Below are 56,295 nucleotides of genomic sequence, written 5' to 3'. Positions count from 1 at the left end.
GCACCGCCTGCAGGTGACTGTCGCAGGCGGTGGCGGCGATGCGATAATACTCCTCGGCGGCGAAACGCAGCTGGCGACGCCCGGCAATGGCCTGCGCCTCGCCCAGCAGCTCATCCAGCAGCGCCGTCAGCGGCGCATCCTGCGGGCCGCGAATATCCAGCGTCAACTGCACCTCGCCCGGTATCACGTTCACCGCGCCCGGCGCACAGCGCAGGGTGCCGACCGTCGCCACCAGGTTACCGCCGCGCTGCCGGGTCAGGTTTTCCACCTGCACCATCCATTCCGCCGCCGCGGCGAGGGCGTCCTTGCGGTGGAGCATCGGCACCGTGCCGGCATGGCCAGCTTCGCCGGTAAAGCGGCAGTTCAGCCGTCTGGCGCCGTTAATCGCCTCCACCACGCCGAGCGCCAGCCCCGCCTGCTCCAGGCACGGCCCCTGCTCGATATGCAGTTCCAGATAGGCGGCGATATCCCGCGGATGACGGGCCGCGTGGCCGATCCGCGCCGGATCGAGTCCGGCATTCACCAGCGCCTGGGCGACGCTCACGCCGTCGGTATCGCACTGTGACAGCCAGCTTTCAGGCCAGGTGCCGGTGACGCCGCGGCTGCCGAGCAGGGTAATACCAAAGCGGGTGCCCTCTTCATCGCCAAAGCCGACGATCTCGATTGCCTTTGCCAGCCGTCGCCCCTGCTGGTGCAGACGCTGGACCACCTCAATCGCCGCCAGCACGCCGAGCATGCCGTCGTAGCGCCCGGCGTTGCGCACGGTGTCAAGATGAGAGCCCAGCAGCACCGCCGGCACCCCCTCCTGTTGTCCTTCATAGCGTCCGCAGATGTTGCCGACGCTGTCCTGCCACACCATCATGCCGGCAGCCTGCATCCACTGGCCCACCAGCTGGTTGGCCTGCAGATGCTCGGGCGACAGATAGACCCGGGTCAGGGCATCGGCGGTTTCGCTAAGGGTGGCCAGCCGATCGGCACGCGCCATCACCCGGCTGGCAGCCGCTTCTCTCTCCGCCTGCTGGCGGGCGGTATCACTCATAGGGTGGCCTCGGTGCGGTAGTGATCCCAGGCCGCCTGCATCGCCGCGCCCTGAGTGGTGGTGAACTTGAGGTAGTTCAGGACCGCTTCCAGCGCGCTGAGCGTCTGCATCACGCAGTCTTTACGCGCGTTATAGCCCATGGTGCCAATGCGCCAGACTTTACCGTGCAGCGGACCAAACGAGGTGCCAATTTCAATGCCGAAATCTTCCAGCATCAGTTTGCGTACCTGATCGCCGTTGACCCCGTTGGGGATCACCACCCCTAGCACGTTATTCATTTTGTGCCGCAGGTCGCCAAAGGTCTCGAGCCCCATCGCCTGGATGCCCTTCAGCAGCGCATCGCCGTGCAGTTTGTGGCGGGCGATGCCGTTGTCGAGTCCCTCCTGGAGGATCAGGCGCGCGCACTCCCGGGCGGCGAACAGCGCCGAGGTCGCTTCGGTATGGTGGTTAAGGCGCTCCGGCCCCCAGTAATCCATTACCATGCCGAGATCGAAATAGTTGGAGTAGATCATCTCGTCGACGCCATCGTGGTGGGCGTCGGTGCGGATCCCCTGCTCAATGCAACGACGGCGGCGGATGACCTCTTCCATCCGCGGGCTGAGGGTGATGGGCGAGGTGCCGGAAGGACCGCCCAGGCACTTCTGCATCCCGGCGGACACGGCGTCAAGCTGCCAGGCGTCGGTTTCCAGCGGGTTACCGCCGAGCGACGCGGTGGCATCGGTATAGAACAGCACATCGTGACGACGGCAAATCTCCCCCAGCTCCGCCAGCGGCTGCAGCATGGTGGTGGATGTATCGCCCTGCACGGTGAGCAGCAGGCGCGGGCGCACGCGCTTGATCGCGTCCTCAACCTGATCCGGCGTAAAGACCTCGCCCCACGGCACCTCGATGGTGTGCACCTCTGCCCGGCAACGACGCGCGATCTCGCACAGCAGATGTCCAAACCGGCCGAACACCGGCACCAACACTTTGTCACCCGGACGGATCGCCGACACCAGAATCGCTTCGATCCCGGCGCGCGAGGTGCCGTCGACCAGCATCGTCCAGCGATTTTCGGTGCGAAACACACCGCGGTAGAGCGCCATGACTTCATTCATGTAGTGGGTCATCGCCGGATCGTACTGGCCAACCAGCTGGCTCGACATGGCGCGCAGCACGCGCGGGTCGGCATTGATCGGCCCCGGCCCCATCAGCAGGCGCTGCGGCGGGTTAATTTGCGAAAACTGAGTGATATCCATCTGCCATTCCTTACGTTAGTTAAGACCGCGCACCGAGGAGATAAACTGTTTCAGTTCGCTGGTCTGCGGGCTGGCGAACAGCGTTTTGCTGTCGCCCTGCTCCCAGACGCGTCCCTGATGCATAAACACCACGCGGTCGCCCACTTCGCGGGCAAAATTCATTTCATGGGTGACGAGGATCAGCGTCATACCTTCCGCCGCCAGTTGCTCCAGCACCTTCAGCACTTCACCCACCAGTTCCGGGTCGAGTGCCGAGGTGATTTCGTCACAGAGTAAAACTTTCGGCGACATGGCCAGCGCCCGGGCAATGGCCACGCGCTGCTGTTGGCCGCCGGAGAGATTGGCCGGATAGTAATCCAGACGGTCGCCAAGACCGACCTTCTCCAGCATCCGCTGCGCCAGCTCCCGGCATTCGGCCTGGGACTTCTTCAGCACCCGCCGCGGGGCCAGCATGACGTTCTCCAGCGCCGTCATGTGCGGGAACAGGTTAAAATTCTGGAACACCATGCCGATAGAGCGGCTGATCTCCCGGGCCTGTGAATCGCGGTCGGTGATGGTCATGCCCCCGAGCTTGATACTGCCCTCCTGGTAGCCCTCCAGACCATTGATACAGCGCAGCAGGGTGCTTTTACCCGAGCCACTGCGGCCGATGATCGAGATCACTTCCCCCATGTCGATATCCAGATCGACGCCCTTCAACACATGGTTGTCGCCGTAGTACTTCTGCATCTGATTAATGGTGATGAGAGGCATTGAATTTGTTCTCCAGATAGCGGCTGTAGCGGGACAGCGGATAGCACAGAATGAAATAGCCCAGCGCCACCAGGGCAAACACTTTAAACGGCTGATAAGTGACGTTGGTCAGCATCGTCCCGGCCTTGGTCAGCTCCACAAAGCCGATAATCGATGCCAGCGCCGTGCCTTTGATCACCTGTACGGCAAAGCCCACCGTCGGCGCGATGGCAATGCGCAGTGCCTGCGGCGCCACCACGCGGTACAAGGTCTGGCCGAAGCTCAGCCCGAGACACCGCGAGGCCTCCCACTGGCCTTTGGGCAGCGCGCGAATGCTGCCGAACCAGATATCCAGCAAAAAGGCGCTGGTGTAGAGCGTCAGAGCGACCGAGGCGGCGGTCCACGCCGAGACGTCGATGCCGAACAGCGCCACGCCAAAGAATGCCAGAAACAGCTGCATCAGCAGCGGCGTGCCCTGAAACAGCTCGATGTAGCCGCGGATCAACCGTTTCACCTGGCGTCCGCCGGTGAGGCGCAGCAGCAGTAACGGTAAGGTGACCAGCGCCCCGCCGGTGAACGCGACCAGCGACAGCAGCACCGTCCAGCGGCCGGCCAGCAGCAGGTTGCGGATAATGTCCCAGTCAGTAAAAGTGGTCATCAGGCCTGTACCCCCAGCCATTTACGCCCCGCCGCCATCAGCAGCTGGCGCATCGCTATCGATAACGCTAAGTAGATCCCGGTGGTCACCAGATAGACCTCAAAGCTCAAAAATGTCCGCGACTGGATCAGGTTGGCGGCGAAGGTCAGCTCCTCATAGGAGACCTGCGACACCACTGACGAGCCGAGCATCACGATGATGCACTGGCTGACCAGCGCCGGGTAAATCCGCTGCAGCGCCGGGGGCAATACGACGCGAACGAAGGTTTGCGTCCGGCTAAGCCCGAGCACGCGACCGGCTTCCCACTGGCCCTTCGGCGTCACCTGAATACCGGCGCGGACGATCTCGGTGCTATAGGCGCCGAGGTTAACCACCATCGCCAGCAGCGCCGCTTCACCGGCGGTCATCTTCAGTCCAAGGTTCGGTAAACCAAAGACGATAAAAAAGAGTTGCACCACAAACGGCGTGTTGCGGATGATTTCCACATATCCGCCCCATACCCGGCTGAGCATTCCCGGGCGCCCGCTGCGGATCGCCGCCCCGAGGATGCCGATCGCCAGTCCGCCGATCGTCGCCAGCACCGTCAACTGCACCGTCACCCACAGGCCGGCCAGCAGCTCCGGCCAGTGCGGCCAGAGCTCAGAGAAATGAAGTTGCTCCGTCATCCCCAGACCTTACGCGCCGAGGCTGGCAGGCAGTGGCGCTTTCAGCCACTTCTCAGACAGACCGTTGAGGGTGCCGTCCTTAATGCCCTGCTCGATGAGGGTATCCACTTTCGCCTTCAGCGCCGGTTCGTTCTTTTTCAGACCGATAAAGCACGGCGAGTCCTTCAGCATAAAGCTCGGCACCGGCGCTTTGTCGGCGTTCTGCCGGGAGATGGCCGCCACCACCAGATTGCCGGTCGCGACATACTGCACCTGACCGGACAGGTAAGCCGACAGCGTAGTGTTATTATCCTCGTAGCGCTTAATCTGCGCTGCCTGCGGCGCCACGCTGGTCAGTACCATATCTTCCACTGCCCCGCGGGTCACACCGATGCTTTTGCCGCTCAGCGCGGCCGCGTCCTTCAGTTCCGCCCCTTTCGGGCCAAACACGCCGAGGAAGAACGGCGCGTAGGCGCGGCTGAAGTCGATCACCTTCTCGCGCTCGGCGTTCTTGCCGAGGCTGGAGATCACCAGGTCCACCTTATCGGTCTGCAGATACGGCACGCGGTTGGCGCTGGTCACCGGGACCAGCTGCAGCTTGAGCTTCATCGATTTCGCCAGATAGCGCGCCATATCGATGTCATACCCCTGCGGCTGCAGGTCGGTGCCCACCGAGCCGAACGGCGGAAAATCCTGAGGCACGGCAATACGAATGACGCCGCGTTTTTCAATATCCTGGAGCTGGTCAGCCTGCGCGGCAGAAACAGACGAAAGGAGACAAGCGGCCCCGGCCAGTGCGATCAACAGTTTCTTCATGATGTTTACCCGTTACGTTAGCATGAAACAAAAGATTCTTTGAATCTGTTTTTGCAACTAATGTGCCAGATACAGACGAGGCGAGTGTTGGCGAGGAATTAAAACAAAAAGTGAGAAAGGACAAGCGTTAACGGGAAAGTGTTCAGCGAGCGGCGGCGCCATCACGTGGTTTTTCTTGCACCATAATAATGCACAGCACCACGCTGGCGCCCCATTAGCGTTGTTCCAGCTCGTCCAGTTGCTGATAAAGCGTGGCGATATCGTGGATGCGCGGACGACCGCTGTCGAGCGTTTCATGGAGAAAGGCATTGGCCAGCAGATTAATCAGGCTGTTGACCGAGGCATAGCTGTCGTAGGCGGAGACGCTGTCCAGCGGCGCGCAGAGCTGCCAGCGGGAGAGCGGAAACAGGCTGTGGGCCTGCGGCTCGCACATTAACAGGACCGGCACCCCGTCGCGCTGCAGCTGCTGCAACAGCGGGCGTACTATTCGCGGCCGGCGGCGAAACGCCATCATTACCACCAGATCATCGGCGGTCAGATCGACCAGCTCTTCGCTAAGGCTCTGGCCCGGCTGGGGCAGCACCAGCACCTGGCCGCGGGCCTGCAGCAGCTGCTGGCGCAAGTGCAGCGCCGCCGGATAGGCGTTACGCATCCCCACCACCACAATGCGGCGCGCGGCCACCATCGCCGTCAGCGCCTCGGCGAACTGGCGGGCGTCGAGGGCGTTGACCCACTGGGTGAGATTCGCCATCTCCTGCTTATAATGGCGCGCCAGCAGCGTGTTACCCTGCACCGCGTCGCGCTGGTCGGTGAGCGGCATCCCGCTCTGGCGCAGAGTGCGCAGTTCATCGCGCATATCCTTATATTTGTCGTAACCGAGGCGCTTGAACAGCCGGCTGACGGTGGCTTTCGACACGCCGCTCAGCTGCGCCAGCTCGGCGCTGTTGTAGCTTATCAGGTCATCAAAGTGGTCAAAGATGAAATCCGCCACCCGCTGCTCCTGCGGCGACAGCGAGGCGTATTGCCCTTTCAGTCGTTCATCGAGTTGTTGCATAGCGCCCCTGTAACTTTCGTTTCATCATCCATCCCTCATCATACTGTATCTGCTATGCCTTACACATAGCGTGCCAGTGGGAAAATTCTGGTCATTGTTTTTATCAATGAAACGAAACGTTCAGAGATGGAACAGCTTTTGCAGTGTTCTGCGGGTGATTCGTTCAGAAAGGATAATTTATGCACAGTAGCAACGTTTCGACCCACGGCATGGCGGTGGCCCCCCATCACCTCGCCAGTCAGAGCGCGCTGGCGATCCTGCGCGAGGGCGGCAGCGCCATTGAAGCGATGGTGGCTGCCGCGGCGGCCATCGCCGTCGTCTATCCCCATATGAATGGCCTCGGCGGTGATGGCTTCTGGCTGATCGTACCGCCTGAGGGAGACCCCATCGCCATTGACGCCAGCGGGGCGGCCGGATCGCTGGCGACCCTCGAGGCCTACGCCGGACAGCAGCATATTCCCCACCGGGGACCGCAGGCCGCGCTGACCGTCGCCGGCACCGTCAGCGGCTGGGACGAGGCGCTGCGTATTTCACGGGACTTAACCGGCCGCGCGCTGCCGGTGGCCCGCCTGCTGGCCGATGCGATCGGCTATGCCGAAGACGGTATTCCGGTCACCGCCTCGCAAGCCCACGCCACCGCCAGCAAACTGGAAGAGTTGCGCCATCAGCCGGGCTTCAGCGAAACCTGGCTGGTATCAGGCGAGGCCCCGCGGCCCGGCAGCCGCTTTCGCCAGCCCGCCCTCGCCGGTACCCTGCGCATGCTGGCCAGCGACGGTCTCGACAGTTTCTATCGCGGGCCGCTGGCCGAGCGTCTCGCGCAGGGTATGGCCGCGCTGGGGATGCCGATCACCCTCGGCGACCTGCAGGCCCACCGCGCCCGGCGTCCGGCGCCGCTGACGCTCCAGCACCAGCAGGGCACGCTGTGGAATCTTGCGCCGCCGACGCAGGGACTGGTGTCGCTGGCGATCCTTGGCATCACCGACCGCCTGAACATGGCCGATGCCGACGACGCGCAAACAGTGCACCGTATTGTCGAAGCCACCAAGCGGGCATTTGCCCTGCGCGATGCGCATATCACCGATCCACGCCATCTGGATGTGGATGTACAGCAGTTGCTCACCCCGGAAGCCCTGCAGCCGCTGGCCGACAGCATCGACGACGCCAGCGCTTCCCCCTGGGGCCGCGGCAAAGGCCCGGGCGATACCGTCTGGATGGGCGTCGTGGATAACAGCGGACTGGCAGTGTCATTTATTCAGAGTATCTATCACGAGTTCGGCAGCGGCGTGGTGCTCCCGGACACCGGGATCGTCTGGCAAAACCGCGGGGCGGCCTTCAGCCTCGATCCGCAGCATCTCCTGGCGCTGGCCCCTGGCAAACAGCCATTCCATACCCTCAACCCTGCCGCCGCCCGCCTGAACGATGGCCGGGTGATGGTCTATGGCTCGATGGGCGGCGACGGTCAGCCGCAAACTCAGGCGGCGCTGTTTACTCGCTATATCCTGCAGGGGGTGCCGTTGCAGGAGAGCATCTCCCGTCCGCGCTGGCTGCTGGGCCGCACCTGGGGCCAGTCCTCCGATTCACTGAAACTGGAGGGACGCTTTGCCCCCGCCTGTATCGCGCGCCTGCGCGAGCTGGGGCACGAAGTGGAAGTGCTGGCTGATTTCAGCGAAGCGATGGGCCACGCCGGCGCCATTGTCCGCCATCCCAACGGCCTGCTTGAAGGGGCGACCGATCCACGCAGCAACGGCGCCGCCGCCGGATACTAAGGAGCAGACTATGACCACACAGCCTAACTGGAGCGAGTATCTGACGCAGATGACTCACCTGTTGGATATGGAGCTGGATGCGCCGCGTCGTGAAGAGCTGGAGCGCCAGTTTGCCCGCATCGCCGCCATGGCGCAGCCGCTGATGGACTATCCCCTCGGGTCGCGCGAGGAGATTGCGGGGGTGTATAAAGCATGACTCTTCATCCCTTCACCATTGCCGAGCTCCAGCGTGCGCTGCACGAGGGAGAACTCAGCGCCCGGGAGATCGCCCGCCAGACGCTGGACGACATCGCCCGCGCGAATCCGCAGATCAACGCCTGGACCGAGGTCACCGCCCAGCGCATGCTGGCGGAGGCCGACAGCATCGACGCCCTGCGCCGGGAAAAGCGCCCCCTGCCGCCGCTGGCAGGGATTCCTTACGCAGTGAAAAATCTGTTTGATGTCGCCGGGCATACCACCCTCGCCGGGGCGGAACTGCTGAGCGACCGGCCGCCGGCGACCAGCGACAGCTGGGCGGTGCGCCAGCTGCACAGCGCCGGCGCCCTGCTCAGCGGGATGCTCAATATGGACGCCTACGCCTACGGCTTTACCACTGAAAACAGCCACTATGGCGCGACGCGCAATCCGCACGATCTGTCGCGGATCGCCGGCGGATCGTCCGGCGGTTCGGCCGCGGCGGTGGCGGCCGGGCTGGTCCATTTCAGCCTCGGCAGCGACACCAACGGCTCGATCCGCGTCCCCGCGTCGCTGTGCGGGATCTTTGGCCTGAAACCCACTTTCGGTCGCCTTTCGCGCTCTGGCAGCCATCCGTTTGTCGCCAGTCTGGATCATATTGGTCCTTTTGCCCGCCGGGTGGCCGACCTCGCCGCGGTGTATGACGCCCTGCAGGGGCGCGACCCGGCCGATGACTTTCAGGCTGATAAAGCCAGCGAGCGCACCGGTAATCTGCTGGAGCGCGGACTGGAGGGGCTGCGCTGCGCGCGGCTGGGCGGCTATTTCACCACCTGGTGCGATGACGACGCCCGGGCGGCCGTGGATCGGGTCGCCCACGCGCTGGGCGCCGACAGCGAGCTGCAGTTCGCGGATGCCGCGCTGGCCCGCTCGGCGGCCTTTATCATCAGCGCCAGCGAAGGCGGCAATCAGTACCTGACGGATCTTCGCCACTCGCCAGAGCGTTTTGAACCTCACTCCCGCGAGCGGCTGCTTGCCGGAGCGATGATCCCCTCCGCATGGTATCTGCAGGCTCAGCGTTTTCGCCGTCATGCTCGCCAGGCAATGAAATCCCTGTTCAGCCAGGCCGACGTGCTGATCGCCCCCGCCACCCCATGCAGCGCCACGCCGATAGGCGCGGAGGAGATGGTAATTAACGGCCAGCCGCTGCCGGTGCGCGCCAGCATGGGAATGCTGACGCAGCCGATCTCCTTCCTCGGTCTGCCGGTGGTGACCGTGCCCCTGCGTACCGCCAGCGGTAAGCCGATTGGCCTGCAGCTGATTGCCGCGCCGTTTAACGAACAAGCCTGTCTTCGCGCCGCGCGGGCGCTGGAAGCGATGGGCATTACCGATGCCCGAGTGGCGGAGAGTGCAGCATGATCAATCTGGACAATGTAGACCGCCCGGCGATCCTCGCCGAGGTGACGGCGGCGTTTTATCAGTATGAAGAGGCGCTGGTCAGCAATAACATCGAGGCGCTGGATGCGCTGTTCTGGCACGACCCGCGCACCGTACGGCTGGGAGCCGGCGAAAATCTGTATGGCATCGAGGCGATCCGCGCCTTTCGCGCCGCCCGCCCCGCCGCCGGTCTGGCCCGCGATCTGCGCCATACCACCATTACTACCTTTGGCGCGGATATGGCGGTGTGCAGCACCGAGTTCACCCGCGAAGGCAGCGCCCGCCTGGGCCGCCAGCAGCAGACCTGGGTACGCTTCCCCTACGGCTGGCGCATTGTCGCCGCCCAGGTCAGTCTGATGGACTGAGTGGCGTATACGGGAGCGGACCGGAGAATAAGGTATCCACCGGCCCGCTTCCGGTCCGGTAACACGCTATTTGGAGTCGAAGACCATGGTGTTCATCAGAGCGGCTGAATCAAAAGATATCCCCTCGCTGAAAACGCTATTTCTGCAACTGGGCTATCAGACGGAGACGGCGACCTTAGAGCAACGCATCACTGCCCCGCAGAGTATGATGAGTGCGCTGGTGGCGGAAACAGAAAACGCCGTGTGTGGCGTAATCGTTATCAATTTTATTTTACCGGTACATGAGAACCGTTTATGGGCATTAATTTCCGCGCTGGTCATCGAGGAATCGTCACGTGGATCAGGGATAGGCCAGCAACTTCTCCATGCCGCAGAGCGCCTCGCCCGCGATAAACAATGCGCTCAGATCGAACTTTCAAGCAGTGAAAAAAGAATCAGAGCGCATCAATTTTATGAAAATAACGGCTACAAGGAGGTCCGCAAACGCTTCGTTAAACATTTGTCTTAACCGCCTGCGCGCGAGGGCTTTCCCCGGATGACCGTAACTATATTTTGCCCAGCAGGATATTTAACATGCGGCGCAGGGGTTCCGCCGCACCCCACAGTAGCTGATCGCCAACCGTTAACACCGAGTAGACGGGTTCATTATTTAACGACATTTTCTTGTAGCGGCCAATTCCTACCTGCAGCGAACCACTAATAGCAGCCGGGGTCAATTTACTGACACTCTCTTGCTTATTATTGGGGATATAGTTTACCCATGGATGGGAATGGGTGACTAACTCAGCGAATTCCGCTTCGCTGACCTCACGTTTAAGTTTAAGGGTAATGGCAGCGCTGTGGCAGCGGATCACGCCGACCCGAATGCATAAGCCATTGACCGGAATGGTGCCGGGCGCAAGGCCAAGAATTTTATTGGTTTCCGCCTCGCCCTTCCATTCTTCACGGCTGTTTCCATCGCCTAAATCGCTGTCGATCCAGGGAATGATGCTTCCCATCAGAGGAACGCCAAAATTCTCCACCGGCATACCCGCGCTGTTAATCAGCTCACTCACTTTATTTACCAATGGCAGTACTGAACCTGATGCCGTCAGTTCATCCGCAGATAAATGCTGACTGATATAAGCGCTTTGCGCGATTAATTCCCGCACCTGTTTGGCGCCCGCTCCGGAGGCAGACTGATAGGTCATCACGCTCATCCATTCGATCAGGTCAGCCTTGATCAGCCCGGCCAGCCCTATCAGGCTCAGCGTAATGGAGCAGTTGCCACCAACAAACAGTTTCACTCCCGCTTTCACGGCACGATCGATATTATCGCGGTTTACCGGGTCGAGAATAATGCAGGCTTTTTCATCCATCCGCAGCGCCGAAGCGGCGTCAATCCAGTAACCTTGCCAGCCATGGTTAATTAACGCTGGATAGATGGCTTTGGTATAATCCCCGCCCTGACAGGTGATGATGATATCCATTTCGGCGAGGGCGCTAAGGGAATTCGCATCTTTCAGGATGTCGCTTTTACCATTAATAACCGGGCCCACACCGCCCGCACTTGAGGTACTAAAAAAATGCGCTGAAATATCGTCGAAATCATTTTCTTCGATCATTCTTTGCAGTAATACAGAGCCTACCATTCCCCGCCAGCCAACAATACCCACCTGCTTCATTTATTTAACCTTTATAAGTTATGAGAATGTTAATTTGCATTTCACCATACTTTATATCGCATCCCCCAATAAAGGTCATTACCCACCATATCGATTTCTATCATTATTAAAATGTTTCATCCGCCATCAGCGATTTTTATCTCTTATTACGATAAAGCAGGAATAAGGTGGCGGCGGAGACTGTCCCTCTTTTCGGCATTCAAAGGAAGAAACCGCGTAGCGAAACGAGTGCGGCTTCTTCTCTGGGTACCATGAAGAGTAACTTGCATTTTGATAGTGACTATGTCAATTTGCTGGCAAAAGCCACCTGGTTACTGGACAGCCCATGAAAAATGAACCGCTTTGCCACGCTCCCTGCCCCATCGCCCGCAGCCTTGGCCGCATCGGCGACAGCTGGAGCATCATGATCCTGCGTGACGCCTTCGCGGGCTTTACCCGCTTTGACGAGTTCCAGAAAAGCAGCAACGTCGCGCCCAATATTCTGTCGCGCCGCCTGAAGGCGCTGGTCGACGACGGGCTGCTGGAGAAGGTGTGCTACAGCAGCACCCCGCCGCGCTACGAATACCACCTTACGCAACGCGGCCGCGATTTTCGCATGGTGCTGCTGGCGCTGGCGGAATGGGGTAACCGCCACTTCGCCCCCGAAGGCCGTCAGATGCAGCTGGTGGAAACCGCCACCCAGCGACGGGTGGAGCCAGTCATGGTGGATAAAGCGACCAGGGAAGAGATTATTCCGGGTAAATACGCCATGGTGCCGGGCCCCGCCGCCTCGCCGCTGATGAAATATCGTCATGAATATCTGCTGCGCAAACGCGAAGGCGATAGCGGGCAAAAATTCCAGCCTGAACCTTACAGAGATGCCAGCAATGAATCCGACCAGTAAGAAAAATATTCTTGTCCTGGCGGCCCTGGGCGCTGCCGCCCTGGCGGCAGCGAGCTACGGCGCTTACTGGTGGCATACCGGGCGCTTTATGCAGACCACCGATGATGCCTATGTCGGCGGCGACATTAGCGCCATCTCCAGCAAAGTCTCCGGCTATATCCAGCAGCTGGCGGTGCAGGACAATATGGCGGTGAAAAAAGGTGACCTGTTGATCCGCATTGACGACCGCGATTATCGCGCCGCCCTCGCGAAAGCCGCCGGAGAAGTGGCGGCGCAGCAGGCCGCGCTGGCCGATATTCAGGCTACCCGCCAGCTTCAGCAGGCGACCATTGCCGGCTCTGCAGCCTCGTTACTGGCCGCCACGGCGGCAACCGAAAAACTGGCTAACGACAACCGACGCTATAACGCCCTGGCCGCGTCGAGCGCGATTTCCGCACAGATCCGCGATAACGCCTCCGCCGATTATCGCCGGGCGCACGCCGAGCAGGAGAAGGCCAAAGCGGATAAAACCGTGGCCGAACGTCAGCTGGCGGTGCTGGATGCTCGCCAGCAGCAAATCCTGGCTGCCCTGGCGCAGGCCCAGGCTAACCTCGAGATGGCCAGGCTGAACCTCAGCTATACCGACATTCGCGCACCGTTCGATGGGGTGATTGGCAACCGCCGCGCGTGGTCCGGCTCCTTCGTCAGCAGCGGTACGCAGCTGCTCTCCCTGGTGCCCGCGCACGGCCTGTGGATTGACGCCAACTTCAAGGAAAACCAGCTGGCGCATATGCGTGCCGGCCAGCCGGTGACCATCGTCGCCGATGTGCTGCCGAACCATACCTTTAAGGGGCATGTCGCCAGCCTGGCGCCGGCGACCGGCTCACGCTTCAGCATCCTGCCGGCGGAGAACGCGACCGGGAATTTCACTAAAATCGTGCAGCGGGTGCCGGTCCGCATTGCGCTGGAAGGTGACGGGGCAAAGCTTGACGTCCTGCGCCCGGGACTGTCGGTGATCGTCACCGTGAACGAAAAGAGCCCTCGATGAGCACCGTTCAGGCGCTGTCCGCCCCGCAGGGTCTGTCGATGCCGACGGCGAAGAAGATCTTCGCCTTCGCCAGCATGTGCGTGGGGATGTTTATTGCCCTTATCGACATCCAGATCGTCTCAGCCTCGCTGCGGGATATTGGCGGCGGCCTGTCGGCGGGCGACGATGAAACCGTCTGGGTACAAACCAGCTACCTGATCGCCGAGATCATTATTATCCCGCTTTCCGGCTGGCTGGCCCGGGTCATGTCGACCCGCTGGCTGTTTGCCGCTTCCGCGGCGGGCTTCACGCTGATGAGCCTGCTGTGCGGCTGGGCGTGGAACATCCAGAGTATGATCGCCTTCCGCGCCCTGCAGGGACTGGCGGGCGGGTCGATGATCCCCCTGGTGTTCACCACCGCTTTCGCCTTTTTCCAGGGCAAACAGCGGGTTATTGCCGCGGCGACGATCGGCGGCCTGGCCTCCCTCGCCCCTACGCTGGGTCCAACGGTGGGCGGCTGGATCACCGAAAACTACAACTGGCACTGGCTGTTCTTTATCAACGTGGTTCCGGGGATTTACATCGCGGTGGCAGTGCCGCTGCTGGTAAAAGTAGACAGCGCCGACCCCACTCTGCTGCGCGGCGCCGACTATCTCAGTATTCTGCTGCTGGCCTTGTCCCTCGGCTGCCTGGAATATACCCTCGAAGAAGGTCCGCGCTGGGGCTGGTTTGATGACGCGACCCTGACGACCACCGCCTGGGTCGCCCTGCTCTGCGGCGTGGCCTTTGTTATCCGCACCCTGCGCCATCCGCAGCCGGTGATGGATCTCCGCGCCCTGCAGGATCGAACCTTCAGCCTCGGCTGCTATTTCTCGTTTATGGCCGGCGTCGGCATCTTCGCCACCATCTATTTAACCCCGCTGTATCTGGGGAGCGTGCGCGGTTTCAGTGCGCTGGAGATCGGTCTGGCGGTATTTTCCACCGGCCTGTTCCAGGTCATGTCTATTCCGTTTTATTCGTGGCTCGCCAACCGCGTCGATCTGCGCTGGCTACTGATGGCCGGGCTGATCGGCTTTGCGGTGTCGATGTACAGCTTTGTTCCGATCACCCACGACTGGGGGGCGGACCAGCTGCTGCTCCCGCAGGCCTTTCGTGGACTGGCGCAGCAGTTTGCCGTCGCGCCAACGGTGACCCTGACGCTGGGCAGCCTGCCGCCCGCGCGCCTGAAGCTGGCCTCCGGGCTGTTTAATCTGATGCGCAACCTCGGGGGCGCCATCGGCATCGCCCTGTGCGGCACGGTGCTTAACGACAGAACCAATCTGCACTACAGCCGCCTGGCAGACCATCTGAATAACGCCAACCTGGCAATGAGCGATTTTGTTCAGCGCAGCGCGGCAAACTTCACCGTCCAGGGGATCTCGCCGGATGCCGCGCAGACGGCGGCGCTGAAAAATCTTTCCGCGCTGGCGCTACGGGAGGCGCGAACCCAGGCATTTTCCGATGCTTTCTACCTCATCATGATGGGTTTTTTGCTTGCCGCGCTGCTGGTTCCCTTGATGAAAAAGCCGCCGGCACACTGATACTACAGGAGAGTTAATTATGGGCGTTTCCGTTAAACGCATTGTCGTCACCGGGATGGGGATTGTCAGCCCGCTGGGCTGCGGTGTACAGCACGTCTGGCAGTCGCTGCTGGCAGGAAAGTCAGGGATCACCCGACTCAGCGAGCAGCTGGTCGCGGATATTCCCTGCAAAGTGGCCGGACAGGTGCCGTCCATTGACAGCGATCCGCTGCACGGCTTCGACCCGCTGGCGACCATCCCGGCGAAAGAGCGCAAAAAGATGGATCGCTTTATTGAGTTTGCGCTGGTCGCCGCCCGCGAAGCGCTGGCCCAGGCCGGTTGGTCGCCAGCATCCGAGGCCGAACAGGAACGCACCGCCACGGTGATCGCCACCGGGATCGGCGGGTTCAGCGAGATCGCCAATGCGGTACATACCACCGATGAACGCGGGCCGCGTCGCCTCTCGCCGTTCACCATCCCCTCTTTTCTGGCCAACCTGGCCGCCGGGCATGTGTCTATCGCCCACGGTTTCCGGGGGCCCATCGGCGCGCCGGTCACCGCCTGTGCGGCTGGCGCCCAGGCCATTGGCGATGCGGCGCGGATGATCCGCAGCGGCGAGGCGGATATCGCCCTCTGCGGCGGCGCGGAAGCGGCGATTCATCGCGTTAGCCTGGCCGGGTTTGCCGCGGCAAGGGCGCTGTCCAGCGCCTCCAGCGACCAGCCGGAAGCCGCTTCCCGCCCCTTTGACCGTGACCGCGATGGTTTTGTGATGGGAGAAGGCGCGGGGCTTATCGTGATCGAATCTCTGGAGCACGCGCTGGCGCGCGGCGCCACGCCGCTGGCCGAGCTGGTCGGCTACGGCACCAGCGCAGATGCTTATCACCTGACCGCGGGCCCGGAAGATGGTAACGGCGCGCGTCGGGCCATGGAGACCGCTATTCGCCAGGCCGGGGTGACCGTCGACGAGATTGACCATATCAACGCCCACGCCACCTCAACGCAGGTCGGTGACAAGGGTGAGCTGGCGGCGATTAAAACGCTGTTTGGCGCCCATCCGGTCGCCATTACCTCGACGAAATCCGCCACCGGCCATCTGTTAGGCGCGGCCGGCGGGATCGAGGCCATCTTCACCATTCAGGCCCTGCGCGATCAGGTGGTGCCGCCGACGCTGAACCTGCATCACCCCGATGAAGAGGCGGCAGGTCTCAATCTGGTGGCGCTGCAGGCCCGCCCGCAGAAGATGCGTTACGCGCTGTCGAACGGTTTTGGCTTTGGCGGCGTTAACGCCAGCCTGCTGCTGAAACGCTGGGAATAATCGTCAACTCCCCCCGCCGGCACTGGCCGGCGGGGGATTTCCACCCGGACACCCTACTCAGTCACTGATCTCCCTCTTCTGGCACAGCAGACGACGAAGCGCCGCCACGGCGTGGCAGTGACCTTTATCAAGATCTTCGCTATCGGTCATCTTTGCCAGAAAGGTCAGCAACATCATGATGAATTCTTCACGCAATTATGAGGTGGCGCTCATTTTATGCGCATGGCGAGTCATATCCTGAAATTCAGTCTCAGGAGGTAAAACCATGAAGAAGCTTCTGATATGTTGTTTGTTTGGCAACACTGCCAATTCTCTCGCCAAAAAGATACAGTTACTGGCGGAAAAAAAGGGCCATCCTCTCATTGTCAGCGCAGTGGGCCTGGAAAATTTTGCCAGCGTGGCGCCCGCTTTCGACGGATTTCTCATTGCGCCGCATATTCAGTATAAGGTCGCGGAGATAAGAGGGATTGTTGGCGACGCTCGTTCTATTGCGGTGATTGAAAGTCTGCCCTATGCCTCACTCGACGCGGAAAAAGTTTTCGCGTTTGTGATGGCGCAGATGCCTGAACTGGCAATCTGACACCAAAGGCCGCCTCTCTTGTGCGGCCTTCTCTACGCATGTCGCCTTCTACCTGCCCTGTTGAGACGCTTCAGCCCGTAATGCCGCCTGTACAGCAGGACGGGCATTTATTATTTCCATGTACGACGATAGCGCTGGCCAGCGATCCAGTGGGATAGCGAAGAATTTGCACCATCCCAGCACCGTGAAGAGGTAGGCATCCGCCACGCTAAAGGATGACCCCGTCAGATAGGTTTTTTCGCTGAGCGTCGTCTGCAGAAAATCGAAGCGTCGGAATAGCTTGTCCCGGAACATCGTTCTGACGTCTTCCGGCAGCGCGGAGTTAAACAGCGGCGCCGAACCCGCGTGTATTTCACTGGTGATAAAGTTAAGCCATTCCTGCAGGCGCACCCTTTCCCAACTGCCCGCGCGTGGCGCCAGGCCGTATTCGGGTTTACGATCGGCGAGGTACTGCATCATCGCTGGCCCCTCTGTGAGGATCTGCCCATCATCCAGCTCAAGCGCAGCAACATACCCTTTAGGGTTAATGGTGAGGAAGTCGCGACCATCAGCGGTGATCTTGCTTCTGTTGTTGACTCTCACCAGTTCAAATTCAAGGTTCAGCTCGCGCAGCACGATGTGCGGTGATAATGAACAGGTATCTGGCGCGTAATAAAGTTTCATCTCGTCTCCGTTAATGTGTAAAGCCGTCGGACAACGTCCTGCACGATCCTTAGCACACTGTATTTAACGCCGATCGCACTGTAAAATTAATGATATAGAAAAGAACTATTAGCTGAGCTACTGATAATCATGATGAATCTTTTACACTGGCGCCTGCTGGTAGCCGTAGCGGATGCTGGCAATATCTCACGCGCTGCCGAGGAAATAGGCATGACCCAGTCCGGCGCCAGCCAGGCCATTGCCCAGCTGGAGGCTTCTCTGGGCTTTCCGGTATTTACCCGTGAGCGACGATACATCGGGATTACCGCCCTGGGTGAGCAGGTGGTTGAACATGCCAGAAACATGCTTTCGCAGCTGAACGCCATCCGCGAACTGGCTGATCGGGGCCGGAACGTCACCCGCGGGCGCATTCGGCTGGCCAGTTTTCCCTCCGTGACGTCTACCTTGTTACCCGGCCTGCTGCGCGACGTTAAGCGCCTGCATCCGGGTATTGACGTTGTTGTGCTGGAAGGCTCTGACGAAGAAGTCGAAGCGTGGCTTGCCGCAGACACCGTTGAACTTGGTGTGGTCATGAATCCCGTTCCCGGACGTGCAGAGGTGGTGCTAGGACAGGATGCATGGGTCGCGGTCCTGCCCGCCAGCCATCGGTTGGCACAGCATGCGAAAGCTGATGGCATAACGCTAAAGGCGCTGGCGGACCAGCCCTTTGTTCTGGCGACGGGCGGCTGTGTCGTGAATGGCAAAAGCCTGATGGAAAAGGCCGGGTTGCAACTCTCTGATATCCGCGTGACGGTTCGCGACTGGATAAGCGCCTGTAAACTGGTCGGCGAAGAGATGGGCGTCGCGCTGGTACCGGAATCCGCCCTGCCGGAGACCTTACGCAACCTGTGCGTGGTGCCAGTGACGCCTGCTATTCATCGTGAGTTTGGACTGGTTTGTTCGCCATCCGGAACGTCTTCTGATGCCACACAGGCGCTGCTTAATGCGCTACGTAAACGAAGATGAGCGCTCAAGCGTGAATCATCTTATCGCCATGTTAAACGGCTATTTCTGACAAAGCGTGGCCCCTTCTGAAGGGTCATGAGGTCCGTTTTGAGCGAGGAGCAGACATGCCTCCCTTGCGGTGTAAAAAACTTTCTGGTAGCAAGGTGGTATTGATGTATCAATGACCGGTAAACTTAGGCGCAGCCCCTGCGCGGTATCATTTTGAATAATAAAGGATGACACTTTGAGACTTTATGATGTAATTACTGACTGCATCCAGCTTAAATTAAGTGGAGCTGCAACAGATAATGTTATTCAATGCTTCGGTGGCAATATACTGACAAAAGAAAAGCCAGTTTTGGCAATCGAAGTTTCGAGCAAAGAAATATTGCTCTGGATGATGCAAGGAGCAACGAATGTACATGTTTATATCAGCGCAGGTACTTTTCATGTAAATGCAATGTATGCACCAACTGTCCGCTTTCCAGCAGCCAGAATTTATTTTATGAAATCAAAAGACCTTTTCTGGTTTGGCCATATTGGTGTTTATCTCGAACAACACGGAATCAAACTTACTCCAGTAGATGATGCCAGCTTCTCAAAGCTCATTGATGATACGGGGTATGTACAACGTTATAAGCCGTGGTGCGAAAAAAGGAAAGCTGACTCGAGATTATTCGATGGTCTACTAGGAGGGCGGTTTAAGAATACTGCTGTAGATCAAGCTATATGGCTATCCTCCGATGGAAAGTGCTTGGTTTGCGGTGAAAAAGCCGATCGCATGGCGACCAGTACTGTTTGGGGAAAGTCAGGGATGATGATTGGTATGCAGCTGTGTTTGACACATGAAGAGGAATCTCAGAAGCAATCAATTCTTCTCAACTATCTCTCGAATCATTTGGGTGGAATAGTTATGTTCTCAAATATGCGTCCACTGACTACTGAAGAAATGCTTGAGCAGACCTGCGAAATACTTAAAGTAAATTTCAAATGCACTATCATGAAAGTTGTAGGGGAAACTGTAACCGCCCGAAGACAGTCAGGGATCACCGTAGTAATCAGACACCAATCTCCGTCGAATTATGCCTATATAATAATGAGCCCTGAAGGAAAACAATTGTCTAGGGTCGATTCAGCCGATCATCACAAAATACCTTACGGCCCTGATCATGTACATTCTGATCTGCGTAAATCTACAAAAAATGTCGTCGAGACAAGCTTTACATACGGACATATTGGTCTAGATATGAAACTACTTTTAAAGCTGATCCAAGAGGCTGAAGATAAATTATAAGATGATCTAATGATGCTAGTAATGGCGGCTCCAGGCCCGCAGTCGATGGGCTGCTATAATATTATCTTCATCATCGTGCTCTATTGTGATAGGCATCCCTGATGATATTAAAACTGAATTAATTATTTCTTTAGGTGACACACTAACCTTGAGCGCGCCATCTATATCTCTTGCGTATATTTATCAGCAACATCTCTATTCCTTCTATTTATTGCCTTTTTTAATCTAATGACAGGAAGCTTGCTTTGTCTTGACCCCTTGACTTTCCAATGAGAAGTGTTTGAGTATCTTACGCTGTTTTGAAGATATTCTAAAATAGAAGCAAACTCCGAGTTCGACATATCAATAAACGATGTGTAAACCAAGTCTTCCCATGTGCAGATATCAATACGATATTATTATAATCTCTTAGGTTTTTTAGTATGTGATATATTAGTAATGACTTGACAGTGTAAGCAGACCCGTTTTAGTTCCACGCACTTTTTGAGAGTTCAGGCTTTTCGGCCATCAGCCGGTACTCTTCCGGTGTCAGGTTATTCAGGGATTCATGGGGCCGTTCGCTGTTATATTCAGCCAGCCAGCGCTCCGTAATTTCCCGTGCTTCATTCAGGGTCCTGAACAGATAAAAATCCAGTATTTCTGTCCGGTACGTCCGGTTAAAACGTTCAATAAAGGCATTCTGCGTTGGTTTCCCTGGTTTGATAAATTCCAGTATCACACCATGCTCTTCAGCCCACTGCGCCAGCGTCAGCGAGACCAGTTCAGGCCCGTTATCCATCCGCAATTTCAGCGGATAACCCCGGTTTGCCACGCTCCTGTCCAGCACCCTGATCACCCGCTGAGCCGGGATATTCAGGTCAATTTCGATCGCCAGTGCTTCGCGGTTAAAATCATCTACCACGTCGAAAGTCCGGAAGCGTCTGCCGCACACCAACGCATCGTGCATAAAATCGATGGACCAGCTCTGGTTCATCGCCTCTGGCGTCGCCAGCGGAGCCGGATTACTTACCGGCAGGCGCTGTTTTCCCTTACGACGAAAATTCAGTTTCAGCAGGCAGTAAATACGGTGAACTCTTTTATGGTTCCTGCTATTGCCCTGCCTGCGCAGCACCTGAAAAAGCTTTTTAAATCCGTATCGCGGATAGCGCTCAGCCGCCACGGTCAGTGCCATAATCACCGGCTCATCACGTCGTGTATCCGGCTGATAACGAAATACCGTCCTGCTCAGCGACAATGTCCTGCAGGCCTGACGTAAGCTCATGGCAAACTGCGCGGTCAGATAGCTGACCAGCTCACGCTTTATCGCTGGTTTTAAAGCTTTTTTTCAATAATGTCTTTCAGTGCACGGCACTCGAGACTCAGGTCCGCAAACATCTGTTTCAGCCGGCGGTTTTCATCCTCAAGGTCTTTCATCTTTTTGATATCAGAGGCTTCCATACCGCCAAACTTCGCTTTCCAGTTGTTGTACGAGGCCTCAGAGATCCCGGCCTCGCGGCAGACATCCTTGACAATAGGCATACCTCCCCGTGAATTAGGGCTTTCCTGCAGGAGTTGGGGTTAAGTAACACTGGTTTGATTCAAGTGTTTTCGGATGCTGTTGTTTTTGCCAACATTGAAGCTATATTAGTTCGCATTTTTATCTCTACTTTTTCCGCCATCTCTTCTATCAATTCTGGTAATTCTGCATGGTTATTTCTTGCGTTGTAAGGTATTACGATTAATTTTCTTAATCTCCTATGTATCTCTCTTATGTTTTGAGGTATGTTATTGCTGGTAATAATATAATGTGGCCGTGATCTAGGATAGCGATAAGCGTATAATTCCATTAATGAGGTGATTGCAGGATCATCCATTGAAAAACCTACAAAAAGGAATGTGTAGTTTAGTAATAATGAATCAAGGAATAGTGAGTAATTCTCGTTACCAAAAGCAAGCCTAATGTATTGTGAACGAGAGAATACAATATTGCTTACATCATCTATTGAACCGTGTATTTTTATTATATAAGAAGTATCATGCTCTTTTAAAACTTTAAAAATATCATTATCTACTTTAGAAATAACCTTAAAATGGCGATCGCCATCTGCTAATGAAGAAGTCCATGCACTTTCTATTAGCTTATCAAAGTTAGTGGTAAGTATTATTCTTTGGCCTAGTGATATCAAGGCCCTATGAAGACTTGAGGGTTGAGCTGCGCGACCATACTCTTCTGTAATTTTACGTTCCCACGACTCTCCATAATCTGCTTGTAATAATTCACATGCAAGAAGATAATCTTTGGAGGACAGTAATTTTTTGATTTGTTTCTTTAAAGATGGCTCTCTATCGTTAGATGCATCTTCTAAAAATGTTGGCCAACCTTTAAATCTATTATCGGCATCAAGGTTAACGCTTGAAGACACCCCTGCTCCTAAAAATAAAACTACTTTTTGCTGTGCAAGATCGTTTATTAAATCCTCATTATATATAGCCATAAACTATTTCTCGCCATTAGCAGTCTGAATGTTCTCTAAGTATCTTCTTGCAATATCTCGATAAAGTTCACGCGCGCTTTTTCTAAGTCTGGTGTAATTTCCTGTACCAGACACTGATATCATCGGAACGTGTTGTGATTGTGATTTCGGAGCTAAACTACCTAAATGACGTATATCTCCAAGGTGTGGGTTCATATCTTTTGATGCATAAAGTTTAGAAAGATGCTCAGTAATTTTAGAAGGAAACACCTCTCCAATGTCTTCATACGCCTTTACCCGACGTTTCGATTTTATTTCTTCCTCAGTATTCTCAAGCTGAATTGTATCGTATCCAGAGCGTTCTTTATGTTGTTGGGTGACGTAACCGAGAAACTTTAGTTTTCCTTGAGGTGATAATTGTGATAATTCGCTAGGTTCCTCTGAGAGCCGAATCCCTGTGTCTAATTCTTTTTTCCATATTGAAACCGTGGAGCCAATATTTTTAATAGCCCATAGTGAAAATACATCGATTGACATTGGGACGACAAAGAATTCCATTGCCAGTAATACTGCCCTGTTGATTGCGCCTAATGATGGTCCCATGTCAAAGAAAACAAAATCATAATTTAGCTCACGAGCTTTCTTAATTAACTCTGCAAATACAAAAGTTGTCCTAATTCCTCGCATCCCACCGCCTTTGGCATCTCGCCAGTCTCCAGCTAAAAGGTCTTCCTGTAAAGCAAGTCTAGGGTCACCGACAATTATGTCAAAACCGAAATTCTCTACATGCCTTATAGGGAGGTCACTTTCATATCCTTTACCAAAGGATAGTGGTCTTATTACTGTATAAATACTATCTGGATTTTCTTGCCCATATAAGTCCTGAGTTTCTTCATCACTTAATACATACTGCGTGAGATTACATTGAGGGTCGGCATCCACAATAAGAACTTTTGCACTAAAGTTTATTGATAGCTCTGCTCCTAAATTTGCTACTAATGTAGTCTTCCCAACCCCTCCTTTATTATTAAAAAAGCAAGTGGTTTGTGTTTTAAGCTTTTTTATTTGACTTATTAATAAATGGTCATGTTCAGTTAGTTCTATATTTGTATTTTTACTTCTACTTTTCCTAACCATAGCTTAGCTCCAGACATTAAATGAATTCACATTCAAAATAGCAATTTTTGCATAACTGTCATGAGGTTACAATCAAAAACATGCGCGAGTACCAAAAATCAGTTCAGAGTTCAGGAGCCCCGCAATTAATCCAGTCTTGGTAAAGCCGGAGGGCTTTCTTCGCTTTGATAGCGCTGCCAATAGGTAGCTTTGACTTTCCTCACATAGCGAGCATGGTCTTCCGCTTCTGGCACAGAGCAGACAGCTAACTGAGCCAAAGATCAGCCATGGCGAGGTGCGGGAATTTGAGTGTTGACCGCCCCGGACATCTGAACTTAGCTTTGGCATTACAGTGTAACATCTGAACTGGCTGGGCTTATGTGTTAGCGTTTTCCTGCTGCCTGGGGATTTTCGCCGTTGCGGCTTTTGACCTGCTGCTGGAGTAAATGAAGAACAGCGCGATACCCAGGCAGACAATGGCGCCGAGACGGCTCATCGAGAATGGAATCGACGCATTGCCCAGCCAGCCGAAGTTATCGATCAGCATGCTCATGGTTAACTGGCCAAAAATGACAGCGACCGTAGCAACTGCCGCGCCAATACGCTGGACGGCCAGTACCATAATGACGATATACGGTACGCCAAACATTGCGCCCAGCAGTTGCCATTTAGGTACCTCCATCAACGTCAGGGTGTGTTTGGGTTCGAAGAAAAAGATCAGCAGCCCCGTCACCAGTGCGCCAACAGAAAATGTCAGGAACGCGCTTTTGAATACGCCGACCTTGCTGCCCAGCTGGCCATTGATAGCCGCCTGGATACTCAGCATGGCGCCACCAGCGACGGCAAGAAGAATCATGATAATAGTCATAAAGTTAATTTACCCCTGTGCAACCATAACCAGCGCTGCAATGATGAAAATCAGCGCAATAATACGTTTACTGTCAATTTTCCTGTGCGACGTACCGAGCAGGCCGAAGTGATCAATAATCAGGCTCTTGAACACCTGGCCTGCCAGGATGCCGATCATAGTCATGGCGATGCCGATTGCCGGCGTTACCACGGTCAGGATGATGACGTAAATCGGCCCAAGCACGCCGCCAAGTAGCTGCCACGCTGGTTGCGCAAAGAATGACGGGCTGTTACGCGGGCTGAAAAAAAGCATCAGCAGGAAGGTCAGCGCCGCGCCCACGCCAAATATGCTGAAGGTCGCCCAGAGGTCACCGACCTCCTCACCCAGTGGCCCGAGCAATCCTGCCTCTATGGACAGTCCCATGCCTCCGGCAATGACGATAAAAATCAATATTAGTTGCATAGCAATCAATCTCCCGTAGTTCAGGCGGAGAAGATTACGACTTAACATGGATGTGAAAAATGCCATAATGAGATAAACACCTGTGCAGGATATGCATTAATGAATGAGCTTGGGAACATCAGTATTCGCGCCCTGCTGATTTTTATAGACGTTTATGAAACGCAGAATTTCTCGGTGGTGGCACGGCGGGAAGGGATATCTGCCTCTCAGGTTTCGCGCGTCATCCATCAGATGGAGGATGTGCTCGGGCAGCAGCTTTTTTACCGCAATACCCGGGCGATAATCCCTACGGAAAGCGGCCATCTTTTTATCCGCTATGCGCGAGCGATGACGGGCAGCATGGAAGAGGCGCGGCGGGAACTCAATGAGAGAACGCTTGAGCCTTCCGGAATGGTCCGCATAAACGCACCGGTGTTCTTTGGACAGCGCCATGTCGCACCCGCGTTACCCGGCCTGACGGAGCGATATCCGAAGCTTAGTATTGAGCTTACGCTGACTGATGATTACATCGATCCGCACCGGGAGCCGGCTGACGTGATTTTCCGGATTGGCGTGCTGACGGATTCCGCCTTTCATGCGCGCGTGTTTGGCCAGCAGTTCTATCATCTTGCCGCGTCACCGGATTACATCCGCCGGCACGGCATGCTGGGATCACCCGAAGAGCTCGCGCGACATCAATGCCTGGTCTATCGCGGTTCGTCAGGACCAAACCAATGGCTGCTGCGCAGGCACGGAGAGGAATGGGTGCACTATCCCGTCTCGCCCCTGATGTCATCGAATAATGCGGAAACCCTGCTGATTGCCGCACTCGGGGGGATGGGGATTGTGCTGTTTCCTGACTGGCTGATTGGAGACCGGCTGAAGAGCGGCGAGCTGGTCGGACTGCTGCCGGAACTGGATACATCCATAAAAACAGAGCCACAGCACATCGCGGCAATCTATCCGAATGCCCGCCACCCTCCGCTGAACGTGCGGGCGATTATCGATTACTACCTGGACGCGTTCGGTTCACCGCTTTACTGGCAGTCTGAATAAGACAGGCGACTTTATGGCTCGTCTCGAAGTTAACTTACGTTTCTGGCACAGAGCAAACGCGTTAAATGCGCTTAAGGTCTGTTTTGAGCGAAGAACGGACCACACTATCTAAAGAAAGATAACGCTGATAATGTTGGGACCGCTCATGTTAAAAAAGGTATGCCATTTCTTTTCATTGACGATAACGAAGGGATTTTCATGGTTGAGGTTGAGGAAATAAAAAAGAAGTATCCCGGCGCAGACGCCTGGCAAATGGGTGACAGTCCGGAGCTGGCTAACGAGCTTGCGGAACTGATCAAAAAAGGGATCAAAACGGCCTCTTGCGGATCTTTTGCCTCTTACCAGCATGAAAAATCTGCTCCGAGGATAGGGAGTTATCACATTATTCTTGATGGCCAGAATGTTCCAGTTTGCGTGATCAGACTGATTTCGATGCAGCTGGTTCGTTTTTGTGATGTGACTGAAGCGTTCGCCCGCAAAGAAGGTGAAGGCGATTTAAGCCTTGAATACTGGAAGAAAGAGCATCAGAGATTTTTCAGCTCTGAAGGTCATTTTTCTGAGGATATGGAGTTGATCGCAGAAGAATTTGAAGTGGTTGAGGTGCTGTAAGGCAAGGGCAACGGGTTGACGTTTTATCACTGGCCACTGATAACACTGTTCGCTTCTGGCGCGGAGCGGACAAGCTGTCGAGCTAAAGGTCCGCATTGAGCAAGGAGCGGACGTGCCAGCTATAATTGGTAATAAAATGAGAGTAGAACTATTCTGATTTGTTTAAAAAAACATTTTTATATCCAAGGGCAAAATATTTTTATGCTATCTTACATGCTATCTCAATATGCCAGGCTACCTGTGCCTGAAGTTACTCTACGTTCATGGTTAAAACAATGGTTGTCAGAGCAGGAATCGAGGTGTACGGACAGAAGTTTCTCGGCGCGATTTCCCTGGAGAGAAACTGGATTATGTCAGGAATATTTTTTACAACGAAAACTCAAAATTGATGGAAAGCAATTTCTTACTGGCCCCCGTTATCAGGGCGGAAATATTAACAAACCTTTTATTGATATTGTAGGTATGGATTCTGACCTAAATCATACTGCATTAGAACTCATTAGTAAGGAATGGTCACAACTCAGAGCTCAGTATGTCCGCATTCTTGTGCCAGGCCAGTCCTTCCCGCAGGGTATTCCCGACCAGTATATATATGCCACGTCTTTTTCTGAACCCCCTGAATTCAATGATAAATCTCTTACTTTGCAAGTGGCGACATACGAAGATTTTGACTGGTGTTGTCAGGCTCTGGGCGATGCCTATAAGCATACATGGCAGACAGTTCGTGAACTGTCTGCAAGTAATTTGGTAGCAGTTGATGACGAAGAGTTGTGTGACCATATTTCTGAGAGAGAAGTATATATTATCTATGAAAACGATGTTCGCGCCGGGTTGCTAATATGCCAGAAAGGAAACCTCGCTTTTCTGAGAGGATATCGTATTACTGACAAAGTAATACTTCCTGCTTTTCGTGGTCGATCATTGTCGGCCCGAGCGCAACGCCTGCTGTACCGATTATTAACTCATTCCGATTCGGAACTATCTTTGTATATGGGCACAATTATTCCGGAGAATATACCCTCGATGAAAACTGCAGAAAGAGCGGGACGAACTTGCATCCTAAGTTATCAATTTCTACCCATCTGCAGAACCCACGATTAACATCAACGCTAATTTATCTTCAGCCTACTTCCGCTTTTGGCACACAGGGGATGTCCAGGGCCCGGGAGTACTCACCTGGACGCATTAATGGGCAGGATGTGATTGTTGCGCAGGCTATCATATGGCCTGAGGTACAGCAGAATCAGGCTTCGTAGCAATGAGTCGGCTCACAGCGTCCGGAATCCACCCGGTGCCGTAAATCACCGTAAGGTCTGTCATAAGGTAATTTCATCACGTATCGCGACACCTTTTTTCTTCACGCAGGCCTTCTCTTTCACGGTTTGTCAGAACTGTGGACCGCAGTAATCTCCACTTCGTGCTTTAATCAATGAGAGTGTATCGGGTGCAAATTAAACTACCTTTCTCAACAGCAAAGGCGGGATACCCCTACCCTCGCAGGGTTTCTGCGTCTGGTAATATGCCCATGACAGTCTCAAAGACCGCTTTGAGGGTTTCCCGGTTTAAGGCACAAAATCGCGTGGCGTTGACCCCAGAATGCAGCGAAAAGCAGCGGTAAAGGCCGCCGGGCATGAGAAACCAAGCTGGTAAGCGACCTGTTTGATTGGAACGCCGTTCGCGAGAAGATCCAACGAAGCGCAAATTCTGGCTCTCTGCTTCCATGTTCTAAAACTAAAGCCTGTATCCTTCATAAACAATCGGGAAAAGGTCCGTTCCGACATGGCCGACATAAAAGCCAGCTCGCTCAGCGATGCTTCCCAGCGCTGATTGACCAGGAGCGATCTGGCCGCGCTGAATAATCGCTCATCATTCGGCATGGGAAGCGCCATCGTTAAAGGTGGAGCCTCGCTGAGAATTTCCAGAAGCAACAAAGCTATCTTCCGTTGACTCGGTCTGGCGTAGTCCTCACTGAACAGCCCAGCGATAAGTTCTTTGACTAACGGCGTAGCCGTGATCACATGTACCTGCTGACTCTTCGTAAAGCTCGTACATTCTGCAATAAGGCTACTGCTGAAATAGATCGCCCTGAGATCGGTTTGTGAAAGCAGATGGTAACTATGGATATGCAAAGGCGGTAGCCATAATGCCCGCTGAGGAGGGATCACCCAACGGTCACTCTCTGTTTGCACCAACATAACCCCTCTGGTGGCGAAGAGTAGCTGCCCCTCAACATGATGATGGGGAGGATCTACCTCGCCGCGTTGATAGCTTATCGCAGTACTGGACCAGCCTGTGGCTTCATCATGTCTTGGCGCTTTATCTATACTACCTGGCATTTCAGATTTAGCCCCTGCCATTATCATATCGAAACTGGAACCACCCGGAGTAGAGCCTTAGGCAATGGGTGCGTGACTTATCATTCTGATCATCAAAGATATTACAGGAGCTTAACCTCATGCGTGTACACTTTATCGTACATGAAAGTTTTGAAGCCCCGGGCGCATATGAAACCTGGGCAATAAACCAGGGTCATGATATAACTTACTCACGCGTCTATGCAGGCGATCGGCTACCTGCTGACGCCGAAGGCATCGATTTTCTTATCGTTATGGGCGGTCCGCAAGATCCGAACACCACGCTTGAAGCATGCCCGCACTTTAATGCTAAAGCGGAACAGACGCTGATTGCTTCCGCGGTTAAAACCGGTAAGGCGGTGATCGGTATCTGCCTGGGTTCACAGCTAATCGGTGAAGCGCTGGGCGCGCCCTTCTCTCATAGCCCGGAAAAAGAGATTGGTAAATTCCCGATCACATTGACCGAAGACGGCAGGAAGGATGAGATGTTCTCTCACTTTGGGAAAACACTGGCAGTGGGTCACTGGCATAACGACATGCCAGGTTTGACGCCAGAGGCCAAAATTATTGCTTACAGCGAAGGCTGTCCGCGGCAGATCGTTGCCTATTCAGACCGCGTCTTTGGTTTCCAGTGCCACATGGAGCTCACATTGGACGTTGTAGAACGGTTGATCGCTCATTCTGAGAAAGACCTGAGCCGTGCAGCAGAATATCGTTTCGTTGACACGCCTGAAGCGCTCCGGGCGCACGATTACAGTGAAATGAATCAAGTACTTTTTGGCTTTTTGGATAAGCTGGAAGTACGTTACAAAGCAGCGCAAGCATAATGTCATGCTCGGTGAGCTTGCCATCGGTTTTGATTTTAATGTCCGCTCCTGGCACAGAGCGGACAAACTAACTGATTTGAAGGTCCGCTATGAGCGAACAGCGGACATCGTGACTCGAACAGGATTCATGCTAAGATGAAAAGGCATTTAATTGCCAGAAGTTGGCGAAGCCAATGAAAGGGATACGTAATGTTTACCCCAGAGTTTATAAATGAAGAACGCGGCGAATTTCTCCTTGTGGCCAACCACGCTCTGGCATCACCGGAATCGATAAAACTCAGTATTGCATACAATATTGCCAGAATAAGCTGGGGGCTATCGCAGCTTCCACCGCACATTCAAACTTGCCGGGTCGTCTATGACATCAGAGGGCAATCCATCCCAGATCAGGTTCAGGCCCAGATCAGGTTCAGGCCCAGATCAGGCAAGCACTTGAGCAGATAGCCATGGTGGAGTTTAAGAGCTGATGGGACTTCAGTTAATTATCAAAGCAGAACGTAACAAGATAGAAAAAGCATTGGGATCGCTGACACCAGAATGTGAAATATTCCCGGTCGCTGAAGGCCTTTTCGGTATTTCCATTTCGGAGCGAAGTCTCTCATCCGCGGGTGAATCTGCAGTTCTAAAAAAACTTGAACCACTCACACGTTTTGACCTGTGGCAGGGAGCCTGGCAAGAACCCAGGCGACGTTGGTTTTGGTGAGTTTCAGCGCTGAGTGAGATGGGGAAGTCGCATTGCGTGCTGGACGCAGATCGCCTGTCTTCATTAGCAAAGCGGCTTAAGGCTCTCAGTACTCAGATATGAATGTCCGCTCCTGGCACAGAGCGGACATTCCCCTTTGCCGACGTGAAAACCGCTATTGTCTGACCTCATTCTGGTCAGCCAGATGTTCTGTACCGTCGCCCTGCCGGCGGCCTCTATCTCAGTAAAACCTGAATCAACTGCACGACGATATACACTCCCGCTACCACCTGTATGATCCGAAACCCCCATCTCAGATAGCGCCATTGATGGCGTTCGCTGGCATCAGCGGCTTCAATGGCGGGATCATAACGTTTTCTTTTCCTGGTTCTGAATGTATCGAATCCCCACAGGATGAGAAGAAAGATGATGATGATTTTTTCAACGATAAGATGGTTCACAAAGAGAGACTCCGGTCTTCTCACGGTTACAGGCAGAATAGATAAACCGCCTGGATGTAGCCACCACTAAATGTAGGGGTACCTGAAGACGCAAGCCAGGCATTCCCGGATTGTCTGTCTTATGACTACGTTAGCGCATAGCAACGCCATAAAAGCGACATTCATTTCCGACACATGCTGCCGGAGTCCCCTTCCCCGACGCATCAGGCTGGGTGATAAAACGATGGCGGCTGCCCGGTCACGCGGCGGAACATGGTGGCGAAAGAGGACGCATTATCGTATCCAAGAGATAATGCCACTTCGTTCACCGGTTTCCCTGCTATCAACCATGCCAGGGCGCTCACCACGCAGGCTCGCTGACGCCAGGCGGAAAATGACAGGCCCAACTGCTTCAGGAAATGCCGGCGAAAGGTGCTCTGGCTCATAAACAGCGCCCTGGCCCAGCGTGCCGCAGGATCATGGATAGAGGGGTTAAGCAAAAAAGCCTGACAAAGCGCCAGCAGCGCCGGATGCTGCGGCAACGGAATGTCAAATTCGCGGACCGGCATGGCGGCCAGTTCCAGCAACATCAACTGTATCAGCGTGCGATCGCGTGGGCTGTCGTACAACGGTGGTAAATCCACAGCCTCAAGCAGTAGCTGGCGCAACAGCGGCGAGACGCTGATCACTTCACAACGACGGTGTTTAATGAAAGCGGCCACATAATCTGGCTCAATATATAAGCTACGCGTGGTCACCCCCACAAATCTGACGGCGTGCACGGTTTCAGGAGGGATCCAGACAGCATGTTGCGGAGGAACCACCCATTCTCCGTCCTGAGTGGTGACATACATCAGTCCGGTCGCGCCATACAGCAGCTGTGCGCGACGATGCTGGTGCGGTGGCAGTATATACCCTTGCGCATAGTCATTGCCTAACGCCACCACTTCGCGATCGAGCCGATCGACCTCGTCAATTTTTACGTTGCGCACACCTGCCCCCCTCTGACCGATTTACAAAGGTAATTGAGCGCTACGCAAATGGGAAGCCGTACGCGACCGGTATAAGCTGCTCGCTCATTTTCAGGGCGGGGATATTCTCTTGAATGATATCGTTATTATTGCGCTGGCAGGCTTTACGACCGGCATTACCACCGTGCTGTTCGGCTTCGGAGGGGGCTTTGTGGTGGTGCCCTTTGTCTATCAACTGATCCTTCGGCAGCCGGAACTCGCGGGAAACGCCATGCATGTCGCGGTGGCTACCTCAACGGCGGTGATGATATTTAACGCCGGCTGGGTCAGCTATCGAAACTGGCGGGCGGGTAAGCTTGCCGCGCAGACGCTGTTTCCGTTGTTATGGTTTATTGCCATGGGGGCGGTGGTCGGCTCCTGTCTGGCGGGGATATTGAGCGAGAAGATCGTTCGCGCGCTGTTTATTCTCTATATGCTGGCAACCATCAGCGATTGTTTGTTGCGCAAAGGTTTCTTCAGGGGCAGCGCTCGGCGTCGGCTGTCCCTGCCAGTGGTCACTGGCGGCGGTATGGTTATCGGTATGATTGCCGCATTGCTGGGCGTGGGCGGCAGCGTCATGACGGTGCCCCTGCTACGGCGACACGGGTATGAGATGCAGGAGTGCGTTAGCGCATCCAACCCGCTTTCTTTGCCCGTGGCGCTATGCGGGGCTGTGACCTATGCCGTCATTGGCTGGCACAGCATTCCGCTGAGCGGATTTCTGGGGTTTATCAGTCTGAAAATTTTAGGCCTGCTCGTCCTGACCGGCTGGGCCGGGATAGTGTTTAGCCGCCGGGCAATCCCTGCGGTACCTGATGTATGGTATGCACGCATCTATGTGCTGCTGCTGTACCTGGTACTCCTCGCCATGCTCATTCAATAATCAAAATACATCCTGGTGAACCGGTTCAACAGACGCGACCGGGCGATACCCTCTCCCCAGGGAGAGGGCCAGATGAGTGGCAGCAAGCTACCCGCGATACGGATGGGTTTCGCGCCAGTGGTCGGCGATCTGCTGCCGGGTGCAGACCCACACCTTGTCGTGCTGCTGGATATAGTCAAGGAAACGCTGCAGCGCACGGAAACGGCCCGGACGCCCAAGCAGTCGGCAGTGCATCCCCACGGACATCATCTTCGGCGCGGTTTCACCCTCGGCGTACAGCACGTCAAAGCTGTCTTTCAGATAGGTATAAAACTGCTCCGCGGTGTTGAACCCCTGGGCGGTGGCGAAGCGCATGTCGTTGGCGTCGAGGGTATAAGGCACGATCAGGTGCGGCCGCTGGCTGCCGTCGCTGCAGGCCACTTCGCTCCAGAAAGGTAAATCATCGCCGTAATAATCGCTGTCGTAGTCAAAGCCGCCGTGCTCCACCACCAGCTGGCGGGTGTTGGGGCTGTCGCGGCCGGTATACCAGCCGGTGGGCGGTTTGCCGAACAGGTCGGTCAGTACCTGCACCGCTTTTTGCAGATGCGCGCGCTCCTCGGCAATATCCATGTGCTGATAGTGGATCCAGCGCCAGCCGTGGCTGACCACATCGTAATCCGCAGCCTTGATCGCCGCCACAATCTCCGGGTGCCGCGCCAGCGCCATCACCACGCCGAAGACCGTCAGCGGCAGCCCGCGCTGGCTGAACTCACGATGGATGCGCCAGAACCCAGCCCGGCTGCCGTACTCATAGAGTGAGTCCATCGACATATGGCGTGCCGGGTAGCTGGCGGCGCCAATAATATCGGACAGGAACTGTTCCGACCCCGCATCGCCATGCAGGACGTGATTCTCAGCGCCTTCCTCGTAGTTGAGGACGAACTGCACCGCGATCCGCGCCCCGCCCGGCCAGCGCGCGTGCGGCGGCTGCCCTGCATAGCCTCGCAGATCGCGAGGATAGTGCTCCTGGTTCTCTACCATCTCCTGCCCCTTTTAAAATGGATTTAACGACTGAAACTGTCCGCTTAACGCTTTTTTCTCCGGGAACGCTAAGTCCCCGTGCTTGCTGGTCGCCAGGCCCAGCGCGACCAGTGACTCCACCATCTTCACCGCCGCGCTGACGCCATCGATCACCGGCACCCGCAGCTCGCGGGTCAGCTCCTGCGCCAGGGTCGCCATCCCGCCGCAGCCAAGGACAATCGCCCCGCTACCATCCTCTTTCAGCGCGCGAATGCAGCGCTCACGCACTTTCTCCTGCGCCAGGCCGCTGCCGTCTTCCAGCGCCAGCACCGGCAAATCAATGGCGTGCAGCGCCGCGCAATGTTGATGAAATCCGTACTGGTGCAGCAAATGACGGGCGATGATCAGCGTGCGCGGCAGCGTTGTGACAATGGAGAAACGGGTGGCAACCATCGTCGCCATATGCATCGCGGCTTCCGCAATGCCGATCACCGGCCCCTGGGCCAGCTCCCGCGCCGCCAGCAGCCCCGGGTCGCCGAAGCAGGCGATCACATGCCCATCCACTCCCTGCTCGCGCCCGGCCTTGATCTGCTCCAGCACGCCGACCGCGGCGATGGCTTCGTCAAAGTGGCCCTCAATTGACGGCACCCCGGCACGGGGACAGACCGCAAGGATCTCGGTACCCGGCGCAGCGACCGCACGCGCGGCGGCGCCTATCGTTTCAGTCATCGCCAGGCTGGTATTGGGGTTGATCACTTGTATACATATGGCAGACATCACGGCTCCTTGTGGCCGGCGAACAGCCGGGAAAAATCAGGCAGGCTGACGCCATCGCGCTCGAAGCACAGGCTGGCGACAATATGATCAAAATGGTGCATCAGCGCCTCGCTGAGCGGCTGCAGGGCTTTATCCCGTAGCAAACCCACCAGCTGCTGATGATCGTCGCAACGGCAGCCCTGTCGCCAGGGAGCGCCCCAGGCGGCAATCACTAAAGAGGAGCGCTGGCTGAGGCGGGTCACCATCTCGGTGAGCACCGGGTTGCCGGAGATAGCCTGCAGCTGAATATGAAAGTCAGCGGAGTGGCGGATCGCCGCCGGGCCGTCGTGCGCCTCATGGGCCTGCTGTTCACGCTGAATAATGTTCTCCAGCGCCGCCAGATGCGGCGGCTGGCAGCGCGCGATCACATCCGGCAGATTAGCGACCTCAAGCAGCGCCCGGGTACGAAAGATCGCCTGGGACTCTTCCACGCTCGGGCTGGTGACGTGTGCACCACGTTTGGGCGTTAACGTGACCAGTTGCACAGCGGCGAGTCGTTGCAGCACCTTTCTGATGCCGGTGCGACTCACGGCGAACACCTCCGCCAGCGCCTCTTCCGGCAGTTTGCTGCCCGGCGGCAACTGATGTTCGACGATGGCCGTCATCAGCGCCTGGTAAATGCTTTCGTCCTTGTCCTGCAGCGCTGGCGCGGCCTGGAGACGATGTTCATTATTCATTAACCCACTCCGGTTTCACTTATCGATAGCAGATCGTATACATAAAATTTATTTTTTGTATACAAGATTCATCATTCTGGCCTGGATCCTGCAATAGCCTCAGCAATCCATTTCACAGGGTTTTCATTCAGAGGAGCAGGTTTCATGCCACATTCATCCCACACGCAGCAGACGAAGACTCACGAGGCGGCCGCCAGCTACAGTCCGCGGCTATGTAATGAGGATCTGGCGCCCACCCGCGACCAGAACTGGAGCTGGTACAATATTTTTTCATTCTGGATGTCGGACGTGCACAGCATGGGCGGCTACGTAGTAGCGGCGAGCTTCTTTACGCTTGGACTGGCCAGCTGGCAGGTTCTGCTCTGCCTGCTGGTCGGCATCTGTATTGTGCAGCTGTGCGCTAACCTGGTGGCGAAGCCGAGCCAGATGGCCGGGGTGCCATACGCCGTTATCTGCCGTCAGGCGTTTGGCGTCTTCGGCGCCAATATCCCGGCGGTGATCCGCGGGCTGATCGCGTTCGCCTGGTACGGTATTCAGACCTATCTGGCGGCGAATGCCCTGATGCTGGTTCTGCTCAAGTTCTGGCCCTCCCTTGCCTCGCTGACCAGCAGCAGCTTTCTCGGGCTGTCAACGCTCGGCTGGCTGTGCTTCGCCACCATGTGGCTGCTGCAGGCGATGGTGTTCTGGCATGGCATGAACGCCATCAAACGCTTTATCGATATCGCCGGTCCGGCGGTTTATGTGGTGATGCTGGCGCTGGCCGGCTGGATTGTATACAAGACCGGTCTGGATGGGATCTCCTTTACCCTCGCCAGCAAATCCCTGAGCGCCGGCGAGCAGACCTGGCAGATGATCACCGCCACGGCGCTGGTGGTCTCCTACTTCTCCGGGCCGCTGCTTAACTTCGGTGACTTTTCCCGCTACGGCAAAAGCATGGGCGAGATCCGCCGCGGTAACCGCTGGGGTCTGCCGTTTAACTTCCTGCTGTTCTCGGTGGTCACCGTGGTGATTGTCTCCGGCACCCAGTCGCTGTTCGGCAAAATGATCACTGACCCGATCGAAACCGTCAGCCGCGTGGGTAACGATCTGGCGGTGGCCATTGGCCTGCTGACCATGATTACCGCCACCATCGGCATTAATATCGTGGCTAACTTCGTCTCTCCGGCCTTCGATTTTTCCAACTGCGCGCCACAGAAAATCAGCTTCCGTACCGGCGGGATGATTGCCGCGGTGGGATCGATACTTCTGACGCCGTGGAATCTGTTTAACTCGCCGGAGCTGATCCACTATACCCTCGACGTACTGGGCGCCTTTATTGGCCCGCTGTTTGGTATTCTGATCGCCGACTTCTACCTGATCAAACACGGCCGGGTGTCGGTGGACGATCTGTTTGACGATACGCCGAAGGGCAAATACTGGTACCGCAACGGCTTTAACCCGAAAGCGATTGCCGCCCTGCTGCCGTCGGTGGCCCTGGGGCTGATCATCAGCTTTATTCCGGCCCTGCATGAAGTGGCGAACTTTAGCTGGTTTATCGGGGTCTTCCTCGGCGCCACCCTCTACCGCTGGTTGGCCCGCGACGAGCGTGAAGCACAGGCGACCGCAGCCTTTCATTCCGGCGCGGTAGCGCAAAAAGAGTAACCCTCCCCACCTGCCGCGGCGTCTGGCCGCGGCAGGCTGCAAACTGGCACCAATCTTGCTGTTTATCACTATTCCCAGGCGTTAAGAGAAGGCAGGTTCGATGATGGATTACCAGACCGCGGTACGCGGTGCATTTTTTGATATTGCCGGCGTGGCAGAGACCCCGGATGAGGTGGCTGCTCAGGCCCGTTATCTCGATGATGGCCTGTTGTTCTTGCGGGACGGGAAAATTATCGCGCTGCTGCCATGGCAGGAGGGCGAAGCCTTTCTGCATCCACTGAAGGGTTATGTCGATCAGCGAGGCAAGCTGCTGCTGCCCGGGTTTGTCGATACCCACATTCACTATCCGCAGACTGAAATGATCGGCGCCTTTGGTGAACAGCTGCTGGAGTGGCTCACCACCTACACCTTCCCGGTGGAGAGCCAGTTTGCCGATGCGGATTACGCGCAGGAGATAGCGCAGTTTTTTGTTAACCAGCTGATTAGCCATGGCACCACCACCGCGCTGGTGTTTTGTACACTGCACCCGGCTTCGGCCGAGGCGCTGTTCAGCGAGGCGCTGCGTCTGAATATGCGGCTGATCGCCGGCAAAGTGATGATGGATCGCCATGTGCCGGATTATCTGTGCGAAACCGCCGGGGAGAGTTACGAGCAGACCCGGGAGTTAATCCTCCGCTGGCATCAGCGCGGGAGGCTGGGCTATGCCATCACCCCGCGCTTTGCCCCTACCTCGACACCGGCATTGCTGGAGGCCGTGCAGCGCCTGCGGACTGAGTTTCCCGACACCTGGCTGCAGACACATCTCAGTGAAAACCGCGAGGAGATCGCCTGGGTTAAACAGCTGTGGCCTGAGCATGAGCACTATCTGGATGTCTATCATCACTATCAGCTCACCGGCGAACGCAGCGTATTTGCTCACGGGATCCATCTCGATGATGCCGAGTGGCAGTGCCTGCATGACACCGGGTCCGCCGTCGCCTTCTGTCCGACCTCGAATCTGTTTCTCGGCAGCGGACTGTTCCGCCTGCCCGCCTGCTGGCAGCACCAGGTGCGGATGGGCATCGGCAGCGACGTCGGGGCTGGCACCACCTTCAGCATGCTTCGGACGCTGGGCGAGGCCTATAAGGTAGGACAACTGCAGAGCTATCGCCTGCGCGCCAGCGAGGCCTTCTATCACGCCACCCTCGGCGGGGCGCGCGCCCTGCGGCTGGAGGATAAAATTGGCAATTTTCAGCCGGGCAAAGAGGCAGATTTTGTGGTGATTGACCCGGCGGTCACCCCGCTGCAGCGTCTGCGCACAGGCCGCTGCCATGACATTTATGAGCAGTTGTTCGTGCTGATGACCCTGGGAGATGAACGCAATATCAGCGAGACGTGGGTGAATGGCGAGCGGGTGTGGTGTCAGGATTGACTCTCACCCTGGCCCTCTCCCAAAGGGAGAGGGAACCGTCCGGTCATCGTTGCGACGCTGGCACGCCTCCAGGTCCTCTCCCGGGGGGCCTGTGAATTGCCTGGCACCAGAATTTGGGTAATCAAAAACTCATTGCCAGGCCTACGCCATAGCCCGTGGTGTTATTGCCGAACATATAGCGCGCCACCAGTCGGGTGCGGGTGATAAAGACCGGGTATTTACTGCTGTCCAGCTCGAGGCCAACCCCCAGGGAGGTCAAACCGGTAAAGCCCAGCGCCCCTCGCTGCTCGCCGAGAAATTCAGTATGCGCCCCCTCCAGCACATAACGCAGCGGGTTGCCCAGCAGCGTCCAGTCGGCTATCGGCGCGCGGCGGCGCAGATACAGGCCGAGATTCTCCGCGCTGGCCTCGCCCTGCACCACCTCGGCGCTACTGCCGAAACTTTGCAGATGCATATAGGAGTAACGCAGTTCGGCATCAATATCCTGGGTGGCAGAGAAGCGTTCGTAATCCAGCATCAGTGCCCCGCCCAGCCCCCAGGCGTTGAACCGACCGCCGTCGAGAAATTGCAGATCGGCGTTGGTTTTTCGCTCAATTGCCCAGCTACCAATACGCGCATCGCTGGCCAGGGTACCGAGCATCACATTGACGATCGGCCGCAGCACCAGGTTGCCTCCGAGGCTGTCCCGGTGCAGCGAAAAATCCCAACCGACGCCGCCGGTGGTGGTCAGACTGTTCCATTTGGTCGGCACATTCCGCGTCTGTTCGCCATTGCTGACCACAAAGCGCGGGTCGTAACGGCTGTAACCCATCGTACCTTCAAGGTACAGAGGAAACGACTCGCTGAGAGTTGCCCCGCCGCCAAACTGGGTGATGGCCAGATTATGTTTGTCGTTGCTGCCGGAACCAATGTTGAGATCGCTGGCGGTCACGTCAGGGACGACGGTATAGCTCATCAGAGTCAATACGGCATCGGCACGCTGTTTGATGGCGTGGCCGTTCGCCGCCAGCGTCGCTGGCGCGGAAAGCGAAAGTACCGACAGGAGAACGAAAAGACGCACCATATGTCGTTTGCCACCTCAGCGACAGGCTAACAATATTGCCACCTAAATCAGCAGGCTGGCGTTCACTCAGTATAGTCGGTGAGTCAGCCTGCGCGTCCGGCGGGGAGAAAAAGCATCGGGCTGGTCAGGCCGCGCCTCCGCGGCTATGCAGCAGTTCCACATTTTCAAACGGCAGGCGCGAGACCCGGTTGCGCCCACCATTTTTGGCCACATACAGCGCTTTATCGACGCGGGAAAAAAGCTGATCAATCGCTTCCCCGTCATGGTGTTCGGCCACGCCGATGCTCACCGTCACCGACAGCGTCTGATACTCGCTGACCGCCTGGCGGATCCCTTCCGCCAGTATCAGGGCGCGCGCAATCGGCGAATGGGGTAAAAAGAGCAGAAACTCTTCTCCCCCCCAGCGATAAATTTTATCTTCGCGATCCACCGACGTTTCCAGAATGCGGGAGATCACCAGCAGGACTTCATCCCCTTTTTGATGACCGTGAATATCATTAATGCTCTTGAAATGATCGATATCGATTAACAGCAGACAAAAGCCTTGCGCGATAAATGACGGCGCCTCGACGAGGCGATAAAATTCACGGCGATTAAGCAATCCGGTGAGCGGATCGTGGGCGGCAGAGAATTCCAGCTCTTTTTTCAGATGCACTTCTTCGGTGATATCGTGAATAATGCATAGCATCAGTCGAATATTATAAAGCACTACGGGCCCGGCATAGGTTTGGACATGGCGCAGCGTACCGTCGGCTAAAATATGCGTAAAATTAAGCGGTTTATGCCCGCCTGGCATATTAGCAATATTATTCATGATGGGGATCACGTCCCGACCAAGGGTATTAATTTGCCAGGTATGTTTATTGCGCATTTCCTCATCGGAATAATGATAAAAACGCAGCGCCGCAATATTGGCATCGACAATTCGACCATCCTTACTGGGATCGATCAATAGCATCGGCGCGGTATTGGTCATAAAAAAACGGGCAAAAAAACCATTGTTGCGTCGCTGATAGCGGCGGGAGCCGGTATGAATGGATTGATTTTGCGCCAGCAGCTTCACGGCTTCAAACAGCAATAAGGTACCGCTGTCGTCGGTGTCGACCAGGGTGGTTTTACAATATACCGACTGCAGGCCCTTGCCCGTCTGTAACGTCCAGACTTCAAATATCTCGGTCATCGTATCGAGATAGCGAAGATAATGTTGTAACTGCGTTTCAGGACAGGTCGAATAGATACCGTTACGCATCTCCTTCAGCGACATATCGCCGCTCAATGTCCGGGAAGCCGGATTGGCATAGACCACACTTTCAGTAAAAGGATGGACTACCCATATCGGGGTACTTAATACATCAAAAACAGCCAGTTCTTTTAATAACATACAGGCCCCAAACCGACCAATTCCCGGCGCAGAAGCGACACATAACGATATGCGTCCCTGACGCTGGTATAAAGTGATAACAAAACAACCGAATAGCCTTAATGACGCGCGTGCGCGGCAAGTATAGTCGATTCTGCACGCAGCGACGCCCACCCGAGGCGACTTTGCGCGTGGTTTAACCGTCTGGATGCGATAATGTCTTTTTTATTAATTCTATTTCAACAGCATAGCAGCAATACCAGAACTGGTAGTCGCTTTTGATCACAGAGTGTGTCTATCGGTCTTCTCGCCCGTTGGCTGCGTATTGGCTTTGTCCAGGATGCCCGCATTGCGGCTTTTATGCCCAGACTAATCGTGATAGTTTCTATCATAACTCTCATCACAAACGGCCATCATAGTGAAAAAATCCGCTACTAAAATCACGCTTGCCGATATCGCACGTGAAGCCAACGTCGGTATTGCCACCGTCGACCGGGTGCTCAACAAGCGTGCGGCGGTGAAGGAGTCCACGGCATTGAGCGTACTGGAGGCGGCACGACGACTGGGGTTTACCCTCGAGCAGCCTCACTATCGTCTGGCGGCGGGTAAAGCGCCGGTCACGGTCAGAATGGGGTTTATTCTGCTGCAGGAGACCCACTCCTTCTACCTGCCGCTGGCCCAGGCGCTGACGCGAGAGGCAGCCCCATGGCTACCGGCGGGCCAGGTGCCGGTGATACTGCATTTTGCCATCGATGCGGTGGAAGCGATGGCTCAGGCCATTCACCGGCTAAGTGATGAGGTGGACGTGTTAGGCCTGGTGGCGCTGGACCATCCGCTGATTCGCCACGCAGTCGCCCGGGCCGCCGCCCGCGGCGTTCGCGTGTTCACCCTGCTTTCGGATCTGTCGGTCCCTCAGCGCAGCGGATATATCGGCCTCGATAATCAAAAAGCCGGGCGCACCGCCGCCTGGTTTATCGAGCGCTTATGCCGCGGGGATGGTGAAATTGGCATTATCATTGGCGACAATCGTTTTACCTGTCAGGAAAGCTGTGAGATCAGCTTCCGCTCCTGCCTGCGTGAACAAGGCATGGGGCAGCAGATCCTGGAGCCGGTTCGCAGCCATGAACGGGCGGATATCGCCAGGAGCGTGACGGAGCAGATGCTGAGTCAGTACCCGGCCCTGCAGGCGATCTATGCCCCCTGCGGCGGCGTCGAAGGCATTGTCGAGGCGCTGCGCGACAGCGGCCGTCAGCAGGCGATCACTCTCGTCTGCCACGGTCCGCTAAACGACAGTGAACTGGCGCTGATCGATGGCACCATCGACATCATGCTTAACCACCGGCTGGAGGCGTTTGCCGCTGCCACGCTACGCACCATAACGGACGCGGTTTCTCGCTCGCACAGCGAGGTGATTTCTCTCCCTCAGCCTTTCGATATCATCACCAAAGAAAATATGTAAATTCCCGGCCCCGCCGCCGCCGGGGCCAGTTAACGGGCAGACCGCGCCCGCCCTCAATTTGATAAAAAACTATCAAAAACCACATCAATTCAAAGCATGATGGCCATCAAAAAATCATCATTCCATCATTGTTGAGAATGAAATATTTATTCAATACTCAGCGGCATCCCCTGTGTAAAAAGGAAGCCAACATGACACTCTCAATCGCCAATGCCCCCTGCAGCTGGGGCGTGGATGACCCGAAAAACCCTGACCTTCCCGCCTGGGCTACCGTGCTGAAGGAGGCGGCGCAGGCCGGCTATCGCAGCATTGAGCTGGGGCCCTGGGGCTACCTGCCCACCGACCCGGCCAGCCTGCGCGCGGCGCTGGAGCAGCATCAGTTGTCGCTGGTGGCCGGTACGATCTTTGACGATCTGGTCAGCGAGGCCCATTTCCCCACCCTGGTGGCGCTGACCCATCAGATCTGCCGCAATCTGTCGCAGGTTCCGGCCGCCGAACCCACGCCAGGGCATCCTGTTCAGCCGCCTTACCTGGTAATTATTGATTTCGGCAACCCTGAACGGGCGCGCTTTGCCGGGCGCGGCGCGCTCGCTCCACGTCTTGATGACAAAGACTGGCAGCGCATGATGGCGCACATTACCGCCATCAGCACCCTCGCCTGGCAGGAGTACGGTGTGCGGGCGGTTATCCATCCCCACGCCGGGGGCTGCATCGAATTTGCGGATGAAATCGAGCGGCTGGCGAACGATATTCCACACGACGTCGCGGGATTGTGTCTGGATACCGGGCATCTCTACTACGCCGGTATGGATCCGCTCGACTGGCTGGATCGCTACTACGCGCGACTCGACTACCTGCACTTCAAGGATGTGGATCCGCAGGTTTACCAGCGCGCCATCGCCGAGGGCATCGACTTTTTCACCGCCTGCGCCGAAGGGGTAATGTGCCCGCTCGGCAGCGGCGCCATTGACTATCCGGCCATCAAAGACTTTCTCGCCCGCCGAGGATATCAGGGCTGGATAACCATTGAACAAGAGCGCGACCCGCGCCATGCCGCAGGCAGCCTGCAGGCGGTCACGGAAAGTCTGCGCTATCTGCGCGACGTGGGATTCTGACAGGAGACGCAACATGATTAACGGTTTAAAACCTCTCGATCGCACCCTGCGCTGGGGCATGGTCGGCGGCGGCGGCAGCAGCCAGATCGGCTATATTCACCGCTCAGCGGCGCTGCGTGATAACACCTTTACGCTGCTGGCCGGCGCCTTTGATATTGATGCCGAACGCGGACGCCAGTTCGGCCAACAGCTGGGGGTGGATCCCGACCGCTGTTACGCCGACTACCAGAGCCTGTTCCGCGGTGAAGCGGAGCGTCCGGACGGCATTCAGGCGGTGTCGATTGCTACACCAAATAACACCCATTATGCCATCTGCCGGGCGGCGCTGGAGGCCGGGCTGCACGTGGTGTGCGAAAAGCCGCTGTGCTTCAGCAGCGAGGAAGCTGACGAACTGGTGGCGCTCAGCCAGCGGCAGCAGAAGATCCTCGGGGTGACCTACGGCTATGCCGGCCACCAGCTGATCCTGCAGGCCCGGCAGATGATCGCCGACGGGCTGCTGGGCGACATCCGTATCGTCAATATGCAGTTTGCCCACGGTTTTCACGCCCAGCCGGTGGAGCTGGAAAACGCCAGTACGCGTTGGCGGGTCGATCCTCGCTTTGTCGGCCCCAGCTATGTTCTGGGCGACCTGGCCACTCATCCACTGTTTCTGGTTGAAACCATGGCTCCGCAGCTGAACATCACCCGGCTGATGTGCGCCAGACAAAGCTTCGTCAAAAGCCGCGCGCCGCTGGAAGATAACGCCCATGTGCTGATGGAGTATGACAACGGCGCCGTTGGCTCGCTGTGGAGCTCCGCCGTTAACTGCGGCTCCATGCACGGACAAAAGGTGCGTATCGTCGGTGAAAAAGCCAGTCTCGAATGGTGGGATGAACAGCCCAACCAGTTGCGCTATGAAATCCAGGGCGAGCCGGTGCGTATCCTCGAGCGCGGCATGGACTATCTCGATCCGCTGGCGCGTCAGGATGACCGCATCGGCGGCGGCCATCCGGAGGGACTGTTTGAGGCATGGTCGAATCTCTATCGCCGTTTCGCCATCGCCATGGATGCCGCCGACCGTCGCGACGAAGCGCTGCTGGCCGACTTCTGGTATCCGGACGCTCGCGCCGGCGCGTTCGGCGTGCGCTGGGTGGAAAACTGCGTACGGTCTGCCGACAACGGCGCCTGCTGGGTCGACTTCCGCTAACTCACTGGCTCAGGGCGCTCGCCCTGAGCCTTTATGGCTATTTTTCAATTCGTGCCAGCTGGGTCTTATCCGCCTCACGTGCGCTATCCGCCAGCGCCTGGAACGCGCCGGCGCCATAGTATTGCGCGGGAACCGGCAGCGCCTGCATATCATGCCCTGGGTAGATCTGCAGTTCGCCGAGGTCGCGTAAGCGGAACCCCCCAACCTGCTCCGGCATGGTCAGGCGATACGGCGGCAGGGTTTCGAAAGGGACCGGCGTCGGCAGTCGATTCTCCTGCAGATCATAGTTACGCTTCAGCACCAGAAACTTATCCGGCACCCGCCGGTGACTGTTCCACCAGTCGCCGTCGATCCGCTGAAACATCGCTTCCGTCTCCCCTCGCGTCGCCACCATCAGTCGGGTCAGCGCCTGTTTCAGCGCCGCATCCATGGCCTGGTTATAGTATTCCAGCGAACCACCGTGGCCGCTGAGGATCACGTTAATCGCCAGCCTGGCGCCGAGTAAATTGGAGTAGAGATCCTCTGGCGAAAAAGCGGAGATCTCCTCAGAAAACCCGGGGACCGACTGGAAGCCATACCACTGGGCAATCTCATGCCATTGGGCAATTTCGAAGGCCAGATGACCCGCCAGCCAGGCGGCCAGCTGATAGCGCTGCCTGACGCCCGCCGGCGGCGTAAAGGCATTCAGCTGAACGCGGCGTACGCCCAGCTCTTCACTGTAGAAGATCCGCCCCGCCTGGCCCAGCGTCGGCGCAATACGATTGAACAGATAGAAGGTGTAGTCCGCCGTATCGCGCACATGGGCGATATCAATAAACCCGCCGCGACGGGTATAGATGAGCCCGTTCTGCTCCTCGCTGAGCCCCAGCAGGTTTTTCACCGCCCCGAACGCGCTGTCGTTGTAATGGTGCTTGCCCAGCGTATCCAGGGTCAGCACATTACCGATCTGGTATACCGGGATCGGGATGCCTACCGCGCGCACGTGCAGGTCGTAACCAAAAGCGCAGCACGGTCGCAGCGACTCCGGCGGCGGCAGCTCACCCAGGGTGGGCACCGGATGGATCGCCGTCACAGCGGGCAGCACCGGATCCTGCGCCAGCGCCGGCAGCGACAGTGCAAACAACAGCCATAAGGCTTTACGCATCAACAGCCTCTCCACAACAACAAAAGAGCGCGCATCTTACCGGCAGATGGCGCCAGCAGTTTTAGTTAAAAACGGTATTCACCGGAGACAAAGAAGCTATTGCGCTCGTTAAAACCAAATTCAGTCAGCACGTTAAAGTTTTTGGTAACTTCATACTGGGCGCCAATCAGCATATTCCAGGGTGAGGTTAGCTTCTGCTTGACGTCGAATTTCCCCTCGCCGTCTTTATTGACTGCGGCAATCAGGGGCTGAAGCTCTGGCGGCATATGCAGGTCGGCCAGATCGCCTTTAAACTCCTGCTGCACGTCCTGATACATGCTCCCGACCCACAGGCTGAGGTGGGACGGCCCGTCGATCCCCTGAAAACTGAAGCGGTAGCCGACGCGCGGCGAGACGGTGACCGCCGAGATGCTGCCGTCGAGAATATCGAAATCGGTACGGGTGTAGTTAGTGTCTACTAACCCGAACCAGTTGCCGTATCCCCCGGCGAGCGTAAAGCCGGTTCCCCAGGTGGTTCCTTTGAAATCAAGCGTAAAATCAATATCCTGCAGTTTTCCGCTCTGATAAAGCTGGTGAACCGCGCCGGCGATCACCCGATCCAGACCGCGAAACTGCGACGGATCCGAATCCACGGAGACCTGGGAGACAGACGACCCGCGGGTATGCCCCACCAGCCCGTAAACGTTGAGAAACGGAAAGACCCACATATCGAGGCGCAGGTTTTCGGTTTTGCTCTTCTCGCGGGTGTGCCCGGCATCGATGGCGAACATATCGCTGGGAATGGGATGGTTGCCCAGCTTAAGCCCGGAAAAGGTAATACTGTCGACCATGATATCCTGACGGATATTCATATAGCTCAGGTTGACGCCGTAGGGTAACGGGATCGAATACCCCCGGGCGCGTGCCTCATCGCCCCATATCGGAAAATAGCTGTCGCTCTCGCTCTGCTCCGCGGCCGACGCGCCACAGGCCGCCAACAGCAGCGTTAACACCGTTCCGGATGCTCTCATTGTTATTCTCATGTGTAGTTATAAACCCGAACCGACATTGCAATAGACCGCCTGCTCATGCTCACTGAACGCCACGTCAATCCCGGTACGCAAACCGTACTGCCGTGCAATCAGGTAACGAAAACCGGCCCCCCATGCCACCTCTGACTGTTCCGCTGGCGTGCGCGCCGCGCACCCCGCGCCAACGAATCCCTGCAGGATCCAGCGCGGGGTGAAGGCCCAGGGAGGTTTGCGCCGTGACCACGTCGTCGCCCTGATAGCGGTAGCGCGAAATAGGGACATCAAAGGGTTATCATGGTGGATGAATGACTGATTAATGGCCCGCGACCGCCAGTGCGGACAACAGGAATTTCATGCTTACTCCGGGGCTTTGGGGACGCACGACACGCCTCACGAACAGTATTAACGCGACGGGGTAATGAAAATATAACGTATGAGAATAATGCTCACCAACGCGCAGTCGCCTGTTTTTCGGGTATTTTTAAACGAAAAAGTGCTGGCTATCACAGAAAAATGCCATCGCGATACAGGGCAGCGCGGTGATTGTATTCAAAAGGTGAATATCGTATAACATAGCGCTACCGAGGGGTGTCCCGTGAGGGCTGAGATGGCGCAAGCCGAACCCTTTGAACCTGATCTGGGTCATGCCAGCGAAGGGACGGGTCGGCAATTTTGCCTGCATTACCGCCATTGCCTGTTCACACCCCTGCACGCCCGGATCTCCCCTGAATATCTGGAGGTCCTGTGATAATTCCCGCGTTTAGCCATGGTCTTTATGGCCGTTTACGCCAGCTGGCCGCCGCTGACTGGCAGCACTATGTGGCGCATCCTTTCGTCCAGCAGCTTGCCGAGGGCACCCTGGCGGAAAGCGCATTTCGTCGCTACCTGACCCAGGATTATCTGTTTCTGATCCACTTTGCCCGCAGCTATGCGCTGCTGGTGAGTAAACTGCGCACGCTGCCGGAGATGCGGGCCGCGGCCGCCTCAATGAACGCCATCCTCAACGAACTGCCGCTGCACGTCGGTTACTGCGCTCAGTGGGGCATTAGCGAGCAGGAGATGGCTACCCAGCCTGAAGCGCCGGAAACCATTAACTATACCCGCTACGTGCTGGATATTGGCCACTCGGGTGACGCGCTGGATCTGCTGGTCGCGCTGATGCCCTGCGTGGCCGGTTATGCGGAAATCGGTCTCGGCCTGCTGCAGCATCCCGCCACCCGACTGGACGATAACCCCTACGCCTCGTGGATCCGCAACTATGGCGATGAAGGCTATCTGCACGGCGTCAACGCCGCGCTGGCGCTGCTGGAAACGGTGTGGCAGCAGCGCGGGAGCGAGGCCCGGATCACTGAGCTGAGCGAGATTTTCACCACTGCCACCCGCCTTGAGGCGCAGTTCTGGCAGATGGGCCTCAACGCGACGGCGGAGACCCGGGCGTGACGGCGCCGGGTATTGAGGTCCGTGGCCTGAGCCTGCATTTCGGCGACCGTCGGTTGTTCGACAACCTGTCGTTTACGGTCCCCGGCGGGCAGTGGGTGTCGCTCCTCGGCGCCAGCGGCGCCGGCAAAACCAGCCTGCTGCGGGTGATGGCCGGTCTGGCGCCCGCCACCCGGGGAGAAGTGGTCGCCAGCGATGGGCAGCCTATTCAGGGCCGTCTGGCGTGGATGGGGCAGAAAGATCTGCTCTACCCCTGGCTGAGCGTCCGGGACAACGTCGCCCTCGGCGCGCGGCTGCGCGGTGAAAAAGTCGATCGTGCCCGGGTCGCCGCCCTGCTTGATCAGGTTGAGCTCTCGTCCTGCGCCGACGCCCGGCCGGCAACCCTCTCCGGCGGCATGCGTCAGCGCGCCGCGCTGGCCCGCACCCTGTATGAGGATCGCCCCATCGTGCTGATGGATGAGCCTTTCTCGGCGCTGGATACCCTCACCCGCACGCGCATTCAAACTCTGGCAGCCACCCTGCTGGCTGGTCGCACGGTGGTGCTGATCACCCACGATCCGCAGGAGGCCTGCCGGCTGAGCCACCGCCTGCTGGTCCTCTCGGCGGCCGACGGCGACATCGATGACAGCCATCACCTCGCCGGCACACCTCCGCGCGCGCCGGACGCGCCCGATCTCTTGAACAGCCAGGCCGCCCTGCTGCAGCAACTGATGAGGGCTCATCCATGACCGGACGTCTCTGGCGGGGCAGCATGGTGTTCTGCGGGTTGATGATCCTCTGGGGTCTGGCCAGCCGCAGCGGCATTCCTCACTTTCTTTTACCCTCCCCGATGGCGGTCGCCGAGGCGCTGTGGGTTAATCGCGCCTATCTCGGCTGGAACACGCTTATCACGCTCAGTGAGATCCTGAGCGGCCTGGCGCTGGGCGTGACGCTCGGTGTCACCCTGGCGCTGGGTATGATCCTCTCTCCGCGTCTGCAGCGCTGGCTGATGCCGCTGGTCCTCACCAGTCAGGCGATCCCGGTCTTTGCCCTCGCCCCGCTGCTGGTGCTGTGGCTGGGCTTTGGCATGAGCGCCAAAGTGGCGATGGCCGTGCTGGTGATTTTCTTTCCAGTGACTTCCGCCTTCTTTGATGGCTTGCGACGGGTCAACCAGGAGTATCTCGATCTGGCGCGCAGCATGAACGCCTCCTTCGGCGCTCAGCTGCGGCATGTCCGCCTGATGGCTGCCCTGCCTGCGCTGGGCTCGGGCCTGCGGATGGCGGCGGCGGTGGCGCCCATCGGCGCGATTATCGGCGAATGGGTCGGCTCCGCTGAGGGGCTGGGCTACGTCATGCTCAATGCCAATGCGCGGCTGCAAACCGATATCTGCTTCGCCGCGCTGTTTATTTTAGTGCTACTGACCCTCCTGCTGTGGCTGGCGGTAGATACCCTGCTACACCGGCTGATCGACTGGTCACCGGAATAAAGATGAAGTAATAAAGGAAAACAGATGAAAAAGTCGCTTTTCGCCGGGGCATCCCTGACGGCCCTGGTCAGCGGCCACGCGCTGGCCAATGAACCGCTGACGCTGGTGCTGGACTGGTACATTAACCCCGACCATGCGCCGATTATGGTGGCCGAGCAGATCGGCGCCTTTAAGGCTCAGGGGCTGGACGTCAAGATTGTCCCTCCCTCCGATCCCGCGCTGCCTCCCCGCATGGTGGCCGCCCGTCAGGCGGATCTGGCCATCACCTACCAGCCGCAGGTGCACTTCTTCGCTGACGAAGGGTTACCGCTGGTGCGCGTCGGGACCCTGATTAACTCGCCGCTGAACACGGTGATCGTTCTCAACAAGCAGATCAAAACTCCGGCAGATCTGCAAGGTAAGAAGGTGGGCTATTCGGTCAGCGGCATTGAGCAGGCCACCCTGTCGACCATGGCGCAACACGCGGGGATCGATCCGGCCAGTATCAAACTGGTTAACGTCAATTTCCAGCTGACCAGCGCCCTGCTGGCGGGCCAGGTGGACGCGGTCATCGGCGGCTACCGTAATATAGAAGCACAGGAGCTGAAGCTGCAGGGCAAAACGCCGGTAGTGATGAACGTCGAAGATTACGGCGTGCCGGCCTATGACGAGCTGGTGATTGTCGCCCATCGCGACGCGATTCATGAGGCGAAGATCCGTAAATTCCTCACCGCCCTGCAGGCCGGTGTGAGCTATCTGCGCGCCCATCCCCAGGAGAGCTGGGAGGCGTTCGCCGCCGCCCACCCGGAGCTGAAAACCGAACTCAACCACCAGGCGTGGCTGCAAACCGTGCCGCTGTTCGCCACCGATCCGGCGGCGCTGGATAAACCGCGCTACGAAGCTTATGAACAGTTTTTATATAACAATAAGTTGGTGAAAAAAGTCACACCTTTAACAAATTATGCGGTGGAACTGCATTGAGACTTGCTATCGCTGACGGAAGGCATTCCGTCAGCGTTTTAACGCAGCGGCAATAAAAATATAGAGACTTTCTCACTAATAATTACACTTTAAAGGGTTATCGTGACACGCAGTTGTTCTATTATAATTCAGCAGGTTACGTTAATTATTGCCCCGGTAAGAATAACGTCAAAATAGCGCAATCAATAAAACGTTGAATGCAGATTTAAAAAGCCATATATTGTGCGCGCTTTATGAATGCCAATTCAATTCCTTAGACCAATTATTCAACCAGCGTTCAACCGCAATGCTGGTTGTGGGAGTGATATGATGACGGATAAAGTCCGTATTGATACTTTACGTGCCGATTTATTAGACGCAAACAACGAAACCTTTTTGGCCCGTCAGGCCGAATTCGAATCGAATGTCAGGAGTTACCCGCGTAAGTTACCGCTGGCTATCACTAAAGCTGAAGGCGTGTGGCTGACGGATGCGGATAACAAACAGTACCTGGACTGCCTCGCGGGCGCCGGTACTCTCGCTCTGGGCCACAACCACCCTGATGTATTGCAGAGCATCCAAAGTGTCATTACCAGCGGCTTGCCGTTACATACCCTCGATCTGACTACCCCGTTAAAAGATCGTTTCTCCGAATACCTGCTCTCTTGCCTGCCGGGCGAAGGGAAAGAGTATTGCCTGCAGTTCACCGGTCCTTCCGGCGCTGACGCCGTGGAAGCCGCGCTGAAACTGGCGAAAAAATACACTGGCCGTACGGCGGTGATCAGCTTCTCCGGCGGCTATCACGGGATGACCCATGGCGCGCTGTCCGTCACTGGCAACCTGTCGCCGAAAGCGGCGGTTAACGGCATGATGCCGGAAGTCCAGTTCATGCCTTACCCGCACCTGTATCGTTGCCCGCTGGGCATCGGCGGCGAAGCCGGCGTGAAAGCCCTGACCTACTACTTCGAAAACCTGATCAACGACGTGGAGAGCGGCGTCCGTAAACCGGCGGCGGTGATCCTCGAAGCTGTGCAGGGTGAAGGCGGCGTGAACCCGGCGCCGGTTGAGTGGCTGCAGCGCATCCGCAAAGTGACCGAAGAGCATGGCATTCTGCTGATCGTCGATGAAGTGCAGGCTGGCTTTGCCCGTACCGGTAAATTCTTCGCCTTCGAGCACGCCGGTATCCAGCCGGACATCATCGTGATGTCGAAAGCGGTCGGTGGCGGTCTGCCGCTGGCGGTGCTGGGCATTAAAAAACAGTTCGACGCCTGGGAACCGGGTCACCACACCGGCACCTTCCGCGGCAACCAGCTGGCGATGGCTACCGGTCTGACCACCCTGCGTCACCTGCGCGACAACAAGATTGCCGACAAAGTCGCTGCCCAGGGCGAGTGGCTGAAAGGCAAACTGGCCGAGCTGCAGAAGCGCTACCCGGTCATTGGCCACGTACGCGGTCTTGGTCTGATGATCGGTATCGAAATCGTCAAGCCGAACGAAGCTCAGGATCACATGGGCTGCTACCCGGCTGACGGCGAACTCTCTGCCCTGCTGCAGAAGAAATGCTTCGAAGCGGGCCTGATTCTGGAGCGCGGTGGTCGTCACGGCTGCGTGCTGCGTCTGCTGCCGTCCCTGCTGATCAGCAACGCGGAACTGGATGTGTTCCTCGACAAATTCGAACAGGCCCTGCTGGCCGCCGGCGTAAAGCCGGTCTGAGTGGAGTCAGTGACCACCATGTCCACATTGAATCCGATTCTTGCTGGTTCAGCGCAGAGCGTTGAAGCCTATCAGCAGGTTATCGAGCAGACCAGCCAGGCCGTTGTGCAGTGGCTGAAGCAACCTGAGATGTATCAGGGGAAAAGCGTTGACGAGCTGCGTGAGCGTATCTCCCTTGAATTTAACGAACAGGGTTTGGGTAACCAGGCGGCGATTGATCGTGCGATCGAGTACTTCCTGAAAGACAGCCTGTCGGTGCATCACCCGCAGTGCGTGGCGCACCTGCACTGCCCGAGCCTGGTAATTAGCCAGGCGGCGGAAGTACTGATCAACGCCACCAACCAGAGCATGGACTCCTGGGACCAGAGCCCGTCAGCAACCATCATTGAGATGAAGCTGATCGAATGGCTGCGCGCCCGGGTCGGTTATCCGGCTGGCGACGCCGGCGTCTTCACCAGCGGCGGTACCCAGAGCAACCTGATGGGCCTGATGCTGGCGCGCGACGCCTTCTTCGCCCGTCAGGGGCACTCCATCCAGCAGGATGGGCTGCCGGGGGATATCCGCAAGTACAAAGTATTGTGCTCGGAAAACGCCCACTTCTCGGTGCAGAAGAACATGGCGCTGATGGGCCTCGGCTACCGCTCGGTCACGCTGGTGAAAACCGACGAATTCGCGCGGATGGACGTGTCCGATCTGAAAGCGAAGATTGCGCAAGCGCAGGCTAACGGCGAGCAGATCATGGCGATCGTCGCCACCGCCGGCACCACCGACGCGGGGGCTATCGACCCGCTGCGCGACATCGCCGGTATCGCCGCGGAACATCAGATCTGGCTGCACGTTGACGCAGCCTGGGGCGGCGCGCTGCTGCTGTCTGAGCAGTATCGTGACTACCTTGACGGTCTGGAGCTGGTGGATTCCGTTACCCTGGACTTCCACAAGCAGTTCTTCCAGACCATCAGCTGCGGCGCCTTCCTGCTGAAGGACGCGCGCCATTACGAGCTGATGCGTTATCAGGCGGCTTATCTGAACTCCGAGTTCGATGAAGAACACGGCGTACCGAACCTGGTGTCTAAGTCGCTGCAGACCACCCGTCGCTTCGATGCGCTGAAGCTGTGGATGGGTCTGGAAGCGCTGGGCCAGAAACAGTATGCGGCGATCATCGATCATGGCGTCACGATGGCGAAAAACGTGGCGGAGTACGTGAAGTCGCAGCCGACGCTGGAGCTGGTGATGCAGCCGCAGCTGGCGAGCGTGCTGTTCCGTTCCCGTCCGGCGCAGATGGCGCAGAGCGACGCGGCGGCTATCGCGCTGCTCAACCAGCGCGTCGGCGATGCCCTGCTGGCTTCCGGCCGCGCTAACGTTGGCGTGACCGAGCATAACGGTGTCACCTGCCTGAAGCTGACCCTGCTGAACCCGGTGGTGACGCTGGATGACGTGAAGGTTCTGCTTAACCTGGTGGAACGCACCGCTCAGGAGCTGCTGGCGCAATAACCTGCCTTAGCGAGGCGGCGCCTGCCGCCCCGCTGTCAGCCTTGCCTGCAATAAGCCGATAATCTCCTTATCGGCTTTTTTATTTCTTTCCGCGCCACTGACGTTCTCTGCTCCCTGGCTGGTCGCTGGGCCCGTTGACGCCTGCCTTTCGCGATGCCACAGTATTATCCCGAGAATAACGACGTTCAGGATAAACATCCTGAAAATGAGGATGATGATGGAGAAACGCTTACCGGGACTGGATCTCGACGCCCTGCGCAGCTTTGTGACCGGCATGGAGTGCGGCAGCTTCGCCCAGGCAGCGCTGCGCCTGTCGCGTTCCACTTCGGCCGTCAGCGCCCAGCTTAAAAAGCTGGAGAGCCAGTGCGGTACGGCGCTGGTGGCCAAACAGGGGCGGCATCTGGTGCTCACCGCGGAAGGCGAAAAGCTGATGAGCTACGCCAGACGACTGCTGGCGCTCAATGATGAAACCCTGCGCGCGCTGCAGGGCGAGCGGCTCACCGGCGAGATCCACCTTGGTATGCAGGAAGATTTTGGCGAATCGCTGATGCCGGGGATCCTGGGGCAATTTAAACGGCATCATCCGCAGGTGCGGATAGTCGCCAGGGTGGATCGCAATGGTCCGCTGCGCCAGGCGCTGGCGGAAGAGGCGCTGGATCTGGCGCTGTTGTGGCAAACCGAAGATCAGGGCCCCGGGATGGGCCGCTGCCCGCTGGCGTGGATTGCGCATCCTGACCTGGATATTGGTGCACTGCTGGCCTCCGGCGAGCCGCTGCCGCTGGTGATGTTCGACAGCCCGTGCCTGATGCGCTCCCGCGCTATTGCCTGTCTCGATGCCGCGGGGATCCCCTGGCAGGTGGTATTCGTCAGCCACAGCCTGAACGGCATCTGGGCGGCGGTACAGGCTGGCCTGGGGCTGACGATACGCACCCGCATCGGCATGCCCGGCAACCTGCGCACCGTCGCCGGGCTGCTGCCATCGCCAGGTAGCCTGGCCGTTAACCTGCAACAAACCCCGCGCGAGGGACAGCATTCCGCCGCCGTGGCGCTGCTAGGAGACCTGATGACCGAGGCCCTGCAGGGGTGGGTCGAGATGTGACGGTGTCACGCCACTTCCATTCACCCTCACCCTAACCCTCTCCCTGAAGGGAGAGGGAACCGTTCGGCAGTCACCGATAATGGGCATCCAGCGCCGTTCCCGCTTCAATGCCCGGTGGCGGCTGCGCCCTACCGGGCCTACATTCTCCCTGCGCGCTCCTGTAGGCCGGGCAAGCGCAGCGCCGCCCGGCATCAGGTATAAGGGCTGGAGGGATCCGTCCGCCAGACGCCTACGCCGCGGGTCAGGCTTTGCTCTCCTGCAGCAGCTGCTGGATCACCTGCTCCTGGCGGGCATAATCCCCTTCGCCGAAGGCGGTATAACGCAACTGTCCGCGAGCGTCGAAAATGTAATGCGCTGGCCAGTACTGATTGCCGAAGGCATTCCAGATGGCGTACTCATTATCCGCCACCACCGGGTAGGTTATCCGCCCGTCCTTCACCGCCTGGCGCAGCAGCGGCAGCGAACGCTCCCAGGGATATTCCGGGGTATGGACGCCAATCACCACCAGCCCGGCCGCGCGGTATTTGTTCGCCCAGTCGCGCACGTAAGGCAGGGTATGCTGACAGTTGATGCACTCCCGGGTCCAGAAATCCACCAGCACCACTTTGCCCTTCAGACGCTCCGGAGTTAACGCCGGGCTGTTGAGCCACGCGCTGCCTCCCGCCAGGGAGGGCATCGCGCTGCTGGGCTGCGGCGCGGCGATCGGCTGGAGGATGGTCTTTTGCTCCGGCTGCGGCAGACGGGCGGCCAGCCGCTGCTCCAGCGCCTGACTCCAGCCTCCCGCACTTTGCAGATAGCGATCGCCGCCGCTGGCGATCAGCGCCACCGAGGCCAGCATCGCCACCCCCGCCAGCCGGCGCAGCCGTTCGCCGAACGCCAGCCCACGACGCAGACGGGCAATCAACGCCGCGCCGCACCACCCCAGCAGGAATAACATCAGCGCCCCGCCGCTGCCGTAAGCCAGCAGCAACCCGCCAGTGCTCGCCTGGCCCGGATGCACAAAGCCCAGGCTCAGTATCGCCCCCAATACCGGCCCGGCGCACGGGGCCCACAACAGGCCCACCGCCAGCCCGGCCAGCAGCGAACCGATCCAGCCGCGCTGGCGTGAGCTGGCGTTGTTAAGCTGATTTCCCAGCGCCACCAGGGGTGAGGTCAGCCGCTGCGCGACGCGCTGCGAAAGCAGGCTCAGCCCGACCAGGGCGAAGAACGCCAGCGCCAGGCCGCGGCCTGCGAGGGTCAGATTCACCACCCAGCCGCTGGCGACCGTCACCAGCCACGAAACCGCGCCGAACATCAGCGCCATTCCAGCCAGCATAATTGCCAGCTGCCCCCGGCGGCCCCGGACGCTGGCGAACAGCAGCGGGATCACCGGCAGCGTACAGGGGCTCAGCAGGGTTAACATTCCGCCCAAAAATGCAATGAATATCGACATCGCCTTCTCCTCATTATGTCGTCGCTGCCGGGAGTGGCAGCCACGACATTACCGCAAGGCCATGTAAGGCGAATGTGTCGGGAAAGGGGGAGAATTGTCGGCTTAATTATCCGTCTGCGCCGGAGATACAGCAGGATACAATCCCGCCGCGGCAAGGCGAACGCTGGCGTCCAGGCCGCCCTGCGGGCGGTTGGCCAGGCGCAGTGCGCCGTTCATCTGGCTGACCAGCTGCGCAGCGATCGCCAGCCC

Annotated in this window: 56 protein-coding genes, 2 pseudogenes and 1 riboswitch (2 of these 59 only partly in view); of the genes and pseudogenes, 31 read left to right on the top strand and 27 right to left on the bottom strand. The window is 57.2% G+C overall.

Translation table 11 applies throughout. The features are described from left to right. The 7 genes from hpxK to hpxU form a co-directional block, all read right to left on the bottom strand. A protein-coding gene (gene hpxK, locus R0140_RS13190) for an allantoate amidohydrolase (RefSeq protein ID WP_117126972.1) crosses the window boundary here: on the bottom strand, nt 1–1,039 show its 5' portion. 221 nt of this gene lie to the left of the window's left edge; 1,039 of the gene's 1,260 nt are visible here — the first part of the coding sequence; it begins with the start codon at nt 1,037–1,039; its stop codon lies beyond the left edge, outside the window. Further along, entirely contained in the window at nt 1,036–2,277 is a 1,242-nt protein-coding gene (locus R0140_RS13185; RefSeq protein ID WP_032740606.1) for a pyridoxal-phosphate-dependent aminotransferase family protein, read from the bottom strand. The genes hpxK and R0140_RS13185 overlap by 4 nt, the downstream gene beginning before the upstream one ends. A 15-nt stretch (nt 2,278–2,292) precedes the next feature. Then, a complete protein-coding gene (locus tag R0140_RS13180) occupies nt 2,293–3,030 on the bottom strand; it encodes an amino acid ABC transporter ATP-binding protein (protein ID WP_004179947.1) in 738 nt (245 codons plus the stop codon). Next, entirely contained in the window at nt 3,011–3,667 is a 657-nt protein-coding gene (locus tag R0140_RS13175) for an amino acid ABC transporter permease (RefSeq protein ID WP_004179948.1), read from the bottom strand. Before R0140_RS13175 ends, R0140_RS13180 begins: the two co-directional genes overlap by 20 nt. Further along, the gene (locus R0140_RS13170) at nt 3,667–4,332 is read right to left on the bottom strand and encodes an amino acid ABC transporter permease (protein ID WP_004176117.1); all 666 of its coding nucleotides are present in this window, start codon (nt 4,330–4,332) and stop codon (nt 3,667–3,669) included. The genes R0140_RS13175 and R0140_RS13170 overlap by 1 nt, the downstream gene beginning before the upstream one ends. A gap of 9 nt (nt 4,333–4,341) precedes the next feature. Further along, entirely contained in the window at nt 4,342–5,127 is a 786-nt protein-coding gene (locus tag R0140_RS13165) for a transporter substrate-binding domain-containing protein (RefSeq protein ID WP_004143665.1), read from the bottom strand. A 214-nt stretch (nt 5,128–5,341) separates the two neighbouring features. Further along, a complete protein-coding gene (gene hpxU, locus R0140_RS13160; protein WP_008804829.1) occupies nt 5,342–6,181 on the bottom strand; it encodes a MurR/RpiR family transcriptional regulator HpxU in 840 nt (279 codons plus the stop codon). Between the two features lie 179 nt (nt 6,182–6,360). Here hpxU and hpxW point away from each other — a divergent pair, with 179 nt between their 5' ends. The 5 genes from hpxW (at nt 6,361) to R0140_RS13135 (ending at nt 10,428) form a co-directional block, all read left to right on the top strand. Continuing rightward, the gene (gene hpxW, locus R0140_RS13155) at nt 6,361–7,947 is read left to right on the top strand and encodes an oxamate amidohydrolase (RefSeq protein WP_012541682.1); all 1,587 of its coding nucleotides are present in this window, start codon (nt 6,361–6,363) and stop codon (nt 7,945–7,947) included. A gap of 10 nt (nt 7,948–7,957) precedes the next feature. Beyond that, nucleotides 7,958–8,143 (top strand): oxalurate catabolism protein HpxX, encoded by a 186-nt coding sequence (gene hpxX, locus R0140_RS13150; RefSeq protein WP_032735643.1) that lies wholly within the window; start codon nt 7,958–7,960, stop codon nt 8,141–8,143. Next, nucleotides 8,140–9,537 carry an AtzE family amidohydrolase gene (locus R0140_RS13145; protein WP_032735647.1) on the top strand — a complete coding sequence of 466 codons (1,398 nt, stop codon included), beginning with the start codon at nt 8,140–8,142 and terminating at the stop codon, nt 9,535–9,537. The genes hpxX and R0140_RS13145 overlap by 4 nt, the downstream gene beginning before the upstream one ends. Beyond that, on the top strand, nt 9,534–9,920 hold the full coding sequence (gene hpxZ, locus R0140_RS13140) for an oxalurate catabolism protein HpxZ (RefSeq protein WP_002905421.1): 387 nt from the start codon (nt 9,534–9,536) through the stop codon (nt 9,918–9,920). Before R0140_RS13145 ends, hpxZ begins: the two co-directional genes overlap by 4 nt. An 85-nt stretch (nt 9,921–10,005) precedes the next feature. Beyond that, the gene (locus tag R0140_RS13135; protein WP_317704043.1) at nt 10,006–10,428 is read left to right on the top strand and encodes a GNAT family N-acetyltransferase; all 423 of its coding nucleotides are present in this window, start codon (nt 10,006–10,008) and stop codon (nt 10,426–10,428) included. 37 nt (nt 10,429–10,465) lie between these two features. Here the strand turns inward: R0140_RS13135 and asd are convergent, their stop codons facing one another. Continuing rightward, nucleotides 10,466–11,584: an aspartate-semialdehyde dehydrogenase gene (gene asd / locus R0140_RS13130; RefSeq protein ID WP_032735648.1), complete on the bottom strand. Its 1,119-nt coding sequence runs from the start codon at nt 11,582–11,584 to the stop codon at nt 10,466–10,468. A 197-nt stretch (nt 11,585–11,781) separates the two neighbouring features. On the opposite strand from asd, the gene R0140_RS13125 reads away from it, so the two are divergent. The 6 genes from R0140_RS13125 (at nt 11,782) to R0140_RS13100 (ending at nt 16,927) form a co-directional block, all read left to right on the top strand. Then, nucleotides 11,782–11,913: a hypothetical protein gene (locus tag R0140_RS13125; protein WP_162493317.1), complete on the top strand. Its 132-nt coding sequence runs from the start codon at nt 11,782–11,784 to the stop codon at nt 11,911–11,913. Next, nucleotides 11,910–12,467 (top strand): winged helix-turn-helix transcriptional regulator, encoded by a 558-nt coding sequence (locus R0140_RS13120; RefSeq protein WP_043875249.1) that lies wholly within the window; start codon nt 11,910–11,912, stop codon nt 12,465–12,467. Before R0140_RS13125 ends, R0140_RS13120 begins: the two co-directional genes overlap by 4 nt. After that, nucleotides 12,451–13,494 (top strand): HlyD family secretion protein, encoded by a 1,044-nt coding sequence (locus R0140_RS13115; RefSeq protein WP_004179962.1) that lies wholly within the window; start codon nt 12,451–12,453, stop codon nt 13,492–13,494. Before R0140_RS13120 ends, R0140_RS13115 begins: the two co-directional genes overlap by 17 nt. Beyond that, nucleotides 13,491–15,053, top strand: a complete 1,563-nt coding sequence (locus tag R0140_RS13110; protein WP_015958439.1) for a DHA2 family efflux MFS transporter permease subunit — start codon at nt 13,491–13,493, stop codon at nt 15,051–15,053. Before R0140_RS13115 ends, R0140_RS13110 begins: the two co-directional genes overlap by 4 nt. A 19-nt stretch (nt 15,054–15,072) precedes the next feature. Then, nucleotides 15,073–16,347, top strand: coding sequence for a beta-ketoacyl-ACP synthase II (fabF, locus tag R0140_RS13105; RefSeq protein ID WP_008804821.1), 1,275 nt, complete (start codon nt 15,073–15,075; stop codon nt 16,345–16,347). 265 nt (nt 16,348–16,612) lie between these two features. Continuing rightward, nucleotides 16,613–16,927, top strand: a complete 315-nt coding sequence (locus tag R0140_RS13100; protein WP_008804820.1) for a PTS sugar transporter subunit IIB — start codon at nt 16,613–16,615, stop codon at nt 16,925–16,927. A gap of 48 nt (nt 16,928–16,975) precedes the next feature. Here R0140_RS13100 and gstA read toward each other — a convergent pair whose 3' ends face one another. Continuing rightward, nucleotides 16,976–17,590 carry a glutathione transferase GstA gene (gstA, locus tag R0140_RS13095; protein ID WP_032735650.1) on the bottom strand — a complete coding sequence of 205 codons (615 nt, stop codon included), beginning with the start codon at nt 17,588–17,590 and terminating at the stop codon, nt 16,976–16,978. Nucleotides 17,591–17,719: 129 nt separating this feature from the next. On the opposite strand from gstA, the gene R0140_RS13090 reads away from it, so the two are divergent. Then, nucleotides 17,720–18,595: a LysR family transcriptional regulator gene (locus R0140_RS13090; RefSeq protein WP_032700956.1), complete on the top strand. Its 876-nt coding sequence runs from the start codon at nt 17,720–17,722 to the stop codon at nt 18,593–18,595. 223 nt (nt 18,596–18,818) lie between these two features. Then, the gene (locus tag R0140_RS13085) at nt 18,819–19,868 is read left to right on the top strand and encodes a DUF6516 family protein (protein WP_032735652.1); all 1,050 of its coding nucleotides are present in this window, start codon (nt 18,819–18,821) and stop codon (nt 19,866–19,868) included. A gap of 466 nt (nt 19,869–20,334) precedes the next feature. Here R0140_RS13085 and R0140_RS13080 read toward each other — a convergent pair. The 5 genes from R0140_RS13080 to R0140_RS13060 form a co-directional block, all read right to left on the bottom strand. Beyond that, nucleotides 20,335–21,386 (bottom strand): IS3 family transposase gene (locus R0140_RS13080; protein ID WP_224459609.1). Its coding sequence is split into 2 segments (ribosomal slippage): nt 20,335–21,185 and nt 21,185–21,386, totalling 1,053 coding nucleotides; the frame shifts between segments, so codons are not numbered across the junction. Nucleotides 21,387–21,445: 59 nt separating this feature from the next. Next, nucleotides 21,446–22,342: an SIR2 family protein gene (locus R0140_RS13075; RefSeq protein WP_072001782.1), complete on the bottom strand. Its 897-nt coding sequence runs from the start codon at nt 22,340–22,342 to the stop codon at nt 21,446–21,448. A gap of 3 nt (nt 22,343–22,345) precedes the next feature. After that, nucleotides 22,346–23,458 (bottom strand): ParA family protein, encoded by a 1,113-nt coding sequence (locus R0140_RS13070; RefSeq protein WP_008804814.1) that lies wholly within the window; start codon nt 23,456–23,458, stop codon nt 22,346–22,348. 355 nt (nt 23,459–23,813) lie between these two features. Continuing rightward, nucleotides 23,814–24,305, bottom strand: coding sequence for a DMT family transporter (locus tag R0140_RS13065; protein WP_032735656.1), 492 nt, complete (start codon nt 24,303–24,305; stop codon nt 23,814–23,816). Between the two features lie 9 nt (nt 24,306–24,314). Continuing rightward, on the bottom strand, nt 24,315–24,749 hold the full coding sequence (locus R0140_RS13060) for a DMT family transporter (protein ID WP_032735657.1): 435 nt from the start codon (nt 24,747–24,749) through the stop codon (nt 24,315–24,317). 99 nt (nt 24,750–24,848) lie between these two features. On the opposite strand from R0140_RS13060, the gene R0140_RS13055 reads away from it, so the two are divergent. From R0140_RS13055 to R0140_RS13045, 3 genes are all read left to right on the top strand, one after another. Continuing rightward, the gene (locus tag R0140_RS13055; RefSeq protein WP_032735659.1) at nt 24,849–25,784 is read left to right on the top strand and encodes a LysR family transcriptional regulator; all 936 of its coding nucleotides are present in this window, start codon (nt 24,849–24,851) and stop codon (nt 25,782–25,784) included. Between the two features lie 252 nt (nt 25,785–26,036). Then, nucleotides 26,037–26,393 (top strand): ASCH domain-containing protein, encoded by a 357-nt coding sequence (locus R0140_RS13050; protein WP_162494447.1) that lies wholly within the window; start codon nt 26,037–26,039, stop codon nt 26,391–26,393. Nucleotides 26,394–26,594: 201 nt separating this feature from the next. Further along, nucleotides 26,595–27,494: a hypothetical protein gene (locus R0140_RS13045; RefSeq protein WP_071889734.1), complete on the top strand. Its 900-nt coding sequence runs from the start codon at nt 26,595–26,597 to the stop codon at nt 27,492–27,494. Nucleotides 27,495–27,955: 461 nt separating this feature from the next. Here the strand turns inward: R0140_RS13045 and R0140_RS13040 are convergent, their stop codons facing one another. Next, nucleotides 27,956–28,756 carry an AraC family transcriptional regulator gene (locus R0140_RS13040; protein ID WP_008804809.1) on the bottom strand — a complete coding sequence of 267 codons (801 nt, stop codon included), beginning with the start codon at nt 28,754–28,756 and terminating at the stop codon, nt 27,956–27,958. A gap of 92 nt (nt 28,757–28,848) precedes the next feature. Here R0140_RS13040 and R0140_RS13035 point away from each other — a divergent pair, with 92 nt between their 5' ends. Continuing rightward, nucleotides 28,849–29,574, top strand: a complete 726-nt coding sequence (locus R0140_RS13035) for a type 1 glutamine amidotransferase (RefSeq protein WP_032740594.1) — start codon at nt 28,849–28,851, stop codon at nt 29,572–29,574. Nucleotides 29,575–30,040: 466 nt separating this feature from the next. Beyond that, nucleotides 30,041–30,277: a hypothetical protein gene (locus R0140_RS13030; protein ID WP_071599419.1), complete on the top strand. Its 237-nt coding sequence runs from the start codon at nt 30,041–30,043 to the stop codon at nt 30,275–30,277. A 215-nt stretch (nt 30,278–30,492) separates the two neighbouring features. Here the strand turns inward: R0140_RS13030 and R0140_RS13025 are convergent, their stop codons facing one another. Further along, nucleotides 30,493–30,717 carry a hypothetical protein gene (locus R0140_RS13025; RefSeq protein ID WP_004199962.1) on the bottom strand — a complete coding sequence of 75 codons (225 nt, stop codon included), beginning with the start codon at nt 30,715–30,717 and terminating at the stop codon, nt 30,493–30,495. A 203-nt stretch (nt 30,718–30,920) separates the two neighbouring features. Further along, nucleotides 30,921–31,688: an AraC family transcriptional regulator gene (locus R0140_RS13020; RefSeq protein WP_016161089.1), complete on the bottom strand. Its 768-nt coding sequence runs from the start codon at nt 31,686–31,688 to the stop codon at nt 30,921–30,923. A 109-nt stretch (nt 31,689–31,797) separates the two neighbouring features. On the opposite strand from R0140_RS13020, the gene R0140_RS13015 reads away from it, so the two are divergent. Beyond that, the gene (locus R0140_RS13015) at nt 31,798–32,589 is read left to right on the top strand and encodes a sulfite exporter TauE/SafE family protein (RefSeq protein WP_032740591.1); all 792 of its coding nucleotides are present in this window, start codon (nt 31,798–31,800) and stop codon (nt 32,587–32,589) included. A gap of 87 nt (nt 32,590–32,676) precedes the next feature. On the opposite strand, the gene puuE is transcribed toward R0140_RS13015, so the two are convergent. The 3 genes and pseudogenes from puuE to R0140_RS13000 form a co-directional block, all read right to left on the bottom strand. Next, nucleotides 32,677–33,609: an allantoinase PuuE gene (gene puuE / locus R0140_RS13010; RefSeq protein WP_032740590.1), complete on the bottom strand. Its 933-nt coding sequence runs from the start codon at nt 33,607–33,609 to the stop codon at nt 32,677–32,679. After that, nucleotides 33,497–34,365, bottom strand: a pseudogene (locus tag R0140_RS13005) (aspartate/glutamate racemase family protein); the annotation flags it as partial. The pseudogene R0140_RS13005 and the gene puuE, both read right to left, overlap by 113 nt. Beyond that, complete coding sequence (locus tag R0140_RS13000; RefSeq protein ID WP_008804802.1) at nt 34,365–35,081, bottom strand: GntR family transcriptional regulator; 717 nt, start codon at nt 35,079–35,081, stop codon at nt 34,365–34,367. The gene R0140_RS13000 and the pseudogene R0140_RS13005, both read right to left, overlap by 1 nt. 144 nt (nt 35,082–35,225) lie before the next feature. Here R0140_RS13000 and R0140_RS12995 point away from each other — a divergent pair, with 144 nt between their 5' ends. After that, nucleotides 35,226–36,722, top strand: coding sequence for an NCS1 family nucleobase:cation symporter-1 (locus R0140_RS12995; RefSeq protein WP_117122262.1), 1,497 nt, complete (start codon nt 35,226–35,228; stop codon nt 36,720–36,722). A gap of 100 nt (nt 36,723–36,822) precedes the next feature. After that, nucleotides 36,823–38,133 carry a guanine deaminase gene (gene guaD, locus R0140_RS12990; protein WP_012541653.1) on the top strand — a complete coding sequence of 437 codons (1,311 nt, stop codon included), beginning with the start codon at nt 36,823–36,825 and terminating at the stop codon, nt 38,131–38,133. Nucleotides 38,134–38,254: 121 nt separating this feature from the next. Here the strand turns inward: guaD and R0140_RS12985 are convergent, their stop codons facing one another. Both R0140_RS12985 and R0140_RS12980 read right to left on the bottom strand, forming a co-directional pair. Then, entirely contained in the window at nt 38,255–39,196 is a 942-nt protein-coding gene (locus tag R0140_RS12985; protein ID WP_004189966.1) for a hypothetical protein, read from the bottom strand. A 124-nt stretch (nt 39,197–39,320) separates the two neighbouring features. Beyond that, nucleotides 39,321–40,577 (bottom strand): sensor domain-containing diguanylate cyclase, encoded by a 1,257-nt coding sequence (locus R0140_RS12980; RefSeq protein WP_012541652.1) that lies wholly within the window; start codon nt 40,575–40,577, stop codon nt 39,321–39,323. A 397-nt stretch (nt 40,578–40,974) separates the two neighbouring features. Here R0140_RS12980 and R0140_RS12975 point away from each other — a divergent pair, with 397 nt between their 5' ends. The 3 genes from R0140_RS12975 (at nt 40,975) to R0140_RS12965 (ending at nt 44,316) form a co-directional block, all read left to right on the top strand. Continuing rightward, on the top strand, nt 40,975–42,015 hold the full coding sequence (locus R0140_RS12975; RefSeq protein WP_008804797.1) for a LacI family DNA-binding transcriptional regulator: 1,041 nt from the start codon (nt 40,975–40,977) through the stop codon (nt 42,013–42,015). A gap of 191 nt (nt 42,016–42,206) precedes the next feature. Then, entirely contained in the window at nt 42,207–43,130 is a 924-nt protein-coding gene (locus tag R0140_RS12970; RefSeq protein ID WP_032740587.1) for a TIM barrel protein, read from the top strand. Nucleotides 43,131–43,143: 13 nt separating this feature from the next. Then, on the top strand, nt 43,144–44,316 hold the full coding sequence (locus R0140_RS12965) for a Gfo/Idh/MocA family protein (RefSeq protein ID WP_023340191.1): 1,173 nt from the start codon (nt 43,144–43,146) through the stop codon (nt 44,314–44,316). Nucleotides 44,317–44,353: 37 nt separating this feature from the next. On the opposite strand, the gene R0140_RS12960 is transcribed toward R0140_RS12965, so the two are convergent. From R0140_RS12960 to R0140_RS12950, 3 genes and pseudogenes are all read right to left on the bottom strand, one after another. Continuing rightward, nucleotides 44,354–45,460 (bottom strand): DUF4056 domain-containing protein, encoded by a 1,107-nt coding sequence (locus tag R0140_RS12960; RefSeq protein WP_096834346.1) that lies wholly within the window; start codon nt 45,458–45,460, stop codon nt 44,354–44,356. 65 nt (nt 45,461–45,525) lie between these two features. After that, a complete protein-coding gene (locus tag R0140_RS12955) occupies nt 45,526–46,470 on the bottom strand; it encodes a porin family protein (RefSeq protein WP_012541648.1) in 945 nt (314 codons plus the stop codon). Between the two features lie 18 nt (nt 46,471–46,488). Then, nucleotides 46,489–46,744: pseudogene (locus R0140_RS12950) on the bottom strand (glyceraldehyde-3-phosphate dehydrogenase); the annotation flags it as partial. Between the two features lie 300 nt (nt 46,745–47,044). Next, nucleotides 47,045–47,146: riboswitch (TPP riboswitch) on the top strand. Between the two features lie 68 nt (nt 47,147–47,214). Here R0140_RS12950 and tenA point away from each other — a divergent pair. The 7 genes from tenA (at nt 47,215) to R0140_RS12915 (ending at nt 54,614) form a co-directional block, all read left to right on the top strand. Beyond that, nucleotides 47,215–47,910, top strand: coding sequence for a thiaminase II (gene tenA, locus R0140_RS12945; RefSeq protein ID WP_012968150.1), 696 nt, complete (start codon nt 47,215–47,217; stop codon nt 47,908–47,910). Then, complete coding sequence (locus R0140_RS12940) at nt 47,907–48,635, top strand: ABC transporter ATP-binding protein (protein ID WP_032730433.1); 729 nt, start codon at nt 47,907–47,909, stop codon at nt 48,633–48,635. Before tenA ends, R0140_RS12940 begins: the two co-directional genes overlap by 4 nt. After that, nucleotides 48,632–49,372, top strand: a complete 741-nt coding sequence (locus R0140_RS12935) for an ABC transporter permease (RefSeq protein ID WP_032735683.1) — start codon at nt 48,632–48,634, stop codon at nt 49,370–49,372. Before R0140_RS12940 ends, R0140_RS12935 begins: the two co-directional genes overlap by 4 nt. A 24-nt stretch (nt 49,373–49,396) precedes the next feature. Next, entirely contained in the window at nt 49,397–50,332 is a 936-nt protein-coding gene (locus R0140_RS12930) for an ABC transporter substrate-binding protein (protein WP_032740580.1), read from the top strand. 306 nt (nt 50,333–50,638) lie between these two features. After that, nucleotides 50,639–52,024 (top strand): diaminobutyrate--2-oxoglutarate transaminase, encoded by a 1,386-nt coding sequence (locus R0140_RS12925; RefSeq protein WP_008804788.1) that lies wholly within the window; start codon nt 50,639–50,641, stop codon nt 52,022–52,024. 9 nt (nt 52,025–52,033) lie between these two features. Next, on the top strand, nt 52,034–53,515 hold the full coding sequence (locus R0140_RS12920; protein WP_162493254.1) for a pyridoxal phosphate-dependent decarboxylase family protein: 1,482 nt from the start codon (nt 52,034–52,036) through the stop codon (nt 53,513–53,515). 205 nt (nt 53,516–53,720) lie between these two features. Next, nucleotides 53,721–54,614, top strand: coding sequence for a LysR substrate-binding domain-containing protein (locus R0140_RS12915; RefSeq protein ID WP_064735472.1), 894 nt, complete (start codon nt 53,721–53,723; stop codon nt 54,612–54,614). A 241-nt stretch (nt 54,615–54,855) separates the two neighbouring features. On the opposite strand, the gene R0140_RS12910 is transcribed toward R0140_RS12915, so the two are convergent. Together R0140_RS12910 and R0140_RS12905 are read right to left on the bottom strand one after the other, a co-directional pair. Then, nucleotides 54,856–56,046, bottom strand: a complete 1,191-nt coding sequence (locus tag R0140_RS12910; RefSeq protein WP_096834347.1) for a cytochrome c biogenesis protein/redoxin — start codon at nt 56,044–56,046, stop codon at nt 54,856–54,858. Nucleotides 56,047–56,148: 102 nt separating this feature from the next. Next, a protein-coding gene (locus tag R0140_RS12905; RefSeq protein WP_012968143.1) for a sensor histidine kinase crosses the window boundary here: on the bottom strand, nt 56,149–56,295 show its end. The gene runs 1,197 nt beyond the window's last position; only the last 147 of its 1,344 coding nucleotides appear in the window; its start codon lies beyond the right edge, outside the window — the gene reads right to left on this strand; the stop codon is at nt 56,149–56,151.

Origin of the sequence: Klebsiella sp. w6 (assembly GCF_033100215.1) — a bacterium.
GTDB lineage: Bacteria > Pseudomonadota > Gammaproteobacteria > Enterobacterales > Enterobacteriaceae > Klebsiella > Klebsiella variicola.
This window is presented reverse-complemented; position numbering and strand designations above follow the sequence as displayed.

Excerpts from the sequence above, each read along its gene's own strand:
- R0140_RS13185 (WP_032740606.1), bottom strand. The coding sequence starts at position 2,277 with ATGGATATCACTCAGTTTTCGCAAATTAACCCGCCGCAGCGCCTGCTG.
- R0140_RS13180 (WP_004179947.1), bottom strand. The coding sequence starts at position 3,030 with ATGCCTCTCATCACCATTAATCAGATGCAGAAGTACTACGGCGACAAC.
- R0140_RS13175 (WP_004179948.1), bottom strand. The coding sequence starts at position 3,667 with ATGACCACTTTTACTGACTGGGACATTATCCGCAACCTGCTGCTGGCC.
- R0140_RS13170 (WP_004176117.1), bottom strand. The coding sequence starts at position 4,332 with ATGACGGAGCAACTTCATTTCTCTGAGCTCTGGCCGCACTGGCCGGAG.
- R0140_RS13165 (WP_004143665.1), bottom strand. The coding sequence starts at position 5,127 with ATGAAGAAACTGTTGATCGCACTGGCCGGGGCCGCTTGTCTCCTTTCG.
- hpxU (WP_008804829.1), bottom strand. The coding sequence starts at position 6,181 with ATGCAACAACTCGATGAACGACTGAAAGGGCAATACGCCTCGCTGTCG.
- hpxW (WP_012541682.1), top strand. The coding sequence starts at position 6,361 with ATGCACAGTAGCAACGTTTCGACCCACGGCATGGCGGTGGCCCCCCAT.
- hpxX (WP_032735643.1), top strand. The coding sequence starts at position 7,958 with ATGACCACACAGCCTAACTGGAGCGAGTATCTGACGCAGATGACTCAC.
- R0140_RS13145 (WP_032735647.1), top strand. The coding sequence starts at position 8,140 with ATGACTCTTCATCCCTTCACCATTGCCGAGCTCCAGCGTGCGCTGCAC.
- hpxZ (WP_002905421.1), top strand. The coding sequence starts at position 9,534 with ATGATCAATCTGGACAATGTAGACCGCCCGGCGATCCTCGCCGAGGTG.
- R0140_RS13135 (WP_317704043.1), top strand. The coding sequence starts at position 10,006 with ATGGTGTTCATCAGAGCGGCTGAATCAAAAGATATCCCCTCGCTGAAA.
- asd (WP_032735648.1), bottom strand. The coding sequence starts at position 11,584 with ATGAAGCAGGTGGGTATTGTTGGCTGGCGGGGAATGGTAGGCTCTGTA.
- R0140_RS13120 (WP_043875249.1), top strand. The coding sequence starts at position 11,910 with ATGAAAAATGAACCGCTTTGCCACGCTCCCTGCCCCATCGCCCGCAGC.
- R0140_RS13115 (WP_004179962.1), top strand. The coding sequence starts at position 12,451 with ATGAATCCGACCAGTAAGAAAAATATTCTTGTCCTGGCGGCCCTGGGC.
- R0140_RS13110 (WP_015958439.1), top strand. The coding sequence starts at position 13,491 with ATGAGCACCGTTCAGGCGCTGTCCGCCCCGCAGGGTCTGTCGATGCCG.
- fabF (WP_008804821.1), top strand. The coding sequence starts at position 15,073 with ATGGGCGTTTCCGTTAAACGCATTGTCGTCACCGGGATGGGGATTGTC.
- R0140_RS13100 (WP_008804820.1), top strand. The coding sequence starts at position 16,613 with ATGAAGAAGCTTCTGATATGTTGTTTGTTTGGCAACACTGCCAATTCT.
- gstA (WP_032735650.1), bottom strand. The coding sequence starts at position 17,590 with ATGAAACTTTATTACGCGCCAGATACCTGTTCATTATCACCGCACATC.
- R0140_RS13090 (WP_032700956.1), top strand. The coding sequence starts at position 17,720 with ATGATGAATCTTTTACACTGGCGCCTGCTGGTAGCCGTAGCGGATGCT.
- R0140_RS13075 (WP_072001782.1), bottom strand. The coding sequence starts at position 22,342 with ATGGCTATATATAATGAGGATTTAATAAACGATCTTGCACAGCAAAAA.
- R0140_RS13070 (WP_008804814.1), bottom strand. The coding sequence starts at position 23,458 with ATGGTTAGGAAAAGTAGAAGTAAAAATACAAATATAGAACTAACTGAA.
- R0140_RS13065 (WP_032735656.1), bottom strand. The coding sequence starts at position 24,305 with ATGACTATTATCATGATTCTTCTTGCCGTCGCTGGTGGCGCCATGCTG.
- R0140_RS13060 (WP_032735657.1), bottom strand. The coding sequence starts at position 24,749 with ATGCAACTAATATTGATTTTTATCGTCATTGCCGGAGGCATGGGACTG.
- R0140_RS13055 (WP_032735659.1), top strand. The coding sequence starts at position 24,849 with ATGAATGAGCTTGGGAACATCAGTATTCGCGCCCTGCTGATTTTTATA.
- R0140_RS13050 (WP_162494447.1), top strand. The coding sequence starts at position 26,037 with ATGGGTGACAGTCCGGAGCTGGCTAACGAGCTTGCGGAACTGATCAAA.
- R0140_RS13045 (WP_071889734.1), top strand. The coding sequence starts at position 26,595 with ATGCTATCTTACATGCTATCTCAATATGCCAGGCTACCTGTGCCTGAA.
- R0140_RS13040 (WP_008804809.1), bottom strand. The coding sequence starts at position 28,756 with ATGATAATGGCAGGGGCTAAATCTGAAATGCCAGGTAGTATAGATAAA.
- R0140_RS13035 (WP_032740594.1), top strand. The coding sequence starts at position 28,849 with ATGCGTGTACACTTTATCGTACATGAAAGTTTTGAAGCCCCGGGCGCA.
- R0140_RS13030 (WP_071599419.1), top strand. The coding sequence starts at position 30,041 with ATGGGACTTCAGTTAATTATCAAAGCAGAACGTAACAAGATAGAAAAA.
- puuE (WP_032740590.1), bottom strand. The coding sequence starts at position 33,609 with ATGGTAGAGAACCAGGAGCACTATCCTCGCGATCTGCGAGGCTATGCA.
- R0140_RS13000 (WP_008804802.1), bottom strand. The coding sequence starts at position 35,081 with ATGAATAATGAACATCGTCTCCAGGCCGCGCCAGCGCTGCAGGACAAG.
- R0140_RS12995 (WP_117122262.1), top strand. The coding sequence starts at position 35,226 with ATGCCACATTCATCCCACACGCAGCAGACGAAGACTCACGAGGCGGCC.
- guaD (WP_012541653.1), top strand. The coding sequence starts at position 36,823 with ATGATGGATTACCAGACCGCGGTACGCGGTGCATTTTTTGATATTGCC.
- R0140_RS12985 (WP_004189966.1), bottom strand. The coding sequence starts at position 39,196 with ATGGTGCGTCTTTTCGTTCTCCTGTCGGTACTTTCGCTTTCCGCGCCA.
- R0140_RS12980 (WP_012541652.1), bottom strand. The coding sequence starts at position 40,577 with ATGTTATTAAAAGAACTGGCTGTTTTTGATGTATTAAGTACCCCGATA.
- R0140_RS12970 (WP_032740587.1), top strand. The coding sequence starts at position 42,207 with ATGACACTCTCAATCGCCAATGCCCCCTGCAGCTGGGGCGTGGATGAC.
- R0140_RS12965 (WP_023340191.1), top strand. The coding sequence starts at position 43,144 with ATGATTAACGGTTTAAAACCTCTCGATCGCACCCTGCGCTGGGGCATG.
- R0140_RS12960 (WP_096834346.1), bottom strand. The coding sequence starts at position 45,460 with ATGCGTAAAGCCTTATGGCTGTTGTTTGCACTGTCGCTGCCGGCGCTG.
- R0140_RS12955 (WP_012541648.1), bottom strand. The coding sequence starts at position 46,470 with ATGAGAGCATCCGGAACGGTGTTAACGCTGCTGTTGGCGGCCTGTGGC.
- R0140_RS12935 (WP_032735683.1), top strand. The coding sequence starts at position 48,632 with ATGACCGGACGTCTCTGGCGGGGCAGCATGGTGTTCTGCGGGTTGATG.
- R0140_RS12930 (WP_032740580.1), top strand. The coding sequence starts at position 49,397 with ATGAAAAAGTCGCTTTTCGCCGGGGCATCCCTGACGGCCCTGGTCAGC.
- R0140_RS12925 (WP_008804788.1), top strand. The coding sequence starts at position 50,639 with ATGATGACGGATAAAGTCCGTATTGATACTTTACGTGCCGATTTATTA.
- R0140_RS12915 (WP_064735472.1), top strand. The coding sequence starts at position 53,721 with ATGAGGATGATGATGGAGAAACGCTTACCGGGACTGGATCTCGACGCC.
- R0140_RS12910 (WP_096834347.1), bottom strand. The coding sequence starts at position 56,046 with ATGTCGATATTCATTGCATTTTTGGGCGGAATGTTAACCCTGCTGAGC.